Here is a 57671-nt window from a genome sequence, read left to right on the forward strand (position 1 = left end):
CGACGTCGGAAGCGGTCACATAGGTCACGAGAGCGCCGCCCGCCGGCGTCGGAGCCACGACGGTCACGGCATCGTCGATTCCCGGCGCGCTGAGGATGACGGAGTCGATTTCGCCGAGTTCGATCCGGAATCCGCGGATCTTGACCTGCGCGTCGCCGCGTCCGAGGTACTCGAGTTGTCCGGGCGCAATCCATCGTGCGCGGTCGCCGGACCGGTACAACCGTCGTCCGCCGGCATTGAAAGGATCGGCAACGAACCGGCCCGCGGTGAGGTCTGGACGGCCCAGATAGCCACGGGCGAGTTGACCGCCCGCGACATAGATCTCCCCCGCGATCCCCACCGGGACCGGGGAGAGATGCTCGTCGAGCAGGTACACACGAAGTCCGTCGATCGCGTCACCGATCCGGCTGCCGGTCAGCGCACTCGCGCTCGCCCGGTCGAGTTCGAGATGGGTGACGTGCACCGTCGTCTCGGTGATGCCGTACATGTTGACGAGTGCAGGCGCGGATTCCGTGTGACTTTCGTACCCCGGGTGATTGTCGTACCAGCGCCCGAGTCGACGCAGGTCCAAGGCTTCGCCACCGAAGATCACGTACCGGAGCCGGGTCTCCGAATCGGCCCGAAGGTCGGCTTCGATGTACTGGTAGAAGGCCGAGGGCGTCTGATTGAGCACGGTGACGCCTTCTGCGGCGACCAGCGCCCGGAAGGCGTCAGGGTCGCGTGATACCTCGTGATCGACCAGGACCAGCGTTCCGCCGTGGAGCAGCGCGCCCCACAGTTCCCAGACCGAGAAGTCGAAGGCGAACGAGTGGAACATCGTCCACACGTCGTTGCCGTCGAATCCGAATTCGACGTGCGTGTTCTCGAACAATCGCACCACAGTGGCGTGGGTGACGGAGACACCTTTGGGTCGGCCCGTCGACCCCGAGGTGTAGATCACGTACGCCAGATTGTCGGCTCCGTGTCCGCGCGGGCGCTCATCGGTTTCCAGACTCTCACCGGAGTATTCGTCGGATTCGACGCCGACGACCACCACGTCAGAGTTCGGGAAGGCGGAGTTCGGGAAAGTGGAATCGGAGATGACGCACACCGGTTGCGCATCCTCGACCACGTATGCCAAACGCTCGGCGGGGTGTGCACGATCGAGTGGGAGGTATCCGCCGCCGGCCTTCACTACCGCGACAGCGGCAACGATCATGTCCACGGATTTCGGCAGCATGATTCCGACCAACGACTCGGATTGCACGCCATGATCGACGAGCTTGCGCGCCAACTGATTCGATCGTCGATCGAGTTCGCGGTACGACACGCGCTCGCTGCCCGCGACAACGGCGATCGCTTCCGGGGTCGCCCGAATGCGGTCGGAAAGGATCTCGGAGAGCGTTCGGACCGGGGTAATCGGCAGAACGGGCGGCACCAGCGCCTGGCGCGCCTCCGGGCGCAGTAGATCCACTGAGCCGAGCGCCGAGTGCGGAGTACCGACCATCGCGGTCAAGATTCGTAGATAACGGTCGGCGAGGTCCTCGGCTTGCTTCTTCGTGCCGAGCCAATCCAGAACACCGGAGATCGGCTGATCGAAATCGGCATGCTCACCAGTCGGAATCGCCAGGGAGACAAACAGTTCCGGCACGGTGGCCAGATCCGATCCGATAGGCGCACCGACCATGAGCCCCGGAAATCTCGGGTGAGCATCCAGCGGCTCCTCGAAACAGACCATCGCCCGGAACAACGGGCCCGTCTCGACCCAGCGGCCGTCACCGAGTGCGGCGGTCACCGAAGACAGAAGAATGTCTGCGTGTTCGAGAGCTTCGATTGCGACGGTGTCCACCGCACCGACCAGGTCGGTGAGCGTCATGGTGTTCGACACCGTCGAGCGAAGCACCAACTGGTTGGCGAACATCGAGACGAAATCGTCCGGATTGGAGGCGCCGTACCCTCGGACCGAGACGCCGATCGACACCTCGTCGGCCGAACCGACGCGGCGCAGCAGTCCGGCCATCGCAGACTGGAACAGCACGAACAGACTCGTGTTCATCGTCGTCGCCATCGTCTCGAGGCGGCGGCAGAGGTCTGCCTCGATCTCGAGGGGCGTGGACGTCCGACCGGATCCGGCGACGACCGGCAAACCCAGATCCTCGGCGGGGTTCGACAAGGTCGCAGACCAGTACTCGACGTTGCGGGCGTGTTGGACTTCGGCGATCCACTTCCCCGCGGCGTCCGGCTCGATGTCCATCAATCGAGTTCCCGATTCCGCAGCGCAGAACAATTCGAGGAATTCGAGGAAACGTCGGTGGTGACGCGAGATGTCCTCGTCGGTGTAGAGGTCTGGGTTCGCGGCGAAGTCGATCTGGATCTCTTCGGCTGCGGACGTCTGATAGACGTTGACCGAGAGGTCTTCGATCGGCCCGGTCGAGATCACGTTCAGTTCGCCGTGCGCGTCCCCGAGAGTGATTCCGGAATGGAACAGCATGAGGTTGATCAACGGCCCGTGGAAGCCTCGTCCGTCGGCGATGCTGTGATCACCGGCGTTGAGGTCGCGTCGCAGGTCCTCGTGGCGGTACTTCTGATGACGCAGTGCGCCGGTGAGTTCGATCTTCACCTCGTGCAGCAAGTCCCCGACCGCGAAATGCGGATCGACGCTCGCACGTATCGGGACGACGTTCGACATCATTCCGCCGGACCGGCGAGCAGCTTTTGTCGTCCGCCCCGAGACCGGCAAGCTGAGGACCACGTCGCGGGTCCCGGTGGCCCGGGCGAGGTAAGCCGCCAGAGCACCGATCACCACTGACGACGTCGTCACATCGTGGGCGGCGGCCAGCCGTTCGAGGGAGCTCCGCAGTTCCGTAGGTACCGTCGCCGACCGTAGGCGAGACCGTGCCTGCGACGGAGCAGTCGAGGACGCGAGCGAGGTTCCGCCCGGTTTGTCGGCCATCTTGGTGTTCCAGTAGTCGCGATCGCGCTCCCACCGCGTGGAGCCCAGATAGTCGGCCTCTGCCTTCACCAACGATTGGAGGGGGGCAGTTACCGCTGGGGGAACTGGCAGATCCCGCACCGCGGCGGTGTAGATCTCGGCTGTGCGGTTCATCATCGACATCGCGCCGAAACCGTCGAGCGCCACATGATGAATACGGCTGTACCAGTAGTAATGGTCGTCGCGAAGCACCAGGACTGCCAGCCTGACCAGGCGATCGGTGAACGGATCGATGGCAGCAGTGTGCTCTCTGCGCATCCATTCCTGCGCTGCAGATTCCGGATCCGATTCGGCGCGAAGATCGACCACGTCGAGGGAGTCGTCCATGTCGAGATCGAGCCACTGACGCGCCACCCCGTCCACCTCGACCAGGCGCAGGTATCCGGAGCCGATCTCACGGCCGGTCTGTTTACTGGCAGCGGTCAGCAGCTCGATGTCGAGCGGGCCGTCCACGTCGACGTACTGAGCGATGCTGACGGGAATCTCGGGTCGAAGCTGTTGTGCGACAAGCAGGGAAAGTTGCGCGGCAGAAAGAGGGAAGGTGAGTTCGTCGTCCGGACGAGCTGCGGAAACGATTCCTCGGTCGGGACTGCCATCCACACGAATCTCCCTCTTACAACTTGATCATGATGCAAACAGGTATATGCGTCCGCTGGACGCTTCGAACTGATCGGGGCACTTCGAAAATGAGACGAATACTTTGGAAAGCTCGGGTGGAAACTGGCAAATCGCCCGCCGGAGATCACATCGTGACAATCAGCTGCGATGTTACCGATCAGTCAGCTTCCAGCAAATATTCATCAAACAACCATTTGGGACTATTGTCCTGAATATCATGGCTAAAACGGCCCTATATAACAAACCGAAGCGCCGGTACCCGACGAACGGGCACCGACGCTCCGGTGAAATCTATTCAGTTGATCGTGCCGAGGTTACTTGTCAGACCGTGAAGCCGAGTGCGCGCAGTTGCTCGCGTCCGTCTTCGGTGATCTTGTCCGGTCCCCACGGCGGCAACCACACCCAGTTGATCTTCATGTCGGTACACAGATCGCTGCGCACAAGTGCGCCGCGTGCCTGGTCCTCGATCACGTCGGTCAACGGGCACGCCGCCGACGTCAAAGTCATGTCGATCGTGACGACACCGTCGTCTTCGAAGAGTCCGTAGACCAAGCCGAGATCGACGACGTTGATTCCCAGTTCGGGGTCGACGACGTCGCGCATCGCTTCTTCGAGTTCGTCGAGTCGCTCAGGCGACGGGACAGTGCCACTGCCCTGTGCGCCACCGAATTCCGCAGTGGAATCGGGATTCGGATTCACCGGAGCGCCGACCTCGGCGTCCTGCACTGGTTGTGTCTCGGTCATGATCCCTGTCCTTCAGTCGTGTCGACCAATTCACTGCTGCTGTCCGCCGTCGTCACAGCACTGCCGTCGACAATCTGGACTACAGCATCCTTGAATGCCATCCATCCGAGCAAGGCGCACTTCACGCGTGCCGGATACTTCGAGACTCCGACGAACGCGATACCGTCGCCGAGAACGTCCTCGTCCCCCTCGACGGTGCCCCGACTGCTCACCATCTCGTTGAACGCCGTCACCGTCTTCAGTGCGTCGGTGACCTGCATCCCGATGACGAGGTCGTTGAGCACCGACGTCGACGCCTGGCTGATCGAACAACCCTGACCGTCGTACGAGACGTCGGAGACCGTTCCGTCCTCGGATATCTGGACGCGCAACGTCACCTCGTCGCCACACGTCGGGTTGACGTGGTGCACCTCGGCGCCGAACGGCTCACGGAGTCCGCGGCCGTGCGGATGTTTGTAGTGATCGAGGATCACTTCCTGATACATCTGCTCCATGCGCATGATTCAGTTCAACTCCCCTGCGACACCGAAAAATTCCTGCGCACGCTTGATCGCGGCAACGAGAACATCGATTTCCGCGGTGGTGTTGTAGAGCGCAAACGACGCACGGGCCGTCGCAGCGACACCGAACTTACGATGCAGCGGCCACGCACAATGGTGTCCGACGCGAATCGCGACGCCCTCGTCGTCGAGGATCTGTCCGAGGTCGTGGGCGTGAATACCGTCCACGACAAAGGAAATCGCTCCGCCGCGGTTCTCGGACGTCTGCGGTCCGATGATGCGCAGACCTTCGATCGCCGACAACTTTTCGAGAGCAGCCTCCACCAACACGTGCTCGTGCGCGGCGACTGCGTCCATCCCGAAGGTGTTCAGGTAATCCACGGCAGCGCCCAACCCGACCACCTGTGAGGTCATCGGTACGCCGGCTTCGAAACGCTGAGGCGGTGGCGCGTAAGTGCTGACCTCCATGGTGACCGTCTCGATCATCGAGCCACCGGTGATGAACGGAGGCATCGCTGCCAGCAGTTCACGACGGCCGTAGAGAACTCCGACCCCCGAAGGGCCGAGCATCTTGTGACCGGAGAACGCCGCGTAATCCACTCCCAGTTCGTGGAAGTCGACCGCCATGTGAGGCACCGACTGGCACGCGTCGAGCACGACGAGTGCACCGACGGCGCGTGCTCGTCGCACCAATTCCTCGACGGGCGCGATCGCGCCGGTCACGTTGGACTGGTGGGTGAACGAAACGACCTTCACCGCGTCCGTCAGCTCCAGCGAATCGAGATCGATCCGGCCGTCGTCGGTGACGCCGTACCACTTGAGCGTCGCACCGGTGCGGCGCGCGAGTTCCTGCCAGGGAACGAGGTTGGCGTGGTGTTCGAGTTCGGTGATGACGATTTCGTCGCCAGGACCGACATGGCGGTCGAAGCGATCGTCACCGAGAACGTAGGTCACCAGATTGAGAGCCTCGGTGGCGTTCTTGGTGAACACCAACTCGTCCGAATCCGCACCCACGAAGGAAGCGATGGTGGCGCGAGCATTCTCGTACGCGTCCGTCGCCTCTTCTGCGAGCTGATGAGCACCCCGGTGTACTGCCGCGTTACACGTGGTCAGGAAGTCCCGTTCGGCATCGAGAACCTGGACCGGACGCTGCGAGGTAGCGCCGGAATCCAAGTACACCAAAGGTTTTCCGTCGCGCACGGTTCGCGCCAGGATCGGGAAGTCGGCCCGAACCGCTGTGACGTCGAGCTCGCGCACCGAGGTGGTCATCGTGATTACGCTCCCTGGGTAGCTGCGGTGTCCGCGGTGAAACGAACGTAGCCGTTGGTCTCGAGCTCGTCGGCCAGCTCCGGTCCACCGGACTCGACGATGCGGCCACCGACGAACACGTGAACGAAGTCGGGGTTGATGTAGCGCAGAATGCGCGTGTAGTGCGTGATCAGCAGAACGCCGCCGTTCTCGCGCTCCTTGTAGCGGTTGACGCCTTCGGAGACGGTGCGCAGAGCGTCGACGTCGAGGCCGGAGTCGGTCTCGTCGAGGATCGCGATCTTCGGCTTGAGCATGCCCAACTGCAGGATCTCGTGGCGCTTCTTCTCGCCACCGGAGAAGCCTTCGTTGACCGAGCGCTCGATGAACGAGGGATCGATCTCGAGCTCGCTGAGGGCTTCCTTGACTTCCTTGACCCAGTGGCGCAGCTTGGGAGCCTCGCCTCGCACGGCCGTAGCGGCGGTGCGCAGGAAGTTGGACATGGAAACGCCGGGAACCTCGACGGGGTACTGCATGGCCAGGAAGAGCCCGGCACGTGCACGCTCGTCGACGCTCATTGCGAGGACGTCTTCACCGTTGAGGGTGATGGAGCCGGACGTGACCTGGTACTTGGGGTGACCGGCGATGGCGTACGACAGAGTCGACTTGCCGGAGCCGTTGGGGCCCATGATCGCGTGGGTCTCCCCCGAGCGGACCGTCAGGTCGACGCCCTTGAGGATCTGGATGGGCTCGGCGTTGGCATCGGAGTTGGCGACCTCGACGTGCAGGTCACGAACCTCGAGGACCGAGGTGGTGGTGTTGTCACTGGTAGACATGAAATTCCTTCAAGATGAGGCGGGCGAGCGTAGCGACGGGGTGGTGCCGCAGGCGGGGCGGTCAGGAGCCGACGGCTGCGAGTTCGGCTTCGACTGCGGCTTCGAGGCGATCGCGCACCTCGGGAACAGCGATCTTGTTGATGATTTCGTGGAAGAACCCACGTACGACCAGACGACGAGCCTGATCCTCCGGGATACCACGAGCACGCAGGTAGAACAGCTGCTCGTCGTCGAAACGTCCCGTTGCACTTGCGTGGCCGGCCCCGACGATCTCACCGGTTTCGATTTCGAGGTTCGGAACCGAGTCGGCGCGGGCGCCGTCGGTCAGCACCAGGTTGCGGTTGAGCTCGAACGTGTCGGTGCCCTCCGCTGCGGCGCGGATGAGAACGTCGCCGATCCACACGGTGTGCGCGTCGGGCTTGCCGGATCCGGGATCTCCCTGAAGCGCACCCTTGTAGACCACGTTGGACTTGCAGTTGGGCTGCGAATGGTCCACCAGCAGACGCTGTTCCAGATGCTGGCCGGCGTCGGCGAAGTACAGGCCGAGCAGTTCGGCGTCGCCGCCCGGTCCGTCGTACTTGACGGTGGCGGACAGGCGAACCAGGTCGCCGCCCAGGCTGATCGAGGTGTATCGAAGCACTGCGTCGCGGTTCAGGCGAGCGTGGTGTGACGTCACGTGAACTGCGTCGTCCGCCCAGTCCTGGATGGCCACCACCGTCAGCTGCGCACTGTCACCGAGAACGAATTCGATGTTCTCCGCGAAGGTTCCGCTGCCGCGCTGGTCGATCACGAACGTCGCCTTGGCGAACTGCGCCAGACGAATCTGGGTGTGTCCGTAGGCGACGTTGTCGACTCCGGGGCCGGTCATGGTGACCACGACGGGCTTCTCGACCTCGACCTCGGCGCCAACCGAGATGACCGTTGCCGTCTCGAAGCTCGAATACGCCTGCGCTGCAATGCGATCAGCGGGAACGCCGGCTTTGCCCAGACGTGCGTCGTCACGCCCGACGGTCTCGACGGTGATGTCGCTTCCGCCGTCGACCTCGACGGTGACCTGTCCGTTGGCGACGGCGCTGCCGTCGTGCAATCCCCGGAGACGACGCAGCGGGGTGAACCGCCAGATCTCGTCACGTCCGCCGGGAACCTCGAAAGCATTGACGTCGAACGAGGAGAACTGCTCACCCTTGTTCGTGATGGGTGAGCCGGTGGCTGCACCCTTTACAGGAGCGGTCGGGTTCTCCCCGGCAACAGCTCCGATGACTCCGGTCTCTGGCGTGGTCACTAACCCACAGCCCCTTCCATCTGAAGTTCGATAAGGCGGTTGAGCTCGAGCGCGTACTCCATCGGGAGTTCCTTCGCGATGGGCTCGACGAATCCACGCACGATGGTGGCCATCGCCTCGTCCTCGGTCAGTCCGCGGCTCATCAGGTAGAAGAGCTGATCGTCACTGACCTTGGAGACGGTGGCCTCGTGACCCATGGTGACGTCGTCCTCGCGGATGTCGACGTACGGGTAGGTGTCGCTGCGGCTGATCTGGTCGACGAGCAGAGCGTCACACTTGACGGTCGACTTGGAACCGTGGGCACCCTTGTTGACCTGCACCAGACCGCGGTACGACGCACGTCCACCGCCGCGGGCGACAGACTTGCTGATGATGGTCGAGGACGTGTGCGGCGCGAGGTGGAGCATCTTGGCGCCGGTGTCCTGGTGCTGGCCCTCGCCGGAGAACGCAACGGAGAGAACCTCACCGCGGGCGTACTCGCCCATCAGCCACACGGCCGGGTACTTCATGGTGACCTTGGAGCCGATGTTGCCGTCGACCCACTCCATGGATCCGCCTGCCTCGACCTTGGTGCGCTTGGTCACCAGGTTGTAGACGTTGTTGGACCAGTTCTGGATGGTCGTGTAGCGGCAGTGGCCGCCCTTCTTCACGATGATCTCGACGACGGCCGAGTGCAGTGAATCGGACTTGTAGATCGGCGCGGTGCAACCCTCGACATAGTGCACGGAGGCATCTTCGTCGACGATGATCAGGGTGCGCTCGAACTGACCCATGTTCTCGGTGTTGATGCGGAAGTACGCCTGCAGCGGGATGTCCACGTGGACTCCCGGCGGAACGTAGATGAACGAGCCGCCGGACCACACGGCGGTGTTCAGCGCGGAGAACTTGTTGTCGCCGGCCGGGATGACCGATCCGAAGTACTCCTTGAACAGCTCCGGGTGCTGCTTGAGACCGGTGTCCGTGTCGAGGAAGATGACGCCCTGCTCCTCGAGGTCCTCACGGATCGAGTGGTAGACGACCTCGGACTCGTACTGAGCTGCGACGCCGGCAACGAGGCGCTGCTTCTCCGCCTCGGGGATGCCGAGCTTGTCGTACGTGTTCTTGATGTCCTCGGGCAGGTCTTCCCACGACTCGGCCTGCTTCTCGCTGGACCGGACGAAGTACTTGATGTTGTCGAAGTGAATACCTTCGAGGTCGCTGCCCCAGTTCGGCATCGGCTTCTTGTCGAAGGTGCGCAGCGCCTTGAGGCGGATGTCGAGCATCCACTCGGGCTCGCTCTTCTTGGCGGAGATGTCCCGCACGACAGCCTCGGACAACCCGCGCTGCGCGCTGGCTCCGGCTTCGTCGGAATCGGACCAGCCGTAGCCGTAATGACCGAGGGACGCGATGGTCTCTTCCTGCGTGAGCGGCTCGGTGCCTGCTGCCGCAGTGGTAGTCGCCTGGTCTGATGTGACGGTCATGCGAGCTCCTTCCGGAGTCTTGTTTCTTGACGGCTGCTCGGGTTCAGCGAGGGCTGGTCGCTGTGGTCGAGCAGTTCTGACTTTGAAGAACTAGCTGAAAAATCTCTATTCGAACGCTGCACGGTGGCAACGCTCTGTAGAACACTCTGGTCCGGTCATCTACTCCCGGTGGACACGAGGGGCACGTGCGTCGTGCAGGCGCAGTCACCGTTGGCGATGGTCGCCAGACGCTGAACATGAGTCCCGAGCAATTGCCGGAATGCTTGCTGCTCTGCCTCGCACAGTTCCGGAAACTCTTCTGCCACATGGGAAACCGGGCAATGGTGTTGGCAGATCTGCACGCCGTTGCCGACCGGCCGGGTCGACGCCGCGAACCCCACCGCGTTGAAGGCTTCGGCGATTGCGTCCGCTGTCGCCTCGACGTTGTCGACATCTGTCGGATCAGCCGGTTCGACGTCTCCGACGATCGCCTGAACCCGACGCTTGGCGAACTCCTCGATTGCCGCGTCTCCGCCGATTTCACGGAGTTGCCGCATCGCGGCTCCCGCCAGATCGTCGTAGGTGTGGCCGAGGCGGCCGCGACCGGTCGCGGTGATCTGGAACTGCTTGGCGGGACGACCTCGTCCACGCTGACGCAGCGACGACGCCGAAGCAGTTCGGGCTTCGCCGGACTCGATCAACGCATCCAAGTGACGTCGGACACCTGCGGCACTCAAACCGAGGCGCGTGCCGATTTCGGAGGCGGTAATGGGGCCTTCTTCGAGTAGCAGCTTGACCACTGCCGCCCGCGTCTGACCTTCGACGCTCACCGTCACCGGATTTGCGGCAGCACTCGGCGAGGCCGCTACAGTGGGCTGACCTGCAACTTCCTTGCTTCGTGGGTCTGACGCATTTCTTTTCACAACACAAGTGTGACGGAATTCTTTTCGCAGGTCTACTAAGGGCAACCTGCATTACATTCGGGAATATCCGGACAACGTACGTTGTTTGTGCTTGTCTGTCCGGCTGGATGGAGCCGCTACGCTGCCTGGTGTGCCGCAGACCCCCGAGAAGACGACGACCGCGCGATCGGCGCTCGCGATCCTGCTGGAAAAACCCAAGGCACTCGCGCTTTCCACAATCGGCGTTCGACCTTTCGGATCCGCTCCCCGGCAGAGTATGGCCGCGGTGCTGCACGGCGACGAGGACGAGCGCCCGGGCCTGAACGCGAAGGAAACCGCACAACTGCGAGGGATCCGCCGATTCGGCGCAACCGGCGCGGTCTTGATGGCAGTCGGAGCGCTCGGCGCCGGCGCGCAACCCGTCCTGCAGAATCCGACCGCAGGACTTCGAGTCCTCAGCCTTCCCGGACGTATGCCGACGGTCTCACTCACCATGACGATGACCGGAACCGTGCTCGTCGTTCTGGCCTGGCTGATGATGGGCCGATTTGCAGTCGGGGACATACGCAGCCGTTCCGGCGCACCGCGGCGCATGACCCGTTCCCAGTTGGACCGCACACTCCTGCTGTGGATCCTGCCGCTCTCGGTCGCACCGCCGATGTTCAGCCGCGACGTCTACTCGTATCTGGCTCAAAGCGAAATCGCGGCCCGTGGACTCGATCCGTACGCCATCGGCCCCAAGGCGGCACTGGGCGTCGACCACGTTCTCACCCGCACGGTTCCGACGATCTGGCGCGACACCCCGGCTCCGTACGGACCGTTCTTCCTGTGGCTGGGACGCGGGATCAGCTCACTGACCGGCGACAACATCGTGGCCGGAATCTTCTTGCACCGCTTGCTCGCATTGGCCGGCGTCGCGCTCATCGTGTGGGCGATACCGCGACTGGCCAAGCGATGCGGTGTCTCTGCCGTCAGTTCGCTCTGGCTCGGTGCCGCGAACCCGCTGTTGCTCTTCCACTTGGTGGCCGGCATCCACAACGAAGCGCTCATGCTCGGGTTGATGCTCGCCGGAATCGAGATCGCTCTCCGCGCAGTCGAAGGGTCCGGGCCCATCCGTGGGCGAGCGCTGTTCTATCTCGTTGCGGGATCAGGTTTGATCGCCTTGTCGTCGACCGTCAAAATTCCGTCCTTGCTTGCCTTGGGATTTGTCGGCATGGCCTTGGCTCGGCGTTGGGGTGGAACCTGGAAGGCCCTGGCGGGAGCCGCGATTCTCCTGGGCATCGTTGCCGCTGTCGTCACGTTTGTCATCAGCGTGGCCAGTGGGCTCGGTATGGGTTGGATCAACACCCTCGACACCGCCACGGCAGTCCGGAGTTGGATGTCCATCCCGACGCTCCTGGGCGTCGGCACGGGATTGGCAGGCGTACTGCTCGGACTCGGCGATCACACGACGGCGATCCTCACGATCACGCGGCCCATCGCTACTCTCGTCGCCATGCTCGTCACCGCACGGATGATGATCTCGGTCTACATGGGCCGCATCCATCCGGTCGGCGGACTCGGCATCGCGCTCGGCGCGATCGTTCTCCTGTTCCCCGTCGTTCAGCCGTGGTACCTGCTGTGGGCGATCCTTCCGTTGGCGGCGTGGGCCACCGCGCCGATTTTCCGCATCCCTGCCGTCGTCTTCACCTCGATCGTCAGCGTCATGTTGATGTCCAACGGCGCCGAATACCTTCCGTTCATGATCGTGCAGGCCGTCATCGCGACCATCCTCACCGCCGGAACGCTCATCGTCTTCACCCGCAATTCACTCCCCTGGCGTAGCGACAAGCCAGTAGCGGAGATCACGAAAGGCGGACCGGTAGACGAAGACAACTCGGCGGGGGCTTACGCTGATTCCCCGTGACCTCGAGAGCCTCCAGATCGTCGACGCCGGCGGTACAGATCCAGGGTGTCGTCAAGTCCTTCGACGGTGTTCGAGCCGTCGACGGTATCGATCTCACTGTCGAGACGGCCCAGGTCGTTGCCCTGCTCGGCCCCAACGGAGCCGGTAAGACAACCACCGTCGAGATGTGCGAAGGGTTTGTCACCCCCGATGCCGGCACGGTTCGAGTGCTCGGTCTCGACCCCATCGCCGACTCCGGTGAAGTCCGCTCGCGAATCGGCGTCATGCTGCAGGGCGGCGGCGCGTACCCCGGGTCCAAGGCCGGGGAAATGCTCGACCTCGTGGCCGCATACTCGGCCGACCCGCTCGATCCCGCCTGGCTCCTTTCCAAACTCGGCCTCACCGATGCGCGCAAGACCCCGTACCGCCGCCTCTCCGGAGGCCAGCAGCAACGACTGTCCCTGGCGTGCGCGCTGGTCGGCCGTCCCGAATTGGTATTTCTGGACGAACCCACCGCCGGCCTCGACGCTCAGGCACGTCTACTCGTGTGGGAACTCATCGACGCTCTGCGACGCGACGGCGTGAGCGTCCTGCTCACCACACACCTCATGGACGAGGCCGAAGCGCTCGCCGACGAACTGGTCATCATCGACCACGGCAAGATCGTCGCGTCGGGAACGCCGGCGGAGGTCACCAGCAAGGGCGCCGAAGGACAACTCCGTCTGACGACGGTTCCCGGTTTGAGCCTCGATTCGCTGGCCGGTTCACTCGCCGGGTTCCGCATCGAGGAATCCAACCCCGGCACCTACGTCGTCGAAGGTGCAATCGATCCGGCAACCGTGGCGACTGTCGCAACGTGGTGTGCCGATCAGGACGTGCTGATCAACGACATTCGCGTCGATCAACGGAGTCTGGAAGACGTCTTCCTCGAATTGACGGGCCGGGAACTGAGGGGATGACGGAGATCAAGGTCATGAACGAAACAGCGTCGAACGGCCAGAGCAGTCCCATCAGCGTTGCCAGAGACCGGCGGCTCGCCGAGAACCGCTTCGAGCCAGGCACCTTCTCGCCGGATCCCCGCCCCAATTCGGCGGCCAAGATGCTGAAGGCGCAGACCAAACTGGAGCTGACTCTTCTGCTCCGCAACGGTGAGCAATTGCTGCTCACCATGTTCATCCCGATCACCCTGCTCATCGGACTGTGTCTACTTCCGATCGGCGATTTGGGCGATTCTCGGGTCGATACCGTGCTCCCTGGTGTCATGATGGTTGCCGTGATGTCGACGGCGTTCACCGGACAGGCCATCGCCGTCGGATTCGACCGCCGATACGGCGCGCTCAAGCGACTCGGTGCAACGCCGCTACCGCGGTGGGGAATCATCGCAGGCAAGAGCGCTGCCGTCATCATCGTCGTGGCTCTGCAGTCACTCTTGCTCGGCGCTATCGGTTTGGCGTTGGGATGGCGTCCGTCGTTCGTCGAACTTGTACTCGGCGCAGTGGTCATTGCCATCGGTACTGTCACATTTGCAGCGCTTGGCCTCCTGCTCGGCGGTACTTTGCGCGCAGAGATCGTTCTCGCTCTCGCCAACATCCTGTGGTTCATCATGGTGGGCATCGGCAGTGTGGTCTTCGCCAGCGGCGAACTTCCGACCGCCGTTCACACGCTGGTACGCATTGTTCCGTCCGGCGCTCTCGCACACGCACTCGAAGCGGCCCTCGACACCTCGATGGACTGGTTCTCGATTCTCGTACTTCTCATCTGGGCCGCAGTGGCCGGAGTCTGCGCAGCAAGGTGGTTCAAGTTCACGTGAGTACACGACGGACAGCTCAGATCGTCGGCTGTGTGGCCGCAACAGTCATGTTGTGTGCCGGACCCGCAACGGCGACCCCTTCGGTGTCCGGTCCACTCGCACCTGCAAATCCGTACCTCGGTCCCGTCGGTACTTCCACCATGCACGGTGACGCGGGCTCGTCCGACGTCACTCCGCTGCCTGGTCCAGGAACCGGCCCCCACGAGGTGACTGCTTTCCCGATGATGGCCGCCTGCCCGACGGTCCTCCAGGGTTCCGACGGCATGGTCGTCTCGCTCTGCACGACGATGATCGGCCAGATCCCGACCGTCCATTTGATCGATCCGAAGGCCGACGCCACGCCGTTGGGTAGATCCGTAGCACAACTGCCGCTCGCGAAGGGCAGTCTGCTCGGCGGCGTCTACGCCTACCTCGACAACGAGAACCGTCTCGTAGCCGTCGACGGAAACCGTCAACTGGTCCGCATTTCCCATGCGCAGAATCCGGACGGCAGTTGGCGGCTGGAACTCGCGGATGTAGTCGATCTCAGTGGTGCGGTTGCCGCCGATGACAACGTCACCGGCCTCGCTCCGGACTGGGAAGGCAATGTCTGGTTCGCCACCGGGCACGGCACCGTCGGGTATGTCGGCGCGGATCGAATCGCGCACAGCATTGCACTCCCCGAAGGTGAACAGGTGCAGAACAGCATCTCCACCTCCCCGACGGGCACTGCCGTCGCAACGACCCACGCGCTCTACCAACTGAAGCGAAATGGCGACGAGGTCGTCATCGACTGGCGTCAGCCGTACGACCGCGGGCCGGCCCGTAATCCGGGTCAGCTCAGCTGGGGAACCGGATCGACGCCGACATACTTCGGCCCGTCGACGGGCAGCGATTTCTTGACCATCGTCGACAACGCCCACCCGACAGTGAGCTTGCATGTCTATCGCGCTGACACGGGCGCCGAGGTGTGCACGCAGCCGGTGTTGTCCGCTGCCAGCCAGGACGGCTCACCGAGCGGCAGCGAGAACTCCCCCGTCGGCATCGGTCATTCCGTCTACGTCGCCGGCACTTACGGATACCCGTACCCCACGACTCCTGAAGGTGCCGGTCCAGCGGTCCCCGCCACGGCACCCTTCAACGGCGGAATGACCCGCGTCGACATCGATCCGGTCGGCTGCCATGTCGTGTGGGACAACACGATTCGCAGCTCCGCGGTACCCCACCTCTCGACGGCTGACGGCTCGATTTACACGGTGACACGGGACGGTGCTCCGAACACCTCTCCGCTGGACGGTTACTCCTTCGCGGTGATCGACTCGAAGGACGGGGCGCAGATAGGTTCGACTCCCCTGCCGTCGACGATCCTCAACGACACCCTTCAGATGTCTGCACTCATCACCGAGTCGGGCGAGTACTTCCAGGGAACGATCTCGGGAATCGTGCGAGTTCGCGCGAACTGACGCGAGCTGGCCCCACGGCTGCGCAGTTCTGGTCTCGTCGAGTCGGGGCAGGCGCGGAGCGAGCTGGCCCCAACGACGCGGGGCAGGCGCGGAGCGAGCTGGCCCCAACGACACTGTGTAGTTGATGGGGAACTACGATCGTTGGCGTGGTGAATCGTGTGTATGCCGGATTTTTACGCTTGGTGGATCGACTACCTCTCCCCTCGCTGAAAACGCAGAAGATCATCGCGTTCATCGTGATCCTGACGCAGGGCGGCATCGCTGTCACCGGCGCGGTGGTGCGCGTGACGGACTCGGGACTCGGTTGCCCGACGTGGCCGCAGTGCTTCCCCGGTAGCTTCGTCCCGGTCGGCCACGGACAGGTCGCGGTGATTCACCAAGCCGTCGAGTTCGGCAACCGCCTGCTGACCTTCCTGGTCGTCATCGTCGCCGCTGCGATCGTGCTTGCGGTGACTCGCGCTCGCCGACGCAAAGAGGTGCTTGTCTACGCCTGGATGATGCCGCTCGGCACTGTCGTTCAGGCAGTGATCGGCGGTATCACCGTCCTCACAGGCTTGCTGTGGTGGACGGTCGCCATTCACCTGGTTGCGTCGATGCTGATGGTCTGGGTTGCCACGGTGATGTACGCGAAGATCGCGGAACCCGACGAAGCAACAACTCTGGTCGTGATGCCGAAGCCGTTGCGCTGGCTTACCGCGCTGTCAGGTGTCGCGCTCGCCGGCGTTTTGGTCGCTGGAACTCTCGTAACGGGCGCAGGCCCGCACGCCGGCGACAAGGGGCTGGACCGGACGGTGCCTCGCCTGGAGATCGAGATCGTGACGCTAGTCCATCTGCACTCACAGCTTCTGGTCGGATATCTCGCGCTGGTCGTGGGTCTGACCTTCGGCCTGTATGCGGTCGGGACATCCGCAGCCGTGAAGATTCGTCTGAAGGTCCTGCTGGGACTGATCCTCGCGCAGTCGCTCATCGGTGTCGTGCAGTACTTCACCGATGTGCCGGAAGTTCTGGTGATCATGCACGTCGCCGGTGCGGGACTGTGCACGGCTGCGACCGCAGCAGTTTGGGCTGCGGGTAAGACCCGCCAGTACACGCCGACCAATTCGCCGATACCAGCTGTCTGACGCTTCAAGACACGTGTGGGGCGTAGGAACACCAAAAGGTGTTCCTACGCCCCACACGTCATTTCAGGATTCGTTGCGAGCTTTCGGGAACCGAGTCTGGTTGGCGACCCAGCCGGCCATCTTCTTGAAATGGCCTTCCTGCGGGGTGACGATGCTCGTCAGTTCGCGCTCCCACTCGGCGACGGTGACGTTGTCGAAGGACGCGACGACCGCGTTTGCCGTGGCGAGGTCCTCGACGACCTGATCACCGAGGATGCCGTCGGCACCTACGAGGGTGATGCGAACGCCGGCCAGGCCGACCGGCTGGATGACGGCGCTGGCGGAGCCGCCGTGCTCGGCGACGAACTTGGTGATGGCGTTCACCGTGGACTTCGGCAGTTCCGGCGCGGACGGGGTGGCGTCCGACTTCTCGGTATCGGTGCTCATGACTCGACAATACTGGTCGGTAGCCCGGAAGCGACACCAGGCATGGACTGAGCGTCGGCCGCCTCGGGTGTAGAACAGAAACCATGCGAGCCATCTACGTGACCGAGACCGGCGGACCAGACGTTCTGACTCTGACCGAACAACCCGAACCGACACCCGGCCCAGACGATCTACTCGTCAAGACCGAAGCGATCGGCATCAATTTCATCGACACGTACTTCCGAATGGGCCAGTACAAGCGTCCGCTCCCCTACATTCCCGGCGACGAGGGCAGCGGTGTCGTCGAAGCTGTCGGTTCCGAGGTCAACGAATTCGCCGTGGGCGACCGGGTCGCGTGGGCCGCTGCCACTGGCAGCTATGCCGAGAAGGTGGCTGTTCCCGCCGCAGTCGCCGTGAAAGTGCCTGACGGTGTCCCGGCATCGGCCGCAGCGTCGGCGCTCCTGCAGGGGATGACAGCGCACTACCTCGCGAAGTCGACGTATCCGATCCAGAGCGGCGACACCGTGCTCGTGCACGCAGGCGCGGGCGGCGTCGGGTTGATCCTGACGCAGATGGCCGTCAGCCTCGGGGCGAGGGTCATCACGACTGTGTCATCGGACGCAAAAGAAGAACTCTCGCGCGGCGCCGGTGCCTCGGAGGTCCTGCGGTACGACGAGGACATAGCAGCGCGAGTCCGGGAGTTGACCGGCGGCGAAGGAGTAGAGGCGGCATACGACGGCGTCGGTGCGACAACTTTTGATTCGAGCTTGGCTTCCGTGCGCATCCGCGGCACGGTCGCTTTGTTCGGTGCGGCCAGTGGACCGGTTCCGCCTGTCGACCCGCAGCGGCTCAATTCGTCGGGTTCGCTGTTCCTGACGCGTCCGACGCTCGCGCATCACATTCGCACTCGTGAGGAACTGACCTGGCGTGCCGGCGATGTCTTCGACGCCATTGCGGACGGGAAGCTCGATATTCGCGTCGGCGCCGAGTATCCCCTCGCCGACGCGGCAACAGCCCATCGGGATCTGGAAGGTCGAGCAACGACCGGGTCGATCGTTCTGATTCCCTAGCGAAGTGCTGTGCGCCTTTATTAACCGCCCGCGGTTAATAAAGGCGCACAGCAGAATCAGCTGAGCATGTCGCTGATCGTCTGGAGTCCGAGAACCGAGTCGACGGCGAGGCCGACGAACACGATCGCAAGATAGTTGTTGGACTGCAGGAACAGGCGTAGCGGTTTGACCTGAGCACCACCGCGAACGCTGCGGTACAGCTGATGTGCCATGAGCAGGAACCACGCACCGGCAACGATGGTGATGGCGGCGTAGATGACGCCCGACGCGGGGACGAGGACAAGCGTCGTGACGACCATTGCCCAGCTGTAGAACAGAATCTGCTTGGTGACGTGCTCTTCGGTGGCGATCACCGGAAGCATGGGAACACCGGCAGCTTTGTAGTCCTCTTTGTATCGCATCGCCAGCGCCCAGGTGTGCGGCGGCGTCCAGAAGAAGATGATCAGGAACAGCACGACGGGCTGCCAGCTCAGCGAACCGGTGACAGCTGCCCAGCCCACCAGGACGGGCATACATCCGGCTGCGCCACCCCAGATGACGTTCTGCCAGGTACGACGCTTGAGAACCATCGTGTAGATGAGGACGTAAAACGCGATCGTGATCACGACGAGGATGCCGGCCAAGAGGTTGGCTCGCCACCACAGCCACAGGAACGACGCGAGTCCGAGAAGGAGCCCGAAGACGAGCGCGTTGCGCGTCGGCACCGCCTCGCGGGCCAGCGGACGCTTCGCCGTGCGCTTCATGACCTTGTCGATGTCGGCGTCGACAACGCAGTTGAGCGAGTTCGCACTCGCCGCGCCCATCCAGCCACCGAAGAGGGTGCTGAGGATCAGAACGATGTCGACTGTTCCGCGATCGGCCAGCAGCATTGCCGGAATGGTTGCCACCAACAGCAATTCGATCACTCGCGGCTTCGTGAGCGCGATATAAGCCAGAACCTTGCCCGTTGCGCGACCCCACACCGTATCGGTATTGGTCGCCCGCGGGGCGGCACCTGGGCTGCCGAAGCCATGTCCGCTCGGCTGTTGCCCTGTCCGCACGTTCTCTCCTTGCACCACGCGTTACCGCACTAACTCTTCACGACACACTGCTGACACTGTTCTCTACTACGAACGATGGTAGACCGCAGCCATTGAGGAACCGAATCGACCCGGACAGCCAGGACCATTAGGCTGGGTTACGCAGTGGAGGGACACCCCACCCTCGCAATCCACGTACACCATGTCAGGAGACATCTGCCAGTGTCGATCACAGACGAGATCCACGTCCTCACGCAACCCGTCCACCCCTCGGACTGGACCGACCTGGACACCAAGGCTGTCGATACCGCCCGCGTGCTCGCCGCCGACGCGGTTCAGAAGGTCGGCAACGGCCATCCCGGAACTGCAATGAGCTTGGCGCCGTTGGCATACACCCTCTTCCAGCGCGTCATGCGCCACGATCCTTCGGATGCAGAATGGGTCGGCCGTGACCGCTTCGTTCTCTCCTGTGGCCATTCATCCTTGACGCTGTACACCCAGCTCTACCTGTCGGGCTACGGTCTCGAGCTCGCTGACCTCGAAGCTCTCCGCACGTGGGGCGCACTGACCCCCGGCCACCCCGAGGTCGGCCACACCGTCGGCGTCGAGATGACCACCGGTCCGCTGGGCCAGGGCCTTGCGTCCGCAGTCGGTATGGCGATGGCCGCGCGTCGTGAGCGTGGGCTGTTCGATCCGGAGACCCCGGTCGGCTCCTCCCCCTTCGACCATCACATCTACGTGATCGCGTCCGACGGTGACATCGAAGAAGGCGTCACGTCCGAGGCCTCGTCCCTCGCCGGTGTCCAGGAACTGGGCAACCTCATCGTCTTCTACGACGACAACAAGATCTCCATCGAGCACGACACCACCATCGCTCTCGGCGAAGACGTCGGAAAGCGATACGAGGCGTACGGCTGGCACGTTCAGCACGTCGAAGGTGGCGAGAACGTCTCCGGCATCCTCGACGCGGTTGCCGCGGCCAAGGCCGTCGTCGATCGTCCGTCCATCATCTTGCTCCGCACCATCATCGGTTTCCCGGCTCCGAAGAAGATGAACACCGGCGACGTCCACGGCTCCGCTCTCGGTGCCGACGAAGTTGCAGCGGTCAAGGAAGCCCTCGGCTTCGATCCGGCCAAGTCCTTCGACGTCGACGCCGACGCTCTGGCTCACGCCCGTGAGGTCGTCTCCCGCGGCGCCGACGCACGCAAGGCATGGCAGGTCGAGTTCGACGCGTGGGCTGCACGTGAGACCGAGCGCAAGGAACTCTTCGACCGCCTGTTCGCCGGTGAGTTCCCCGCCGGCTGGGCCGACGCTCTCCCGACCTACGAGGCCGACGCCAAGGGCGTTGCGACTCGCAAGGCCTCCGGTTCGGCACTCAACGCGCTCGGACCGATCCTGCCCGAGCTGTGGGGCGGCTCCGCCGACCTCGCCGGCAGCAACAACACCACCATCAGGGGCGCAGATTCGTTCGGCCCGTTCTCCATCTCCACCAACGACTGGAATGCGCAGCCTTACGGCCGCACGCTCCACTTCGGCATCCGCGAGCACGCGATGGGCTCGATCCTCAACGGCATCGCGCTTCACGGACCCACCCGCCCGTACGGCGGAACCTTCATGGTCTTCTCCGACTACATGCGTCCGGCGGTTCGCCTGGCCGCACTGATGAAGACTGCCGTCACCTACGTCTGGACCCACGACTCCATCGGTCTCGGCGAAGACGGCCCGACCCACCAGCCGGTCGAGCACCTCGCTGCTCTTCGTGCGATCCCGAACCTCGCCGTCGTCCGCCCGGGTGACGCCAACGAGACCTCTTTCGCATGGCAGGCAGCACTCGAGAACAAGACGGGCCCGACGGCTCTGGCACTCACGCGCCAGGACATCCCGGTTCTCGAAGGCACCAAGGAGAAGGCTGCCGAGGGTGTCAAGCGCGGCGCTTACGTCCTCGTCGACGCAGCCAACGGTTCGCCGGAGGTCATCTTGCTGGCGACCGGTTCCGAACTGCATCTGGCCACCGAGGCTCGCGAAACCCTCGAAGCTCAGGGCGTCGCAACCCGCGTTGTTTCCGTGCCGTGCCTCGATTGGTTCCTCGAGCAGGATCAGGCGTACCGCGACGAGGTCATTCCGCCCGCCGTGCGCGCGCGTGTGTCCGTCGAAGCCGGCATCGCGATGCCGTGGTGGCGCATCCTCGGCGACGCCGGTCAGGCCGTCTCGCTCGAGCACTACGGCGCTTCCGCCGATTACAAGACCTTGTTCCGGGAGTTCGGCATCACTGCCGACGCGACTGTCGAAGCCGCGCAGCGCTCCCTCGCAGCTGTGAAGGGATGATCTCGATGACACAGAACGTGAATACCGAAAAGCTCTCCGCTGCAGGCGTTTCCATCTGGCTCGACGACCTCTCGCGGGATCGCATCCAGTCCGGCAACCTGCAGAACCTCATCGACACGAAGTCGATCGTGGGTGTCACGACCAACCCGTCGATCTTCCAGGCGGCACTGTCCAAGGGATCGGCGTACGACGCTCAGGTCCGTGAGCTCGCACAGCGCGGCGCCGATGTCGACGCCACCATCACCGCGGTGACCACCGACGACGTGCGTGCTGCGTGCGACATCCTGGCTCCGCAGTTCGAGGCGTCGAACGGCGTCGACGGCCGCGTGTCCATCGAAGTCGATCCTCGCCTGGCACACGACACCGACGCCACCGTCGCGCAGGCGATCGAGCTGCACAAGATCGTCGATCGCCCGAACGTCCTGATCAAGATTCCCGCGACGCTGGCAGGCATTCCCGCCATCGCCAAGGTGATCGGTGAGGGCATCAGCGTCAACGTCACCTTGATCTTCTCGGTCGAGCGCTACGAGGCAGTCATGGGCGCATACCTGGAAGGTCTGGACACCGCCAAGGCTGCCGGCCGCGACATCTCGTCCATCGAGTCGGTCGCCTCGTTCTTCGTCTCCCGCGTGGATTCCGAGATCGACAACCGCCTCACGGCAATCGGCACGCCGGAAGCCCTCGAGCTTCGTGGCAAGGCTGCACTCGCAAACGCACGTCTGGCGTACAACGCGTACCAGCAGATCTTCGAGGTGCAGCCGCGCTTCCAGGCTCTTCTGGCCGACGGCGCCAAGGCTCAGCGTCCGCTGTGGGCGTCGACCGGCGTGAAGAACCCGGATTACCCCGACACTCTCTACGTCACCGAGTTGGTTGCGCCGAACACGGTCAACACCATGCCGGAGAAGACGCTCGACGCTCTCGCCGACCATGGCGAGATCACCGGCGACACGATCTCGGGCACAGCTCAGGAGTCACAGGCGGTCTTCGATCAGCTCGCTGCAGTCGGCATCGATCTTGCGGACGTGTTCAAGGTCCTCGAGACAGAGGGCGTCGACAAGTTCGAGGTGTCCTGGAACGAGTTGCTCGACGCAACCGCCGAGCAGCTCCGCGCAGCAACCCAGAAGAGCTGAGCCTGTGAGCGATTCCGCGGCGGCATCAGATTGGGTGAATCCCCTTCGGGACAGCACCGACAAACGGCTTCCGCACATTGCGGGGCCCTGCGCCCTGGTGATTTTCGGTGTTACCGGCGACCTTGCCAGGCGCAAGCTCATGCCCGCCATCTACGACCTCGCCAACCGTGGACTGTTGCCGCCCGGATTCGCTTTGGTCGGGTTCGCCCGGCGTGACTGGACGGACGAGGACTTCACGAACGTCGTCCTCGAAGCAGTCAAGGACGGCGCTCGCACCAAGTTCCGTCAGGACGTCTGGGAGAGGCTCGCCGAAGGTATCCGGTTCGTGGAGGGCAGTTTCGACGAGGCCGAGGCCTTCCAGAACCTGTCCGACACGTTGGCCACGCTCGACAACGAACGTGGTATCGGCGGCAATCACGGTTTCTACCTTGCGATTCCGCCCAACGCGTTTCCTCAGGTGCTCGAGCAACTGTCGGCGTCGGGCCTCGCGCAGGCCGAGGACGGTCAGTGGCGACGAGTCGTCATCGAGAAGCCGTTCGGCCACGACCTCGAGAGCGCTCGCGAACTGAACGCCGTCGTCAACAAGGTGTTCCCCGAGGACACGGTCTTCCGTATCGACCACTACCTCGGTAAGGAAACCGTCCAGAACATTCTGGCTCTGCGCTTCGCGAACCAGTTGTTCGATCCGATCTGGAACGCGCACTACGTCGACCACGTTCAGATCACGATGGCCGAGGACATCGGCCTCGGTGGACGCGCGGGGTACTACGACGGCATCGGCGCGGCCCGTGACGTGATCCAGAACCACCTGCTGCAGTTGCTCGCGTTCACGGCGATGGAAGAACCCATCAGCTTCGAGCCGCTCAATCTGCAGGCGGAGAAGATCAAGGTCCTCTCGGCTACTCGCCTTGCCGAGCCCCTCGACGAGACCACCGCACGCGGCCAGTACGCGGGCGGCTGGCAGGGTGGGCTGCCGGTGGTCGGGCTCCTCGAAGAAGACGGCTTCGCAGCGGACTCCATCACGGAGACCTTTGCCGCCATCACCCTCGAGGTCGACACCCGCCGCTGGGCGGGTGTGCCGTTCTACCTGCGCACGGGCAAACGACTCGGACGCCGTGTCACCGAGATCGCGGTGGTGTTCAAACGTGCACCGCACCTACCGTTCGACAAGACGATGACCGAAGACCTCGGCCAGAACGCTCTGGTCATCCGCGTGCAGCCCGACGAGGGTGTCACCATGCGATTCGGTTCGAAGGTTCCCGGATCGAGCATGGAAGTCCGTGACGTCAACATGGACTTCTCGTACGGCCAGGCTTTCACCGAGTCGTCACCGGAGGCGTACGAGCGGCTCATTCTCGACGTGTTGCTCGGTGAGCCGTCACTCTTCCCGGTCAACGCCGAAGTCGAATTGTCTTGGGAAATCCTCGATCCCGTCCTCGAACACTGGGCAGCCGGCGGCAAGCCGGAACCCTACGAGGCCGGAACGTGGGGACCACCGTCTGCGGACGAAATGATGCAACGCACCGGACGCGAATGGAGGCGACCCTAGTGATTCTCGATTTGCCCTCCACCACCACGGTCCAGGTCAGCAAGAAACTGGTCGAGGTGCGTAAGACCGGCGGCGCTGTCACCTTGGGGCGAGTGCTGACGCTCGTCGTCTGCACCAGGGACACCGGGAATGCCGAGGAAGCCATCGAGGCCGCCAACGAAGCAAGCCGCGAGCACCCTTGCCGCGTCATCGTGCTCCTGCGTGGCGACGAGCAGAGTGAGCCCAGGCTCGATGCTCAGATCCGTGTCGGCGGGGACGCCGGCGCCTCGGAGGTTGTCGTGCTGCGTCTCTACGGTCCCCTGGCGGACCACGAGAGCAGCGTCGTCATCCCGTTCCTGCTCCCCGACACCCCGGTAGTCGCGTGGTGGCCCCTCGAGGCACCCGAGATTCCGGCCAAGGATCCCGTCGGGAAGCTCGCGATACGGCGCATCACCGATGCCACCGGCGCCCCCGATCCGACCGCCACCATCAAGGGGCGACTCGCGTCGTACACCGCCGGCGATACCGATCTCGCCTGGAGTCGCGTCACCTACTGGCGCGCGCTCCTCGCGTCGGCTCTCGATCAGCCGCCGCACGAGAAGATCACCTCAGCGGTGGTCTCCGGTCTCAAAACCGAACCGGCACTGGATATTCTCGCCGGTTGGTTGGCGGCCAAGATCGACGGTCCGGTCATTCGACGTACGGGTGAGCTGACGGTCGAGTTGAAGCTCGAGACCCGCAGTATCTCCATCAGTCGTCCGCAGGAGGGCACGACCGCTACGTTGATCCGCACCGGTCAGCCTGACGCGCTGGTTTCTCTGGGTCGTCGAGAGACACGCGATTGCCTCGCCGAGGAATTGCGTCGGCTCGATCCGGACGAGATCTACGAAGAAGCTCTGGCCGGATTGGAGAAGGTGACCTATGAGTGATGTTGTCGTGGAGAAGTTCTCCGACGCCGGCCAACTTGTCGACGCTGTCGCCGCACGCCTGGTCACGACCATCGTCGATGCCCAGAAGGCTCGAGGGTTTGCGTCCATCGTGCTGACTGGCGGTGGAACCGGCATCGCACTTCTCGAGAAGTTGCGTGAAGCTCCCGGCGACATCGACTGGTCGCAGATCGATCTGTACTGGGGCGACGAACGGTTCCTGCCGTCCGGCGATCCCGAGCGGAACGAAGTCCAGGCTCGTGAGGCGCTTCTCGATCATGTGCCGGTCGATCCCGACAGGGTACATGCGATGGCCGCATCCGACGGTATCTACGACGGTGATCCCCACGGGGCGGCGACGGCGTACGAACAACTGCTGGGCGCTCAGGCACACGGGAATCAGGTTCCGACGTTCGACGTGCACCTGCTCGGTATGGGCGGCGAAGGACACGTCAACTCGTTGTTCCCGCACACCGACGCTGTTCGCGAAGAAGCGCGTTTCGTAGTCGCGGTGACGGACTCCCCCAAGCCGCCACCGGTGCGGATCACCCTCACGTTGCCTGCTGTTCGGCGAGCCAAAGAGGTCTGGCTGCTCGTCTCGGGTGCTGCAAAGGCCGAGGCCGTTGCCAAAGCCGTCGGAGGTGCTTCGGCCGACGACTGGCCGTCTGCCGGCGCCACCGGTTTGGTTGCGACACGTTGGTTCCTCGATTCGGACGCTGCCTCGCAGCTTCCCTGATCTGATTTCACAGATCTGATTTCACACCGGTCGGGAATCGTCTTCGGGCGATTCCCGGCTTGGTGGTACGTCGACGACTTCCTCACCGTGGCGACTTTCGATTACCCGCCGAGTCCGGATCCGATGCGAATTTCCTTTTGACGGAACGGAACTCAATCCCGAGATCCCGTTTCTCCAACCAGCACTGCGCCCCACACAACGATCCATCTCTCCCCTACCTCCTTCATCCGAGTGATTACTACCTTGGACGCCGCGAAGTAAGGTTCGGTTCCGCAGATCGCGTTCACTCTTGAACGAAGCAATCCAGGCGAGAACAATCGAACAATGTCGTGGACACCGAATCCGGACGCACTTCGCGGGCGAGTGGCTGTAGTTGCCGGGGCGACGAGGGGCGCCGGACGCGGAATCGCCGCGGCCTTGGGCGAGGCCGGTGCAACCGTCATCTGCACTGGCCGGAGCACATCTGCCGGAATTCTTCAGTCGGACTATCCGCGCGGAGAGACCATCGAAGAGACGGCAGAGCTGGTCACCGAGCTGGGCGGCGTCGGCGTGCCGATTGCCGTCGATCATCTCAAGAGCAAACAAGTGGCTGATCTCGCCGAACGCTTGCGAATCGACTATCACCATATCGACATCTTGGTCAACGACATCTGGGGCGCGGAATTACTCAAGGGTGGGCCGGCGGAGTGGAACACGCCGGTATGGGAACACGATCTGGACAAGGGGTTTCACATCTTGCGTCTGGCGATCGACACCCACATCACCACGTCGCACCACCTCCTGCCGCTCATGACTGATCGGCCAGGCGGACTGGTCGCCGAAATAACCGATGGCACTACCGAATACAACGCATCGAACTATCGCATCTCGGTGTTCTACGACTTGGCCAAGGTGTCCGTGAACAGGCTCGCATTTTCGCAAGGCCACGAACTTGCCCCGTTCGGCTGTACTGCCGTCGCCATCACTCCCGGGTTCCTGCGATCGGAGATGATGCTCGAGAATTTTGGTGTCGGCGAATCGAATTGGCGTGACGCTTTGTTGCCGGAGCGGGATGGTCCGACTGCGCCCGCGGATTTCGCACGCTCCGAGTCACCGAGATTCATCGGACGTGCGATCGCGGCCATCGCTGCCGATCCGAATCGACAGCGATGGAATCAGCGATCGGTCAGTTCAGGCGAACTCGGAACGGAATACGGGTTCACCGACGCGGACGGCAGCCGCCCCGATTTCTGGCGGACCAAATGAATCCGGCTGCGATTATGATCCGCGCATGGCCGAATTCGCGACGATCAACGAATACATCGCTTCGTTTCCCACCGACGTGCAACCAGCCCTCGAGAGTATCCGCGAGACGATTCACAACACGGTTCCAGGCCTCGATGAGACCATCAGCTATCAGATGCCGACCATGACGGTGCACGGAAAGAACCTGATTCACTTCGCAGGCTGGAAAAACCACATCTCGATGTACCCGCTCCCGGCGGGTGACGCCGAGTTCGAGAAGTCCGTCGACCCTTACCGGGCTGCGAAATCAACGGTGAAGTTCCCGCTGAACAAACCGATCCCTCTCGATCTCGTGGCTCAGATCGTCGAATTGCTCGCGCAGCGCCACTAACGTCCGTTCTCGTCGGAGCCTTGTGAGAACGTATGGCCGTGCAGAGACAACCCATCCGCCGCATCAAGGCCGGGCCATCGTCGGGCGCCGACGTAGGCAGCTGGCCGATGACGGTGCCTGCAGTCGCGCAGATCGTTCAGCACGGTCTCGAGCTACCACCGGGTGTCACCATTCTGGTCGGCGAAAACGGAGCGGGAAAGTCGACCGTCATCGAAATTATTGCCGCCGTTCTCGGTCTCAACGCCGAAGGCGGGTCGACCAATACGCGGCATCAGACTCGATCGAGTGAACCGGGCGGCCTCGACCTTGTGCTCGAGCGGAGTCCCGGAGCATCGAAGTGGGCGTACTACCTCCGAGACGAAACCCTGCACGGTTTGTACACGTACTTGGAGGACAACCCCAATCCCAAGCGACCTGAACCGCTTTACCATCACCTCTCCCACGGTGAGGCGCTGCTCGAGATCCTGTCGTCGAGGACCTCCGACGGCGGCTTCTATCTCATCGACGAACCCGATGCCGCACTCTCCTTCCAGGGGACCCTGACACTGGCCGCGCTGCTCGGCGAGCTGGTGGAATCCGGCGCGCAGGCGGTGATCGCGACGCACTCGCCGATCATCGCGGCGCTGCCGAACGCCAACCTGCTCGAGATCGGCGAATGGGGAATCCGAGCCTCGAGCTGGGAGGACCTCGATCTGGTTTCGAACTGGCAGCGGTTCCTTCACGACCCGCACACGTACCTGCGCCATCTGATCTAACCTGGAACTCCACCCCAGGAGGCCTCCATGGCATACGACAAAGCGCTGGCTGAGCGTATCCGCGATGCGCTCTCGGGCGAGGACGACGTCGAGGAAGTAAAGATGTTCGGTGGGCTGAGCTTCATGGTGAACGGGAAGCTGGCCGCCAGTGCGAACTCACACGGCAACATCATGGTTCGGTGTGACCCCGATCGAGTCGACGAGCTTCTGACGCACAAGGGTGCAAGCTGGCCCGAGATGCGGGGTAAGCCGATGAGCAAGGGATGGATCGTCGTCGACCGAACCGGGACGAGTTCGAACGTCGAATTCAACGCGTGGATCAAGGAAGCTCTGGACTTCGTTCACTGACAGCTGGGGTGCGTTGCCGAAGATATCTGACGAGACTGGTGTGGCCGCGGGCTCTCGCGTCGATGAGAGACTGAACCGTGCCCGATCGACCTGAGATTGTCTGTATCTGCGGCTCTGCGCGATTCGCTGAAGAGATGCGGGAGGCGAACCGCGACCTGACGTTCGCGGGCGTGATCGTCGTCGCGCCGGTTGAAGCAGACGAGGCGGTCTCTGTCGAGCAGAAGAACCTGCTCGACGCGCTCCATCTGCGCAAGATCGACCTCGCCGATCGGGTTCTGGTCGTCAACCCTCGCGGATACATCGGTGAGTCCACGCGCCGAGAGATCGCGTACGCGCGCGCCGCCGGCAAACCAGTGTCGTTCACGACGCCGTTTGATCAGTAAGCGCCTCGTCGGTGCGGGCCGCAACGAATATTCTCACGCCGAGTTGCTCGAGCCCTAGCGCCGGTTCGATCAATTTCGCTCGATTCGGCAAAAGTGAACTGGGCGGCCCTTAGACTCCGGAAAAGCATTGGATTGGGCGGCTCGACGCCGCGGAGGAAAGGTGGTCCGTCGCGTGACGTTCACACCCAATCAGCCGGATCACCAACGCGCCTTCGGGTTTCAGACGCCGTCGACCCGCGCAATTCCCTCCCTCATGCCCGACCGTTTCGGACCTAGCCTCATCGGATCGCTCTGGGCGTGCGCCGGGATCGTCGCCGGAAGCCTCGGCCCGTGGACGTCATCCTCTGCGCTGGACCACAGTGGTGTCGACGAATGCGGAGCGATCACTCTCGTCCTCGCTCTGTGCGCGGTGACCGCGTTGATCACCCTCATGGTTCGAGACGTCACGCCCGAGATCAAGAATCACTGCACCGGCCCTTTGGTCGGAATCGCGGTATTGATCGTTGCCGTCGGAAACGCCGCGTCCATCGTGCGACGTAGTACCGAGTTCGCAGGGCACACTGCCGGACCGTCCATCGGGTGGGGACTGTGGGTGGTCATCGCGTCCGCAGTGATCCTGTGCATCACGTCGTCGACCGTCGCGCACATGATCAGGTTTCAGGCAGCAATGATCACAAGGTCTTGATCAGACCGCCGTCGATCACGAAATCCGCGCCTGTCACGTTCCCCGCACGATCGCTGGCGAGGAACAACACCAGGTCGGCAACCTCTTCGGGGAAGGTAAACCGCCCAGTCTCGGCTCCGGCCGCGGCGCTTTCGACGATGTCGTCGGCGGCTGATCCACTCGCCTTCGCCAGCGTCGAGGCCACTCCGTGCTTGCCGAGCCACAACTCCGTTTGCACCGGGCCAGGGCTGACGGTATTGACGCGGATCCCCTGCCCGCCCAGTTCTTTCGACAACGACTTCGAGAAGTTGGTCAATGCCGCTTTGGCGGCGCTGTAGTCGATCACCGTGGGGTCAGGTAAGAATGCGTTGACCGAACTGATCGTCACGATGCTCCCTCCACCTCGGCGGATCAACTCCGGCAGCGCAGCGCGAACAGTGCGTACAGCAGACAAGAACGTCAGATTGAACGACGCCGCCCACTCTTCGTCCGTGATGGCCGCGAAACCGCTCGTTCTCGGGGTGACGGCGCCGACGTTGTTGACCAGGATGTCGACGCCGCCCCTCGCTGCTGCAACCTCGAGCAGTCGGGTTGATCCTTCGACACTCGCGAGGTCGACGCCGACAAAGGTGACGGCGCCGCCGGACTGCAGCGATTCGAGTTCCGGCGAGAGCGTCCGCGAGCCCGCGACGACGTGGACTCCCTCGGCCACCAGGGCCCGAGTGATCGCCAACCCGATACCTTTTCCCGCGCCGGTAACGACGGCAGTTCGTCCGTCCAATTGCAGATCCACTGCGGTCCCCGTTCGGTCCGGTGCGCAGCGTTGGGTGTGCGTGCGACAGCTCTAGAGTCGCCGCACGCACACCCTGGTAAACCTGCAGAACCAGCCGCTGTTACCTAGCCACTGTTACGAAGCGCAGTGGCCAGGCCGTTCATCGTCAGCTGGATACCCCGACGCACCTGATCGCTCTCGTCGCCGGAACGGTACCGACGGATCAGCTCGACCTGTAGATGGTTGAGAGGTTCGAGGTACGGGAACCGGTTGTGGACCGAACGCTCGAGGCCCGAGTTGTCGGCAAAGAGGTTCTCGTTGCCCGTGATTGCCTTGTACATGCGAATTGTGCGTTCGTGCTCGTCGGTGATCATTCCGAAGACTCGATCGCGCAGTTCGGCGTCGGGCACGAGGTCCGCGTACCGGGCCGCCAAACCGAGATCCGACTTCGACATCACCATGGCCATGTTCGAGAGCACGGTTCGGAAGAACGGCCACTTCTCGTACAGGGCCGTCAACGTGGCAAGCCGAGTATCGTCTCCGTCTATCCATCTTTCGAACGCGGCGCCGGTTCCGTACCAACCCGGAAGCATCACGCGAGACTGACTCCACGAGAGCACCCAGGGAATCGCTCGCAGGTCGGAGATCGCCTTGGTCTGCTTGCGAGAGGCCGGACGAGAGCCGATGTTGAGTGCCCCGATCTCGGCGACCGGTGTCGACGCTTCGAAGTACTGCACGAATCCTGGTGTGTCGTGCACCAATTCGCTGTACGCGGTGCGGGCGAGGGCCGCGAGCTCGTCCAGTACCGCGTAGGCAGCGTCGGCATCGCTGCCGAGTCCTTCGACGTCGAGCAACGTCGACTCGATAGTCGCGGCGATGAGTGTTTCGAGGTTGCGATGTGCCAGACGCGGTTCGGCGTACTTGGCCGCAATCACCTCACCCTGCTCGGTGATTCGCAGAGAACCCGCGACTGCACCGGGAGGCTGAGCCAGAATCGCTTCGTAACTCGGTCCGCCGCCACGTCCGACGGTTCCGCCGCGGCCGTGGAAGAGCCTCAACCTGATTCCGCTCTTACGCGCGGCATCGACGAGGTCGAGTTCGGCACGGTACAGCGCCCAGTTGGCTGCCAGGTACCCGCCGTCCTTGTTCGAGTCGGAGTACCCGAGCATCACTTCTTGACTGTCACCACGGGAACGGACGATCGCACGATAGATCGGGATGTCGAGCGTCGCCAGCAATGTGTCGGCGCCGCCCTGCAGATCCTCGATCGTCTCGAACAACGGCACGATGCCGATCGGGCACGAGGGCTCGCTACCGACGCCCGGATCGAGCGCCCCGACCTCTTTGAGCAGCACTGCAGCCTCGAGCATGTCACTGACCGAGGTACACATGCTGATGATGTAGTTGGGTACCGCACCCGCTCCGAGAACCCGCACTGCCTTGGCACCGGCCGCCATGATGGCCAGTTCCTTGGTGGTCAATTCGCTGAACTCGGCGTCCGGCGAAGTCAGTGGTCGCCGCGTCGTCAACTCGGCCGACAGCAATTCGACTCGATCGGCTTCCGGCAAGGACGCGTAGTCCGGGTGAACTCCGGCCCACGCCAGAAGTTCTGCGACGACGCTTTCGTGTACCTCGGAGTTCTGCCGCATGTCCAGACCGGACAGGTGAAAGCCGAACACCTCCACCGCTTCTCGGAGCCGATCGAGTCGATCGTCGGCGATGGTCTCGTCACCGAAACGACGCAACGAGGTGTCGATGATTCCGAGATCCCGCTGCAACTGTGCCGGGTCGGTGTACGCCTCGAGTCCGTCGTCGGACCCGTGGGCGGGCAACTCCCCCAGTACCGTCAGTGCTGTGGCGCTCAAGCGCCCGCGGATACCGCGAATCGCGCGACGGTACGGCTCGTCGGCCCTGAAGGCAGAGTCGTCGCCGGAGGTAGACGCCAGCAGATCGAGTTCGGGCGTGACGGAAACCAGCCGCGCCGACATCGACAGTTCACGCTCGAGATGTTCGAGTTCCTCGAGGTGATGCGCGAGAGCAGTCGCCGCAGCGCGCGACGTGGCGCGCTGGACGATTTCGCCGGTCACGTACGGATTGCCGTCTCGGTCACCGCCGATCCACGAACCCGGCCTCAGGATCGGTTCCGGCAGGAGCCCGGCGTCCGGCCAACGAGTGCGCAGAGCTTTGCGAACCTCGGCGTTGATCTTCGGAATCACCTCGAACAACGCTGCGTCGTAGTAGCGCAGGCCTACCTCGATTTCATCCTGGATGCGGAGGCGGCTGAGCCGGATCAGAGCCGTCTGCCACAGGGTCAGGATCTGACGGCGCAATTGCAGATCGACATCAGCGGTTTCTGCGACGCTCAGCGCCGTGCGCTCGCGGTATCGCATCAACTCGGTGATCCGACTCTGCGTCTCGAACACCGTACGGCGTCGAGTCTCCGTCGGGTGAGCGGTGATGACGGGTGAGACCAGGGCGCCCCGAAGCGCTTCTTCGACGGTGGCCGAATCGATATCGGCTGCATCAAGTTTGGTGTACGTGGCCGCGAGAGTGCTGTCGCGGGGCGGTTCCCCCGCGTTGACGTGGATGGCCCGTCGACGCTCGCGATGGATGTCCTCGGCCAGGTTGGCGAGCAGTGCGAAGTGACTGAACGCCCGGATGACGGGAATGGCGTCGTCCGTACTGATTTCGGCGAACAGCGACACCAGTTCGGCGCGATCGATCTCCGAACGACGGACTCGGAACGACTCGACACGGGCTCGCTCGACCAGATCGAACACATTGTCGCCGGCTTGCTCTCGCACTATTTGTCCGAGTATTCCGCCGAGAAGCCGGATGTCTTCGCGCAGCGGCTCGGTGGCCTCTCGCGGTGTTTCTCGATGCGACGCGGTTTCAGTCATCACACAATTATCGACCGAAACAAAGAACCCCGCTCGATAGGCGGGGTTCCGTGTCTGAAATTCGTGTGTGAAAAACTACCGGCTGTAAGTCATGAGCCGAGAATCAGGCGAACTTGATCTCCAGGCCGATGCCGACGATCGAAATGAGCCAGATCAACGCGGTGAAGACCGTCAACCGGTCGAGGTTCTTCTCGACAACAGTCGATCCGGACAGGCTGGACTGGACACCGCCACCGAACAGACTCGACAAACCGCCGCCCTTACCGCGATGCAGGAGCACCAAGGCGATGAGGAGCAAGCTGGTGATGACCAGCAGGATATCCAGGAACAGTTTCATGTCTGTCTACGTCCACCAATCCAATAGGGACAACTACAACCGATAACACCATACAGGCGCGCGCAGATAGCCTGACCACATACCCGCCTCGCACATGACTTTGCACCCGGCCAGGCACGACTCTTGGTCAGTGGCATCGATCACACTGTCGAGATACCGATTCAGTAGTTTTTCAGTTGACGCGACTCTACCTCCGAAAGGCCGGCTCCATGCTTTCCGACACTGCCCTGCCCAACACTGCCCTGCCTGACACACCGCGTCTGGCTTCGATTCACAACTTCCGCGACGTGGCCGGCCCCGGGTACGTCACGACCAGCGGACAGGCGATGAGCCGCGGAGTCTTCTACCGTGCAAACGTACTGACGCCCTCGCCCGAGGATCTTGCAATCGTGGAATCGCTGGGGCTGACCGCCGTCTATGACGTGCGCTCCGAAACCGAGGCGAACGAAACTCCCGACATCGTGCCGGCGCCGGCGATGTACGCCCACATTCCCATCCTGTCCGGAAACATCCACGCCGAAGCGATGGCTCTCCGAACAGCGGACGCTGCAACAGCTTTCATGCAGAACATCAATCGCAGCTTTGTCGCAGACCCCGTCACTCGGAACGGATTTTCGCAGTTGTTCGCCGCCCTGGCGACCACCGAGGGGCCGCAACTCTTCCACTGCACGGCGGGCAAGGACCGAACAGGTTGGGCGGCAGCACTACTGCAGACACTCGCTGGTGTACCGCGCGAAACGATCACGGCGGACTACCTGCTCACGAACACGTACTCGGCCGAGTACATCGATGCAACAGTCGCGAAGATCGCCGCTGCCACAGATGCAGACAAGGGCGAGGTGATCCGGTTGCTGCTTTCCGTCGACGCGAGTTACCTGGGCGCTGCCTTCGAGCAGGTCGAGCACCACTACGGGACCGTCGAGAACTATCTGACCGCCGGGTTGGAGCTTGCTCCCGAACTCGTCGGCGCTCTGGAAACCAAACTGGTGAGCTGACTCGCGAACAAAAAACTGCGGGTGTGTGGCCTACTCGGTCACACACCCGCAGTCTTAGTCTCGAGCAGTTTCAGCTCACTACCCGATCATCACGGGAGTGGACCGCCTGCAGCGATCGCAGACAGTGTCGCGAACTCGTCAGCCTTGAGTGACGCGCCGCCGACAAGAGCGCCGTCGACGTCGGCCTGGCCGACGATCTCTCCGACGTTCTTCGAGCTGACGCTACCGCCGTACAGAACGCGAACGCCGGCCGCGACCTCGGCGTCGGCAAGTTCGGCCACTGTTGCTCGTACCGCAGCACACACTTCCTGTGCATCGGCGGCAGAAGCGACACGGCCGGTGCCGATGGCCCAGACAGGTTCGTACGCGATGACGATCTTGGAGATCTCCTCCGCGCTCAGGCCCGCCAACGAACCCTTGAGCTGTTCGACGTTGTAGGCGACATGCTCGCCCGCTTCGCGGATCTCGAGGCCTTCGCCGATGCACACGATCGGCGTGAGGCCGTTCTTGAGAGCGGCCTTCGTCTTCGCGAGGACGGTCTCGTTGGTCTCACCGTGAAGGGTGCGACGCTCGGAGTGACCGACCACGACGAAGGTGCAACCGAGCTTGGCCAGCATGGAGCCGCTGATCTCGCCCGTGAACGCACCCGAGTCATGAGCCGAGACATCTTGCGCGCCGTACGTGAGGAGGAGCTTGTCGCCCTCGATCAGCGTCTGGACGCTTCGGATGTCGGTGAACGGCGGGATGACCGTGACGTCCACTTTGTCGAAGTACTTCGCAGGCAAAGAGAAAGCGATCTTCTGCACCAGGGCGATAGCCTCGAGGTGGTTCAGATTCATCTTCCAGTTGCCGGCGATCAACGGCTTACGTGCCATGTCGGATCAGCCTTCCAGTACTGCGATGCCAGGCAGCTCTTTGCCCTCGAGGTACTCGAGGGAAGCGCCACCACCGGTGGAAATGTGCGAGAAGCCCTCGTCCGGGATACCGAGCTGACGAACGGCTGCTGCGGAGTCGCCGCCGCCGACGACGCTGAAGGCGCCCTTCTCGGTTGCCTCCACGATTGCCTCGGCGACACCGCGGGTGCCTGCCTCGAACTTCGGGAACTCGAACACGCCCATCGGGCCGTTCCAGAACACCGTCTTGGCGCCGGTCAGGATCGCGGCAAAGCGCTTGACCGACTCCGGTCCGATGTCCAGACCCATCCAGCCGTCGGGAATCTTGTCGAACGGAACGATCTTCGACTCGGCATCGGCCGAGAAGGAGTCCGCGACGACAACATCCTGAGGGATGTGGATGACGTCGGCGTACCGGTCGAGGAGATCCTTGCAGGTCTCGATCATGGACTCTTCGCACAGCGAATTGCCCACGGACACACCCTGAGCCGCGAGGAACGTGTAGAACATTCCGCCGCCGATCACCAGAGTGTCGACCTTCGGCGCCAGTGCCTCGATGACGGCCAGCTTGTCCGAGACCTTGGAGCCACCGAGCACCACCGCGTACGGACGCGCCGCGTCCTGCGTGAGCTTGGCGAGCACCTCGACCTCGGCGCCGACCAGGTATCCGGCGTAATGCGGGAGCAGCTTCGCGACGTCGAAGACCGACGCCTGCTTACGGTGAACAACACCGAATCCGTCGGAGACGAATGCGCCGTCGTCACCGACCAGCTCGACGAGAGCCTTGGCGAGCTTGACCCGCTCGGCTTCGTCCTTGCTGGTCTCGCGAGGGTCGAAACGGATGTTCTCGAGCATCAGGACGTCACCGTCGGTGAGTCCTTCGGAACGAGCCAGCGCGTCCTGTCCCACGACGTCACCGGCGAGTTGCACGTTGCGACCGAGGATTTCGGCCAACTTCGCGGCAACCGGTGCGAGGGAGAACTTGGGATCGGGCTGACCGTCGGGGCGCCCGAGGTGCGCGGTCACGATGACCTTCGCTCCACCCTCGGCAAGTGCCCGCAGGGTGGGAGCGGACGCGACGATGCGACCCGGGTCCGTGATTTCTCCGCCATCCAACGGGACGTTGAGGTCGGAACGCACCAGTACGGTGCGCCCTTCGACCCCAGCGTCCAGCAGATCCTTCAGCGTCTGAACTGCCACTGTTATCGAAACTCCGCTCAGAGAGACTTGGCGACGAGGCCGATGAGGTCGGCGAGGCGGTTGGAGTAGCCCCACTCGTTGTCGTACCAGGAGACGATCTTGACCTGGTCGTCGATGACCTTCGTCAGACCCGAGTCGAAGATCGACGAGTGCGGGTCGGTGACGATGTCCGAGGAGACGATCGGTGCGTCGGTGTACTTCAGGATGCCCTTGAGGGGTCCCTCGGCAGCAGCCTTCATCGCAGCGTTGATCTCGTCGGCGGTGGCCGACTTCTTCAGGTTCGCGGTGAGGTCGGTGACCGAGCCCGTGGGGATCGGCACGCGCAGTGCGTAGCCGTCGAGCTTGCCGAGCAGCTGCGGGAGAACCAGGCCGATTGCCTTGGCTGCACCGGTACCGGTGGGAACGATGTTGAGGGCAGCTGCGCGGGCGCGACGGAGGTCTGCGTGCGGAGCGTCCTGCAGGTTCTGATCCTGGGTGTACGCGTGGATCGTGGTCATCAGACCCTTGACGATGCCGAACTCGTCGTCGAGAACCTTGGCGATGGGGCCGAGGCAGTTGGTGGTGCACGACGCGTTGGAGATGATGTTCTGGCTGCCGTCGTACTTGTCGTCGTTGACGCCCATCACGATGGTGATGTCTTCACCCTTGGCCGGAGCCGAGATGATGACCTTCTTGGCGCCGGCTTCGAGGTGTCCCTTGGCCTTTGCGGCGTCGGTGAAGATGCCGGTGGACTCGACGACGACGTCGACGCCCAGCTCGCCCCAGGGAAGTTCGTTCAACGGGCCACGGTGTGCGAGGGCCTTGATGCGCTGATCGCCGACGACGATCGTGTCGTCACCGTCGAGCGACACGTCGTACGGCAAACGGCCGAGGATGGAGTCGTACTTCAGCAGGTGAGCGAGCGTCGCGTTGTCAGTCAGGTCGTTGACTGCCACGATCTCGATATCGGTGGTTCCGAGCGCCTTCTGCGCATCCACCGCCCTGAAGAAGTTACGTCCGATACGGCCGAAACCGTTTACGCCAACCCGGACAGTCACAATTCGCTCCTTTGACCATGATTCTGGTGTGCAACTTGACCCACGCATACTCCGAATCCGTGTGTGCACGACGCGGACGTGGGGTTCATCGGTCGATGTGACTCATACCCTAATGCGCGTGGCCCGAACGTGCGCAGCCCACCCTGACGGAGGGCAGGTCACCCCTCTTCGAGTAGCTCCACATTCACTGCGGATTCGGTGTCGGGTATGCCCGTTTCCTTGGCCTTGCGATCAGCCATGGACAGCAGGCGACGGATACGTCCGGCAACGGCGTCCTTGGTCATCGGCGGGTCGGCCAACTGGCCGAGTTCTTCGAGGGACGCCTGCCGATGCTCGACGCGCAGTGCACCCGCCGCCGCGAGGTGATCGGGCACGTCCTCACCGAGGATCTCCAACGCACGCTCGACGCGCGCAGCAGCCGCAACGGCAGCGCGAGCAGAGCGTCGCAGGTTTGCGTCGTCGAAATTGGCGAGACGATTGGCGGTGGCGCGGACCTCGCGTCGCATCCGCCTCTCCTCCCACACCAGGCGTGTGTCCTGGGCTCCCATTCGGGTCAGGAGATCGCCGATGGCCTCACCGTCGCGGATCACCACACGATCCGTTCCGCGAACCTCACGTGCCTTCGCCGAGATCCCCAGACGCCGCGCAGCTCCAACCAGAGCAAGTGCAGCTTCCGGGCCGGGGCAGCTCACTTCGAGCGCCGACGAACGGCCGGGTTCGGTCAGGGAACCGTGCGCGAGGAACGCACCGCGCCACGCTGCTTCGGCGTCGCCGACACTTCCGCCGACGACCTGCGCAGGCAAGCCGCGAACCGGGCGCCCGCGAAGATCGAGCAGTCCCGTCTGGCGCGCGAGGGCCTCACCCTCCTTCGCCACACGCACGATGTAACGAGCGGACTTTCGAAGCCCGCCCGCACTGAGTACGTGCACGTCGGCACTGTAGGTGAACAGGTCGAATATCTCCCGGCGCAGACGTCGCGCCGTGGAGCCCAGATCCACCTCTGCTTCGACGACCACCCGGCCGCCGACGATGTGGAGCCCACCGGCAAAGCGCAGCAACGCGGAGACCTCTGCCTTGCGGCAGCTGACCTGAGTCACCACTAACCGGCTCAGTTCGTCCTTGACCTCCGCTGTCATTGCCACGAAGCGTTCTCCCTCTGTTCTTCGGATTGCTGTTCTTGCAGGGAAGACTGTGTCGAATCCCCTACTGCCGCACTGCTCGACAGTTCAGCCAGTACATCGGCCAGTTTTGCCGGATCGTGTACATGCGCTGCGCCCGGTGAGGTGTCCGCGACATCCGCGTACCTGACTTCGGCTGAAAATTGATCCGCCGCACGCTGCAGATGTTCACGTTCACGCCCGGCCGGTACCGACGCCGAGTCGACCACCACGTAGTCGACCCGGAAATCGGGCACGTGTTGGGAGAGTACGTGCAGGTGACGCTCCGCGGAGAATCCGGCGGTCTCCCCCGGCTCGGGTGCGAGATTGAGCACCAGTACCTTTCGAGCCTTCGTCGACGACAGTGATTCGACGAGTTCGGGTACCAGGACGTGTGGGATCACGCTCGAGAACCACGATCCCGGGCCGAGAACCACGAGATCGGCACGATCGATCGCAGTCACGGCATCGGGGCACGCGGGCGGATTGGACGGGAGCAGTCTCACACGCCGAACCTTGCCCGGGGTGGTCGCGACGGCAACCTGTCCACGAATGCAGCGGCTGACGCGGGGGTCCTCTTCGAGTCCCTGAACGTCGGCTTCGATCTCGAGCGCGATCGGCGACATCGGCAGCACACGGCCACGGATTCGCAGCAGTCGCGCCATCTCGTCGAGCGCGACGACCGGATCGCCGAGCACCTCGGTCAGTCCGGCCAGGATGAGATTGCCCACCGAGTGCCCGGCAAGTGCGCCGACACCGCCGAAGCGATGCTGAATGGTCCGAGTCCAGTCGACTATCTCGGGTTCGTCCGACGCGAGAGCTGCCAGCGCCATCCGGAGGTCTCCAGGCGGGATGACGCCGAGTTCGGCGCGCAGCCGGCCCGACGAACCACCGTCGTCGGCGACCGTGACCACGGCGGTGACGTCGAACGTCAAGCGTCTGACGGCCTGGAGCGTGGCGAACAATCCGTGCCCGCCGCCGAGCGCGACGATGGCCGGCCCCTCGGGTGTCTCCCGCGAGCGATGTGTCGGTTCACTCATTCGCGCCCCAGATCCCGGTGCACGATGCTGACCGAGATGTCGTCCTCGGAACCCAAACGCCTCGCGAGAGCTTCGGACATGGCTACGCTTCGGTGCTTACCGCCGGTGCATCCGACCGCAATTGTCATGTAGCGCTTTCCTTCTCGTCGATATCCGGCGATCGTCAAATCCACCAGATGTCGGTAGGTGTCGAGATAGTCTTCCGCGCCCTCGCGCGACAACACGTAGTCGCGAACGTCGGCGTCCTGACCGGTGTGCGGGCGAAGTTCAGGGATCCAGTGGGGATTGGGCAGGAAACGAACGTCACAGACGAGATCGGCGTCCATGGGCAGGCCGTACTTGAATCCGAACGACTGGACCGTCACCTTCATCGTTCGGTTGGCATCGTTTCCGAACGCCGTTTCGATCTTCTGACGCAGCTGATGCGCCTTCAGTGCCGACGTGTCGATGACCAGATCGGCGGCCGCCTTCACCACGGCCAACTGCCGACGCTCGGCTGCGATCCCTTCGGACAACGTGCCGTCGATGCCGTCGTTCTGCAACGGATGACTGCGGCGCACCTGTTCGAACCGTCGGATCAACACGTCGTCCGACGCTTCGAGGTACAGCACCCGAGTGTGGATCGGTTCCGCCTCGAGCTCGGTGAGCACCCACCCGAGATCGCCGGTGAAGAGTCGACTCCGCACGTCGATCACGACGGCCAGACGATCGACCGGCGGATCGGAGGTCAAGCTCAGACCGACCATTCGGGAAATGAGCTCAGGTGGCAAATTGTCCGCGACATACCAGCCGAGGTCTTCGAGCACCTTGGCAGCGGTACTCAAACCTGCTCCGGACAATCCCGTCACCAGCAGGAAATCCATCGTTCGACTGTCTTTGGCGCTGTCGGTAGTCACTGTGCACTCGGCCCCGTCGTCGGCATGGACAATTCTCGCGACTCGGAGCCCTCGTCGCCGCTACCGGATTCGGCGCTGGGCGCGTCAGCAGACGTAACAGACGATTCGGATTCCGTGTCCAGCTCATCATCCCCTACCGCGGCTGGCAGCGCTCGAGCTTCAGCGCCCGCGTCGGCTGCAGCCGAATCCGTGCCGAGTGCGGCCAGAACTGCTGTGGCGGTGGTCTCACCGATACCGGGGACCTGCATGATCTCCTCGACCGTTGCCGTTTTCAGCTTCGCCACGGAACCGAAGTGAGCCACCAGAGCGGTTCGACGAGTTTCACCGAGCCCCTTGACCGAATCCAGAGCCGAAGCCGTCATCCGCCTCGAGCGTTTGCTGCGATGGAACGTGATCGCGAAGCGGTGGGCTTCGTCTCGGATGCGCTGCAGTAGGTACAACGACTCGCTCGTCCGAGGGAGGATGACCGGATCTTCTTCCCCCGGTACCCATACCTCTTCGAGTCTTTTGGCCAACCCGACTACCGCGACGTCAGTGACCCCCAGCTCGTCGAGGACCGCCGCTGCCGCCGTGACCTGAGGGGCGCCGCCGTCCACGACGAACAGATTGGGCGGATAGGCGAACCGCCGAGGCCGGCCCGTCGCCGGGTCGATCGCCGCTTCGGGAGCCAGGTCCCCACCGTCCGAGTCCATGGTCGACGCCGACGCCGCGAGGACGCCCAGGTCGCGGTTGTGGCGCAGGAACCGCCGACGCGTGATCTCGGCGATACTCGCGACGTCGTCGGAATGACCGTCGCCGGCGGCTTCCTTGATCGCGTAGTGCCGGTAGTCCGACTTACGCGGGAGCCCGTCCTCGAACACGACCAGTGACGCCACGACGTCGGTTCCCTGGACGTGACTGATGTCGATGCATTCGATTCGTAGCGGAGCCGAGTCCAGGTCCAGTGCTTCCTGGATGCCCTGCAGCGCCGCAGAACGCGAAGTGAAATCGCCGGCACGCTTGAGCTTGTGCTGCGCCAGAGCCTCTTTCGCGTTTCGCTGAACTGTTTCGGCGAGGTCTTTCTTGTCGCCACGTTGCGGAACCCGCAGTTGCACTTGCGATCCCCGAAGCTTGCTCAGCCACGCCTGGATCTCGGTCGCGTTTGCCGGCAGAACCGGCACCAGAACTTCCTTGGGAACTGCGCTGATCCCGGCCTCGGAACCCGCTCCCGGGTCGAGGGCCGCCTGCTCCCCGTAGAACTGGGTGAGGAACTGCTCGACCAGGATCGGCAGGTCGGACTCGGCGTCGAGTGCGGCCCAGTCGATGGCGTCGCCTGCCTTCTCCACGACCCATCCACGCTGACCCCGCACGCGTCCGCCCCGCACGTGGAACACCTGAACGGCGGCTTCGAGATCATCGGTGGCAAAGGCGACGAGATCGGCGTCGGTGCCGTCACCGAGTACGACGGCCTGCTTCTCGAGCGCCTTGCGCAAAGCGCCGATATCGTCACGCAGACGGGCTGCGGTCTCGAAGTCGAGATCCTCGGAAGCCTGCTGCATGCGCTTTTCGAGATCTTTGACCAACTTGTCCGTGCGGCCGGCGAGGAAGTCGCAGAAATCTTCGACGATCTGTCGATGCTCCTCGGCGCTGACTCGCCCGACGCAGGGCGCCGAGCACTTGTCGATGTAGCCGAGCAGACACGGACGACCGATCTGGTTGTGCCGTTTGAAGACTCCGGACGAGCACGTTCGTGCGGGAAAGACTCGTAGCAGCAGATCGAGAGTTTCGCGGATCGCCCAGGCATGGGAGTAGGGACCGAAGTACCGGACACCCTTGCGCCGCGGACCGCGGTAGACGAACAGTCGCGGGAACTCTTCGTTGAGCGTCACCGCGAGAACCGGATACGTCTTGTCGTCGCGGTACCGGACGTTGAACCGCGGATCGAATTCCTTGATCCAGTTGTACTCGAGCTGAAGCGCTTCGACTTCGGTACTGACGACGGTCCACTCGACGCTGCCGGCGGTGGTCACCATCTGCCGAGTACGGGGATGAAGTGTCGTGACGTCCGCGAAGTACGAGTTCAAACGTGAACGGAGGCTTTTCGCCTTTCCGACGTAAATGACCCGACCATGCGGATCGCGAAATTTGTAGACGCCCGGCGCAGCCGGAATGGTTCCGGTAGCGGGGCGGTAAGTCGAGGGATCCGGCACGGTTTCAGGTTAGTCGCCGCCACCGACCGACTCGGAAACGCGCAGGATGCGGGCACCGAACCGGTCGGAAGACGTCAGTTGCTCTTGTGCGCGACCGGTGCGTAGCGGTCGGCCAGTTCGCGGAACTTACCGACCGTGTCGACGGCGTACTCGCGGTCGTTGGACTGGATCGCCATCACTGCCATGTACTCGTCGTCGGGCAACTCGATGCGTGCCCAGGCGGCACCGTCGGGGAACGAGAGTCCCTCGAACAGATCCCAGTCGACGATCTTCTCGCCCAGGATGTTTCGTACGGCGATACCCTGCTTGCCCACCTTGACCCGGGGCCGCGTCAACATCAGCACACCGAGAGCCAGAATGGTGCCGATGCCTGCCATCGCGATCTGGTCCGCGGCACGGAAGTACACGCCGGTGGACCCCTGGCGGAGCAGGAGTGCAAGTGTGACGTGAACGATCACCAGGAGGACGGCAACTCCGATCGCGTATCGCGTCGACTTACGCGGTGACGCGATCAGTTCCCAGTTCTCGTTGTCGCCGGGTGTACTCATCGAAACGAATCCTCGGTCCATGGTGCTCGGAGATGGCGCAGGGTCACTGCGGTGTCCAGTGCGGCGGCGCAGGCCTGTGCGCCCTTGTCCTCGACGCTACCCGGCAGACCCGAACGGTCAAGAGCCTGCTGCTCGGTGTCGGTGGTCAGGACACCGTTCCCCACGGGGGTGCTTTCGTCGAGCGAGACGCGTGTGAGGCCCGCGGTGACCGCGTCGCACACGTACTCGAAGTGCGGCGTACCGCCGCGGATGACAACACCGAGTGCGACGACGGCGTCGTGCGTGCGCGCCAATGCCTGCGCAACGACCGGCAGTTCGATCGCGCCGGCGACACGGACCAGTGTCACGTCCTTGATCTGTGCCTCCTGCGCGACGCGCTGCGCGCCGGCGATCAGAGCCTCGGAGATCGTCGCGTGCCACTGCCCGGCAACGATCGCCAGCTTCAGATCCTTGGCCTCGGCGATCGCGAGCTGCGGCTGACCTTCCCCGCTCACAATGCGGTTCCCGGCTGTGCGGTGTTCTGGTTCGCCTCGTACTCGTCCAGTCCGATCAGATCGTGCCCCATCCGATCGCGCTTGGTGCGCAGGTAGGTGAGGTTCTCCGCATTCGCGCGCAACGGCATCGGAACACGATCGGTGATCTGCAGGCCGTAGCCGTCCAGACCCACACGCTTGGCCGGGTTGTTGGTCAGCAGACGCATCGACGAGATCCCCAGATCGACGAGGATCTGGGCACCGATGCCGTAGTCACGGGCGTCCGCCGGTAGGCCGAGTTCGAGATTGGCGTCGACGGTGTCGGAACCGGCGTCCTGGAGCTGGTAGGCCTGCAGCTTGTGCATGAGACCGATGCCACGACCCTCGTGCCCGCGCATGTACAGAACAACGCCGCGGCCCTCCTGGGCGACCATGTCCAGTGCGGCGTCGAGCTGCGGGCCGCAATCGCACCGCAGCGAACCGAAGACGTCGCCGGTGAGGCACTCGGAGTGAACGCGGACGAGCACGTCGCTACCGTCTCCGTCGGGGCCTGCGATGTCGCCACGCACCAGCGCAACGTGCTCGACCTCGTCGTAGATGCTCGTGTAGCCGACAGCGGTGAACTCACCGTGGCGGGTGGGGATGCGGGCCTCGGCGATGCGCAGCACGTGCTTCTCGTGCTTGCGACGCCACGCGATGAGGTCCGCGATCGAGATCAGAGCAAGGTTGTGTTCGTCGGCAAATACTCGCAGCTCGTCGGTCTGAGCCATCGCGCCTTCGTCCTTCTGGCTGACGATTTCGCAGATGACGCCGGCAGGACGCAGGTCCGCCATGCGGGCGAGGTCGACTGCAGCTTCCGTGTGGCCAGGACGACGCAGTACTCCGCCTTCCTTCGCGCGGAGCGGAACGACGTGACCGGGGCGAGTGAAATCGTTGGCACCGGATTCGGGGTTGGCGAGCAGACGCATCGTCGCAGCGCGGTCCGACGCCGAGATGCCGGTACCGATTCCCTCACGGGCGTCGACCGTGACGGTGTACGCCGTGCCGTGCTTGTCCTGGTTGGTGGCGTACATCGGGGGCAGGCCCAGCCGATCGCAATCGTCACCGTCGAGCGGCACGCACAGGTAGCCGGAGGTGTACCGGACCATGAACGCCACCAGTTCCGGGGTGGCTTTCTCGGCGGCGAAGATGAGGTCGCCCTCGTTCTCGCGATCCTCGTCGTCCACGACGACAACAGCTTTACCTGCAGCGATATCTGCTACTGCGCGCTCGATACTGTCGAACCTGGTCACGTGCTCGCACTCCAAAGTCTTGACTTTTCACATCATCGAATACAACAAGTGCATCCGACGGATGCACTGACAACCCTACGACCAATCGGACGGGTCCGATCAGCCTGGTCCTACCGACCGGCAGAGTGAAGCCGCTCGACGTACTTCGCGATCACGTCCACCTCGAGGTTGACCGGCGTACCGACCACAGCGGTTCCGAGCGTCGTCAACTCGAGCGTTGTCGGGATCAGCGAGATCTCGAAGTACTCGAACCCGCGGTCTCCGCCCAGCGCGGAGACCGTCAGCGAGACTCCGTCGACGGTGATCGAACCCTTCTCCACGACGTAACGGGAAATGGAGTCGGGCAGTGCGATCCGCACTACCTCCCAGTTCTCGGACGGCGAGCGGGAAATGACGTGGCCTGTTCCATCGACATGCCCTTGAACCAGGTGGCCGCCGAGTCGGCTGTTCAGCGCCGCGGCACGCTCGAGGTTGACGCGAGAGCCGACATCCAATTTCGCCAGGCTCGAGCGGTTCAGGGTTTCCTGCATGACATCTGCGGTGAACGAACCGTCGGCAAGCACGTCGACCACCGTCAGGCACACTCCGTTGACCGCGATCGAATCACCGTGGCCGGCGTCGGAGGTGACCAGTGGCCCGCGCACCGTGAAACGTGCAGCATCGACCAGTTCTTCCTTGGCGACGATTTCGCCGAGTTCTTCCACAATTCCTGTGAACACGCGCCCTACTCCTCGTTCCCCGGAGCAGAACTCTCCGGAACCAGACTCAACAAAATATCGGGGCCGATCGTTACCGCAGACTCCAAACGGAATCGGTGGGCGTCGGTGATGGTGTGCACTCCGGCATCGACGAGTGCGGAGGCGCCCGCGCCGAGCAGGATCGGAGCGATGTATGCCTCTATGACGTCGACATATCCGGCGGCAAGGAATGCTCCGGCCAGACGGGGCCCACCCTCGAGAAGTACGTCCGTGTACTCCCCCAACGCCTCGACTACTTCGTCGATGTTGTCGGTGTTGAGCACCAGAGTCGGTGCGGTGTCGTCGAGAATGCTTGCCGTCGAGGGTATTTCGCGCTTTCCGACGACGACGCGAACGGGTTGGTGCGCCGCGAGCTCACCGGTGGGCTGACGTGCGGTCAGCCACGGATCGTCGGCGAACACGGTGCCGGTACCGACCACGATCGCATCGATCTGCGCTCGCTGCGCATGCACGCGCGCCCTCGCCTGCGGACCGGTGATCCACTGACTCGTTCCGTCCTCGGCGGCGCTGCGTCCGTCCAGACTGGCCGCGTACTTCCACGTGACGTGCGGGCGACCGGTGCGCTGTTTGTGCAGCCAGGCCCGCAGTGGACCAGCCTCCACCTCGGGTGCTCGCAGTCCGGCCGTGACGCTGATTCCAGCGCGCATGAGGGTCGCTGCGCCGCCGGAAGCCTCCGGATTGGGATCACCGACGGCGTAGACAACCGCCGAGACTCCGGCGTCGATCAATGCCTGCGAGCAAGGGCCGGTTCGTCCCTGGTGATTGCACGGTTCCAGTGTCACCACGGCCGTACCGCCACGTGCCGCATCGCCGGCCTCGTCGAGAGCCACGACCTCCGCGTGCGGTCCACCGGGCGGTTGCGTCATACCGACGCCCGCGATGGTTCCGTCGGCAGCGAGGATGACCGCGCCGACCGGTGGGTTGGGGCTGGTGAATCCGCGCGCGGAATCAGCTGCGGCCAGCGCGATCTGCATCGCGGCGTCGAGATCAGCCGTCGACGCCTGTCCACCCTTTGCCATCGAGCGGCTCAGACCGACAGCGTCAGGTGCGGCGACGCCGAGGCGGCCTGCGCGCGCAGCTTGCGCACCGCATCACCGGGATCACTCGCTCCGTACACCGCCGAACCGGCGACGAAGCAGTCGATCCCTGCTTCAGCGGCCTGCTCGATCGTGGAAGCGTTGATGCCGCCGTCGATTTCGACAAGGAGCGTCAGCTCACCCGAGTCGACGAGCTTTCGAACTGCGCGTGCCTTGTCGAGCACCTGAGGCATGAAGGACTGACCACCGAATCCGGGTTCGACGCTCATGATCAAGAGGGTGTCGAAGTCCTTGAGGATTTCCAGGTAGTCGTCGATCGGGGTTCCAGGCTTGATGCTCAGCCCCGCCTTGGCACCAGCTGCACGAATATCGCGGGCAACCGAACGCGGATCGTCGGTGGCCTCGGCGTGAAACGTGACGTTGTACGCACCGGCCTCGGCGTACGGCGGCGCCCAGCGCTCCGGATTCTCGATCATGAGATGGCAGTCGAGCGGAATATCCGTCGCCTTCAGCAGACTCTCAACCACCGGCAGACCCAGCGTGAGATTGGGAACGAAATGCGCGTCCATCACGTCGACGTGAAGCCAGTCGGAGCCGGACACGGCAGTCGCTTCATCAGCGAGTCGAGCAAAATCTGCGGACAGAATGGACGGTGCAATCATCGGGGAAGCCACGACGCCGAGTTTAGCTGTGTCTCATTGCCGACCGTGCATGCACATCGGAGCCGGTGCAATCAGATCAGTTCTTGACGACGGTGTGGAGCTTTCGCACCTTGGCCGGTGCCTTGATCCGCCACGCGTCTTCGAGCATCTCACCCAACTGCACCTCGTCGATCAGTTCGAGGTGCACGAGGATCGAGCCGTGCCCGTGATAGTGATCGGTGGTGAAGAAAGCCGCCTCGCCACTGGCGAGTAGCGCCTCCTTCTCGTCCAGACCGCACATCACGACCAAAGCGCCCTCCGCTTCGGTGCGGAGCCGCGCAAAAGTCTTACCTGCCACCTTGAGTGCCGGGGTGTTGTACGAGGTCGACTCTTCTACGGAGGGAAGAGCCGAACCCAGTACTACAACCTGTTCCCACGTAACCATGTAGGCACCATACGACTACCGATGCCCAGAAGTCATCCGATCAGGCCAGCGGCTTGCGCAAAGCGGCCATGAACATCGCATCGGTCCCGTGTCGGTGCGGCCACAACTGAACCGACGATCCGTCTCCGACGTCAGGGACACCTGGCACCAATTCCTTGGTGTCGAGTTCCACGACGCCGTGACGTCGCACCGCATCGGCGACCACTGCCAGCGTTTCCGACAAGTGCGGCGAGCACGTGGAGTACAGCACCACTCCGCCGGGGCGAACCAGTTCGATTGCGGCAGCGAGCAATTCACGCTGCAACTTCACGAGCGGAGCCACATCGGACGGCTGGCGACGCCAACGTGCCTCCGGGCGCCGACGCAGCGCACCCAACCCGGTGCAGGGAGCGTCGACGAGGATGCGGTCGTATCCGGGTTCGAGCCCGGATTCGCGGCCGTCCGCCACGTGTACGTCCACGGGAAGCTCGCGAGTGGTCTTGCGGATCAATTCGGCGCGATGTTCGACGGGCTCGACGGCGTCGAGTCGCCCGCCTTCGATACCGGCGAGAGCGCCGAGAAGCGCTGCCTTACCGCCCGGACCTGCGCAGAGATCGAGCCAGCGTCCGGAGTCTTCACCTTCGAGAGGAGCAATGCTGAGGGCGCGGGCCACCAGCTGACTGCCCTCGTCCTGCACGCCCGCCAAGCCTTGGCGGACCGCCTCGAGCTGTCCGGGGTCACCGCCGTCGAGATGCACGGCGTACGGCGAGTACGGCCCGATCTCGCCGCCGGTCACCAGTGCTAGCTCCTCGGCGGAGATCTCGCCGGGGCGGGCGACGAGGTGTACTGCAGGGCGGGCGTCGTCGGCGATCAGGACGTCTTCGAGTTCACCGGCAGCAGCGCCGAGCGAGTCGGCAAATACCTGCGCGATCCACAGGGGGTGAGCGTGCTCGAAGGCGAGCCGGCCGACCGGGTCCTTCGGGGCCAGCAGCTCGACCCACTCCTCCTGGGTGCGTTCGGAAACACGGCGCAGGACCGCATTGACGAATCCTGCTCGGCCCTGGCCGTTTTCGGCGCGGACCAGATCGACCGAGGTTGCGACGGCAGCGTGCGGTGCGACACGAGTGCGCAGCAATTGGTACGAGCCGAGTCGGAGTACATCGAGCAGCGTTCCGTCGATCTCTTCGATCGGCCGACCCGCTGCATGGGCGATCACCGCATCCAGCAGTCCCTGAGCACGTGCCGCGCCGTACGCCAGTTCGGTTGCCAGCGCAGCGTCGCGAGCGTCGAGTTTGCGGTCACGCAGGAGCCCTGGCAGAACCAGGTTCGCGTACGCGTCACGCTCACGGACCGCGCGCAGGACGTCACGCGCCGCCAGACGCGGTTGATCGAGCCCGGCGGTTGCCGGATCAGGCCGCTTGGCCTGCTTCGGCTTGGTGTTCTTGGCGCCGCCGCCGTTCTTGGCTCCGGGACCCTGTGTCCGCCGTGCCGGCCGTCGTGATTCGGTCACTGTGCTCGTACCTCCGCGTCGAGTCGGGCACCGCGTGCCCAGTCCCCTGCCGACATCAATTTCTTGCCCGGGGGCTGAATCTGCCCGAGTCGCACCGCGGTGGTCGCGGTACCGATGTACAGACCATCCTTGCGTACCGAGATCTCACCGACTGCCAGGGTCTCGTCCGTGACGGTGATCGGGCCGACCTTGACTCGAAGATCACCGATCATCGTCCATGCCCCGGGTGCGGGTGTGACGGCTCGGATATGCCGGTCCACTGTGCGAGCGGGCAGTTCCCACCGCACGCGGGCCGCGTCCACCGTCACCTTGGGGGCATACGAGACGCCGTCGGCAGACTGCGGAACCGCGTTGATCTCGCCGGCCTCGAGTCCGTCGAGTACCGATTCGAGGAGGGCAGCGCCGTTTTCCGCGAGACGTCCGAGCAGGTCGCCCGCCGTATCGGTGTCGCGAATCCGCTCGGTCATCACTCCGTACACGGGGCCGGTATCCATCCCGGCTTCCAAACGGAACGCGCTCGCACCCGTCACCTCGTCACCGGCACTGATCGCGGCCTGCACCGGCGCGGCGCCGCGCCACGCGGGAAGCAACGAGAAATGCAGATTGACCCAACCGTATTTCGGAATGTCGAGGACGTTCTGTGGCAACAGGTTTCCGTAGGCGACGACGGGTGCACAGTCCGGTTCGAGGCGGGCGAGTTCGGCCGCGAAGTCGGGATCGGACGCCTTGGCCGGCGTCAGCACCGGGATGCCGTGCTCGTCGGCAAGCAGACCGATCGGCGATCGGGTGACTTTTCGACCGCGGCCCGCCACAGCGTCCGGACGCGTGACGACAGCTACCACTTCGTGGTTGGCGGATTCGATGAGCCGACGCAGTGAAGGAACCGCGGGTTCGGGTGTTCCGGCGAACACGACGCGCATGTCAGCTCTCCCGTTTCGTTGGGCTCTTCGGACTCTGATCAGCCGATCGGCCTGTCGAACGCGGTGGACTGCAACTCACGAAAATGCTCCCGGATGTGTCGGTGGGTGGAACTGTCAGTCTAAGGACTGCGAGAGCTACGACCTACCTCGCGCCGCACCGAACCACTTTCTCAGCAATTTCTTTGATCAGAACCCTGCACATTCACCGGTCCTCGGTATTGACTGTTTCTGTCGTCGCCACTCGGCGGAGGCTGATACGGGATACACCGATCACACGGAGGAACTTAGATGGCAGGCATCGACAGTAAGTTCGACAAGGCCTACGCAGGAAAGTCCGTCGAAGAATTGGCGGACGCCCCGGTCGCGGCACTCAACGGCGTAAGCGATTCGGACGCAGAACATTTGAAGGCAGCGTTCAACATCAAGACCGTCCGCGACCTCGGAACGAACAAGTTCTTCCTGTGGGCGCAGGCCACTGCCAAGCTCGCCGAGTAAACATCCCGACCCACGTGATCTCGGTGCTCACGAGTTAGCAGCTCACGAAGTTGCAGCTCACGAATTTGCGTCGATGACCACTTGCGGAATATCCGTGCCGAGCGGCACCACGCTGCACGAAGCGTGCCGCTCGGCATCGGGGTCGAGGACCGTCCGGATGACGTCGATCACGTATGGGTCGTACGGCATGCGGAAGTGGCCGGTCAGGTTAGACGGGCACAGATCCTGGAGGACGATGTTTTCTGCGCCGGCACCGCGGAGCGCGATGTTCGAGGACGGCTGGATCATCTCGTCGACAGTGGACCCGATGGTCGTGTAGCGCACTCCGGGTACGGTGTCACCGCCGGCGTTGAGGGTGTTCAACATATCCGACCCTTGCATCTGCTCGCGGACAGCTCGCGAAAAGACGTCTTCGACAAAGTCTTCTCCGCCGGGGATCGCACGGACAATGGGAACCAACCCGAACATCACCCCACCGTAGGTCGGCGAAGCCAAACCGACCCAATGATCGACGTAGGCGTCGCCGCCCATCTTGTTGACGTAGTACCGCGTCACCGTCGCGCCTTGGGAATAGCCGATCACGTCGACCTTGTCCGCTCCGGTCGCGGTCAGCACCTGATCGACGAAAGAACCGAACGCGGTGGCACTACCGACTATGTCGCCGACGCCGTAGGTCTCGTGTGCGACGTCCCCGTCTTCTTCTTTGATCGCACCGCCGTAATTGAGAGCGAAGACGCAGTAGCCGTCAGCTGCCAGTGCCGGCGACAGGGCCGCCCAATCCGCGTACGCCTCGGTGTCGGTTCCGTGGGCGAGTACAACCGGTCGGGGATGCGTGGCGGAAGGCTCACAACCGAAATCGTTCGACCCGGCAGGTGCGGATCCTGGATGAGCATGAGCGAATGCGGTGGCTACCGAACGCGACACCTGGCCTGGGCCGATGACGAGGGGAACATCCATCGCGTCGGCACTCGCAGACGGGAGCGTCGGTGCTGCAGCCGATATCGCCGGCGGTGCTCCGATCAGCAGCGCCACTGCTACCGAAAATGTCAGTCCCACAGACCGTTTGACGCCAGACATTGTTCCTGCTCCTGCTCTGATCCTACGAGGGAGCTGACCGTAACACCAGAAACTTCGAGGCGCATACCCTACCGAACAGTAGGTATCCGACGTCTCAATTGCCGCCTTCATCGGAGTCATCACCGGCAAGCACTCGGTAGAGCGATTTGCGCGCCTCGACAAGCACGTCGGCTGCGGCCTTGACCTGCGCTGGTGTGCCTACAGCAGCCACTTGACCGGCCGCGCCCATCAGCTGGCCGATCAGTTCTCGAAGGTCCTGCTCCGGCTCCCCTACGCTGAGACGAACGTCATCCCACGGCGCCCCGAGATCGGCGCGATGTTCCTCGACGTACGCGACGCCTTCTTCTGTCAGCTTGGCGGTTTTGCGGCCGGCAACCTTTTCGATGATCACCAGTCCTTCGTCCTCGAGTTGGGACAGCGCGGGATAAATGGAGCCCGGACTCGGCTTCCAGACGCCGCCGCTGCGCTCGACGATCTGCTGAATCAATTCGTAGCCGTGCATCGGCTCTTCCGCGATCAACAGCAGAATCGCAGCGCGCACATCTCCTCGACGACCTCGTCCGCCACGTCCTCGCCCGCGACCGAACTGAGCGCCCGGACCGAAGCCGGGGCCGGGTCCGCCGTCTGGACCGAAACGCCCCCGCCGATGGCCTCTGCGTGGCATGTCACCGAAGCCCGGCCGCTCGTGCGGTCGACCGCGTCGTCCACCGTCTCGATCGCCGGGACCATCGCCCGACGCGCCGTCGTCCGTCGGCACCCACATCACAAATGGTGGCCGTTGCTCACGGCCGAAGCCGCCGAAGAAACCGCGCCGGCCGAACATCCCCTCGTTCGGGAAACTTGCATCCATCGTCGAACCTCCATCACTATCGTTGATAGTTCGACGATATATCGTCATATCGGGTAGCGCAAGGATTCCTCCGACAACTCGAAAATCAGCCGATGCGGCGTGGGTCGATCTGAATGCGGACCGGACCCGAAGACTTCCGCGCACTGCGCGCGGCCCTCGCATGTGCCAGAGCGTCCGCAAGGCCGCGACCGTCCTTGCGTGGAACGCGGACCAGCATTCGCTCCGGCGCGACACCGCTCTCGTCCTCACCCGAATACGGAAGCCTCTCCCCCGCAGGCAGTTCCACTGGTCCGAGCAGTACAGCACTTGCCGGCAGATCAGCCGAGTCCACCAACTCCGCAATTGCTGCGGATCCACCGTCGATCGCAGCCATGTGAACGGCCGGAGGAAAGCCGACCTCGTCTCGCTCCTCGAATTGAGACTGTGCGTGCCCCACTGGATCCCATCGGACCAACGCCTGCACCGTCGGGATACCCGAGTCTGCGACAACCACAACTTCACCGCCTTCGGACAGCGGAATCACCATGGCAGCAGCCGACATCCAGCGTCTGAGTGTTTCCTCGGCGGCGCGAAGATCGGGCCGGCCGAGCAGTGCCCAACCGTCGAGCAAGAGCGCGGCGCCGTAGCCGCCGGTCATCACCGGCTCCGCACCCACTGTCGAGACCACCAACGCGGGCCCATGTGGCAGTTCCTTGACCACATCACTGCCCCCGGACAGAACAACTTTCACACCGGGAAACGCCCGCCCGAGTTCTTCGGCGGTCCGGCCGGCACCGACCACCACAGCGCGCAACGCTTTCGCCCCGCACGCGTGACATCGGTAGGCGGCATCGGCAACCCCGCACCAGCGGCACGCCGGTGTCCCGGCGCCGTCGGGACCTGCCGCAGCGGGAAGAGCCAGTGGGCCGTTGCACCGACGGCACCGTGCCGGGGCACGGCACTTTCCGCAGGCCAGGGTCGGTACGTACCCCCGCCGAGGCACCTGCACCAGGACTCCGTTGCCCTCACCCAGAGCGCGCCGGGCGGCCGCGAATGCAATAGCGGGCAAACGAGCCGCTCTGGCTCCCGGATCGCGGGCCAAGGCTTGATCGCTGTCGGCAAGCGCGGTGATCTTGGGTGCGTGGGCACGAACGACGTCCCGCGTAGCGACCAGATCGTGCGCCCATCCCGAGTCGACGAGTACCTGCGCTTCCGCCGTACGGGAGAACCCACAGATCACGACAGCGCACCCGGCGACGTAGCCACGCAGGACGGCAACTTCGCGGGCATGTGGATACGGCGACCGCGGCTCGGACAAGTTGTCGTCGCCGTCGTCCCAGACGACGACAAGACCGGTCTCGGGCGTCGGCGCAAAAACAGCACTCCGTGTGCCGACGACGATCCGGGCGGTCCCGCGCAGTGCAGCGAGCCACCTCCGATATCGCATGGCCGGCCCCAGGCCCGCGGACAGACCTACCACCGCATCCGCTCCGGAGAGTTCGGTACAAGCGGCGACGACGCGGTCCAGGTCGCGTTGATCGGGCACAACCAGGATCGCGGATTTACCACTTGCCGCTACGGCCCCGGCCAGTTCGGCCAGGCGCAGTGGCCAGTTTTCACCAGGCAACGCCTGCCAGACCGCACGCGGGCTTTTCGACTCGCGAATGGCGGACAGGAAGGCGTCACCGAATCTGTAGAGATGCCAACCATTTTCGATCGGTTCAGGAGCGGACGGTGACTCGGCGGGCTCCCACGGTTCCGCCTCGACCTTCGCGTGCCGCGGCGGTACCGCCAAACGGAGAACATCGGCGCGGGTTCCGGCATAACGCTCCGCCACACGATCGACGACTTGCGCGATTTCGGCCGTCAAGACCCGCTCGGACGAGATGACGCGTTCGAGCCAGCCGAACTTCCCCTGATGGTCACTGGTCGCCTCGCGCGAGACGATGAAACCGTCCACCAGACGACCAGCGAAGCGGATGCGCACCCGGACTCCGGGCTGCGCATCCGCTTCGAGTTCACGAGGAACGAGGTAGTCGAATTCACGGTCGAGGTGAGCGAGCGGGAGCATCGGCAGCACCCGGGCGACCGGATCGACTTCTGCCGCTACTCTTTCCGCGCCCACCCGCGCCCCGTCTGTACGTCAGTGATCAGAGACCAGCTGCGCTACGCAGCTTGTCGGCGCGATCGGTGCTCTCCCACGGGAGGTCGATATCGGTGCGACCGAAGTGACCGTATGCCGCCGTCTGCGCGTAGATCGGGCGCAGCAGGTCGAGGTCGCGGATGATCGCTCCCGGACGCAGGTCGAAGATCTCGGTGATCGCCTTCTGGATCCGTGCCGGATCGGTCTTCTCGGTGCCGAAGGTTTCGACGAAGAGTCCGACCGGAGCTGCCTTGCCGATGGCGTAGGCGACCTGAACCTCGATGCGGTCGGCCAGACCTGCGGCAACAGCGTTCTTGGCCACCCAGCGCATGGCGTAGGCAGCGCTGCGGTCGACCTTTGACGGGTCCTTGCCGGAGAACGCGCCGCCACCGTGGCGAGCCATTCCGCCGTAGGTGTCGACGATGATCTTGCGGCCGGTCAAACCGGCGTCACCCATCGGGCCACCGAGGACGAACTTGCCCGTCGGGTTCACCAACAGACGAACATCGGAGGTGTCGAGATCGGTGAGGTTGACGTCGGTCAGCACCGAGTGAAGCACCTTCTCGCGAAGATCGGGCGTCAACAGGTTGTCGAGGTCGATGTCAGCGGCATGCTGGGTGGAGATGACCACGGTGTCGAGACGGACAGCCTTGTCACCGTCGTACTCGATGGTGACCTGAGTCTTGCCGTCCGGGCGCAGGTACGGCAGCACGCCGGACTTACGGACCTCGGTCAACCGGCGAGAGAGACGATGAGCCAGCGCGATGGGCAGCGGCATCAGTTCCGGCGTGTCGGTGGTGGCGTAGCCGAACATCAGGCCCTGGTCGCCCGCACCCTGACGGTCGATCTCGTCGTCGCTGATTCCGTCGACGCGAGCCTCGTGCGAGTGATCGACACCCTGCGCGATCTCGGGCGACTGGGCGCCGATCGCGACGTTGACGCCGCACGAATTTCCGTCGAAGCCCTTTGCGGAGCTGTCGTAGCCGATTTCGAGGACCGTGTCGCGCACGATCTTCGGAATGTCCGCGTACGCAGTGGTTGTGACCTCACCGGCTACGTGAACCTGGCCGGTGGTGACCAGTGTCTCGACGGCCACGCGGGCGCGCGGGTCCTGGGTGAGCAGCGCGTCGAGGATCGAGTCGCTGATCGCGTCACAGATCTTGTCCGGGTGCCCCTCGGTGACGGACTCGCTGGTGAATAGCCGACTGCCGGACTTGCTCACAGATCTCCCTCTCGACGACTGAGTTCTTGACTACAGCTTATTGAAGTATCCGAATCACCGTTCGGTGACCGTTTTGTCATGCTTTGTTAGCTGGGGGCTGAGCCGACGATAACGGTTGGACCGCCTGCGCAACACCCTTGTACTCACCCGATTATCGTGGGGTAACTCTCACCACCGGGCGCGTGTCGCTACTCGGGAAAGAGCTTGACCAGGGCGTCGAGTACTCGACTGGCCATCAAAGCCTTGGATCCGTGTTCGAGAGCGGACTCCGAGCCGTCGGAACCGAGCAACCAACCGTCGTTGTGATCGACCTCGAACGCCTTGCCCTCGCCGACCGCATTGACCACGAGGAGATCGCAACCTTTGCGGGCAAGCTTGGAGCGGGCATAGGTGAGAACGTCACCATGGGCGTCACCGGTCTCAGCGGCGAATCCGACGATCACCGTTCGAGCATCCAAGTCGCCGTCACGACGCGCTTCGACGAGACCGGCGAGGATGTCGGCATTTCTGGTGAGGCTGATCGAGTCGGGTTCGTTTGCGCCCTTCTTGATCTTGCTGCCTTCGACGGTGGTGGGGCGGAAGTCCGCGACAGCCGCAGCCATGACGACTCCGTCGTGTCCCGGTGCGTGCTTTTCCACTGCCAACCGGAGATCTTCGGCCGTCTTGATGTGCACGACGTCGACAGCGGCGGGGTCGGCGAGATCAGCCGTGTACCCGGCGATCAGTGTCACGTGCGCGCCGCGTTGCGCGGCAAGACGGGCGAGCGCGTAGCCCTGCTTGCCCGAGCTGCGATTACCGAGAAAGCGCACGGGATCGAGCGGCTCGCGAGTACCGCCGGCGGTGACCAGAATGCGGCGACCCTCCAGGTCGCGCGGCAACGCGTCCGAGCGCTCGAGGAGCAACGATGCCAACCCGACGATCTCGTCGGGTTCGGGAAGTCGACCGGCTCCGGTGTCTTTCCCGGTCAAACGCCCGGAGGCAGGTTCGATCACGTGGACGCCGCGCGAACGCAGTGTCGCCACGTTCGAGACCGTTGCGGGGTGCTCCCACATCTCGGTGTGCATTGCTGGGGCGAAGACGACCGGACAGCGCGCGGTCAACAAAGTGGCCGTCAACAGGTCGTCTGCGCGACCCATGACCGCTCGCGCCATCAGATCAGCGGTTGCCGGCGCGATGACGACCAGATC

53 protein-coding genes (2 of these 53 cut by a window edge) are annotated in these 57671 nt (G+C 63.6%); 19 read left to right on the top strand and 34 right to left on the bottom strand.

What is annotated here, in order from left to right; translation table 11 throughout:
- The 8 genes from QRN54_RS17180 to QRN54_RS17215 all read right to left on the bottom strand — a co-directional run.
- Nucleotides 1-3571, bottom strand: the start of a protein-coding gene (locus QRN54_RS17180) for a non-ribosomal peptide synthetase (RefSeq protein ID WP_285182564.1). It extends 10715 nt beyond the left edge of the window; the window shows 3571 of its 14286 coding nt (coding positions 1-3571); the start codon lies at nucleotides 3569-3571; its stop codon lies beyond the left edge, outside the window.
- Between the two features lie 339 nt (nucleotides 3572-3910).
- Nucleotides 3911-4333 carry a metal-sulfur cluster assembly factor gene (locus tag QRN54_RS17185; protein ID WP_003944963.1) on the bottom strand — a complete coding sequence of 141 codons (423 nt, stop codon included), beginning with the start codon at nucleotides 4331-4333 and terminating at the stop codon, nucleotides 3911-3913.
- Nucleotides 4330-4833, bottom strand: coding sequence for a Fe-S cluster assembly sulfur transfer protein SufU (gene sufU / locus QRN54_RS17190; protein WP_003944894.1), 504 nt, complete (start codon nucleotides 4831-4833; stop codon nucleotides 4330-4332). Before sufU ends, QRN54_RS17185 begins: the two co-directional genes overlap by 4 nt.
- 3 nt (nucleotides 4834-4836) lie before the next feature.
- Entirely contained in the window at nucleotides 4837-6102 is a 1266-nt protein-coding gene (locus tag QRN54_RS17195) for a cysteine desulfurase (protein ID WP_003944865.1), read from the bottom strand.
- Between the two features lie 5 nt (nucleotides 6103-6107).
- Nucleotides 6108-6914 carry a Fe-S cluster assembly ATPase SufC gene (sufC, locus tag QRN54_RS17200; RefSeq protein WP_003944795.1) on the bottom strand — a complete coding sequence of 269 codons (807 nt, stop codon included), beginning with the start codon at nucleotides 6912-6914 and terminating at the stop codon, nucleotides 6108-6110.
- A gap of 61 nt (nucleotides 6915-6975) precedes the next feature.
- Nucleotides 6976-8196: a Fe-S cluster assembly protein SufD gene (gene sufD, locus QRN54_RS17205; protein ID WP_042919809.1), complete on the bottom strand. Its 1221-nt coding sequence runs from the start codon at nucleotides 8194-8196 to the stop codon at nucleotides 6976-6978.
- Nucleotides 8196-9656, bottom strand: a complete 1461-nt coding sequence (sufB, locus tag QRN54_RS17210; protein WP_003944799.1) for a Fe-S cluster assembly protein SufB — start codon at nucleotides 9654-9656, stop codon at nucleotides 8196-8198. The genes sufD and sufB overlap by 1 nt, the downstream gene beginning before the upstream one ends.
- A gap of 155 nt (nucleotides 9657-9811) precedes the next feature.
- The gene (locus QRN54_RS17215; RefSeq protein ID WP_269455348.1) at nucleotides 9812-10558 is read right to left on the bottom strand and encodes a helix-turn-helix transcriptional regulator; all 747 of its coding nucleotides are present in this window, start codon (nucleotides 10556-10558) and stop codon (nucleotides 9812-9814) included.
- 130 nt (nucleotides 10559-10688) lie between these two features.
- Between QRN54_RS17215 and mptB the strand changes: the two genes are divergently transcribed.
- The 5 genes from mptB (at nucleotide 10689) to QRN54_RS17240 (ending at nucleotide 16795) form a co-directional block, all read left to right on the top strand.
- The gene (gene mptB / locus QRN54_RS17220; protein WP_502944057.1) at nucleotides 10689-12443 is read left to right on the top strand and encodes a polyprenol phosphomannose-dependent alpha 1,6 mannosyltransferase MptB; all 1755 of its coding nucleotides are present in this window, start codon (nucleotides 10689-10691) and stop codon (nucleotides 12441-12443) included.
- Nucleotides 12440-13381: an ABC transporter ATP-binding protein gene (locus tag QRN54_RS17225; protein WP_007727917.1), complete on the top strand. Its 942-nt coding sequence runs from the start codon at nucleotides 12440-12442 to the stop codon at nucleotides 13379-13381. Before mptB ends, QRN54_RS17225 begins: the two co-directional genes overlap by 4 nt.
- A 14-nt stretch (nucleotides 13382-13395) precedes the next feature.
- Nucleotides 13396-14232: an ABC transporter permease gene (locus QRN54_RS17230; RefSeq protein WP_502944058.1), complete on the top strand. Its 837-nt coding sequence runs from the start codon at nucleotides 13396-13398 to the stop codon at nucleotides 14230-14232.
- Nucleotides 14233-14279: 47 nt separating this feature from the next.
- Entirely contained in the window at nucleotides 14280-15674 is a 1395-nt protein-coding gene (locus QRN54_RS17235; protein WP_285182685.1) for a hypothetical protein, read from the top strand.
- 146 nt (nucleotides 15675-15820) lie between these two features.
- Entirely contained in the window at nucleotides 15821-16795 is a 975-nt protein-coding gene (locus tag QRN54_RS17240) for a COX15/CtaA family protein (RefSeq protein ID WP_021332987.1), read from the top strand.
- 63 nt (nucleotides 16796-16858) lie between these two features.
- On the opposite strand, the gene QRN54_RS17245 is transcribed toward QRN54_RS17240, so the two are convergent.
- Nucleotides 16859-17221, bottom strand: a complete 363-nt coding sequence (locus QRN54_RS17245) for a hypothetical protein (RefSeq protein WP_003945032.1) — start codon at nucleotides 17219-17221, stop codon at nucleotides 16859-16861.
- An 83-nt stretch (nucleotides 17222-17304) separates the two neighbouring features.
- Here QRN54_RS17245 and QRN54_RS17250 point away from each other — a divergent pair, with 83 nt between their 5' ends.
- Nucleotides 17305-18270 (top strand): quinone oxidoreductase family protein, encoded by a 966-nt coding sequence (locus QRN54_RS17250; RefSeq protein ID WP_285182585.1) that lies wholly within the window; start codon nucleotides 17305-17307, stop codon nucleotides 18268-18270.
- Between the two features lie 56 nt (nucleotides 18271-18326).
- On the opposite strand, the gene QRN54_RS17255 is transcribed toward QRN54_RS17250, so the two are convergent.
- Nucleotides 18327-19310 carry a heme o synthase gene (locus QRN54_RS17255; protein WP_003944994.1) on the bottom strand — a complete coding sequence of 328 codons (984 nt, stop codon included), beginning with the start codon at nucleotides 19308-19310 and terminating at the stop codon, nucleotides 18327-18329.
- Nucleotides 19311-19511: 201 nt separating this feature from the next.
- Between QRN54_RS17255 and tkt the strand changes: the two genes are divergently transcribed.
- The 11 genes from tkt to QRN54_RS17310 all read left to right on the top strand — a co-directional run bounded on the left by tkt (nucleotide 19512) and on the right by QRN54_RS17310 (nucleotide 29720).
- Nucleotides 19512-21614, top strand: coding sequence for a transketolase (tkt, locus tag QRN54_RS17260; RefSeq protein WP_209448678.1), 2103 nt, complete (start codon nucleotides 19512-19514; stop codon nucleotides 21612-21614).
- 5 nt (nucleotides 21615-21619) lie between these two features.
- Nucleotides 21620-22744 (top strand): transaldolase, encoded by a 1125-nt coding sequence (tal, locus tag QRN54_RS17265; RefSeq protein ID WP_039972890.1) that lies wholly within the window; start codon nucleotides 21620-21622, stop codon nucleotides 22742-22744.
- A gap of 4 nt (nucleotides 22745-22748) precedes the next feature.
- Nucleotides 22749-24293, top strand: a complete 1545-nt coding sequence (gene zwf / locus QRN54_RS17270) for a glucose-6-phosphate dehydrogenase (protein ID WP_030536404.1) — start codon at nucleotides 22749-22751, stop codon at nucleotides 24291-24293.
- On the top strand, nucleotides 24293-25201 hold the full coding sequence (gene opcA, locus QRN54_RS17275) for a glucose-6-phosphate dehydrogenase assembly protein OpcA (protein WP_003944921.1): 909 nt from the start codon (nucleotides 24293-24295) through the stop codon (nucleotides 25199-25201). Before zwf ends, opcA begins: the two co-directional genes overlap by 1 nt.
- A complete protein-coding gene (gene pgl / locus QRN54_RS17280) occupies nucleotides 25194-25934 on the top strand; it encodes a 6-phosphogluconolactonase (RefSeq protein ID WP_285182589.1) in 741 nt (246 codons plus the stop codon). Before opcA ends, pgl begins: the two co-directional genes overlap by 8 nt.
- Nucleotides 25935-26258: 324 nt before the next feature.
- Complete coding sequence (locus QRN54_RS17285) at nucleotides 26259-27179, top strand: SDR family oxidoreductase (protein WP_030536406.1); 921 nt, start codon at nucleotides 26259-26261, stop codon at nucleotides 27177-27179.
- 25 nt (nucleotides 27180-27204) lie between these two features.
- On the top strand, nucleotides 27205-27549 hold the full coding sequence (locus QRN54_RS17290; RefSeq protein WP_030536407.1) for an iron chaperone: 345 nt from the start codon (nucleotides 27205-27207) through the stop codon (nucleotides 27547-27549).
- Nucleotides 27550-27581: 32 nt separating this feature from the next.
- Complete coding sequence (locus QRN54_RS17295) at nucleotides 27582-28304, top strand: AAA family ATPase (RefSeq protein ID WP_003944997.1); 723 nt, start codon at nucleotides 27582-27584, stop codon at nucleotides 28302-28304.
- A 27-nt stretch (nucleotides 28305-28331) separates the two neighbouring features.
- Nucleotides 28332-28652, top strand: a complete 321-nt coding sequence (locus tag QRN54_RS17300) for a TfoX/Sxy family protein (protein WP_003944891.1) — start codon at nucleotides 28332-28334, stop codon at nucleotides 28650-28652.
- Nucleotides 28653-28786: 134 nt separating this feature from the next.
- Entirely contained in the window at nucleotides 28787-29035 is a 249-nt protein-coding gene (locus QRN54_RS17305) for a hypothetical protein (RefSeq protein ID WP_207624530.1), read from the top strand.
- A 172-nt stretch (nucleotides 29036-29207) separates the two neighbouring features.
- Nucleotides 29208-29720 (top strand): hypothetical protein, encoded by a 513-nt coding sequence (locus tag QRN54_RS17310; protein ID WP_230587563.1) that lies wholly within the window; start codon nucleotides 29208-29210, stop codon nucleotides 29718-29720.
- Here the strand turns inward: QRN54_RS17310 and QRN54_RS17315 are convergent.
- The 3 genes from QRN54_RS17315 to secG all read right to left on the bottom strand — a co-directional run bounded on the left by QRN54_RS17315 (nucleotide 29707) and on the right by secG (nucleotide 33708).
- On the bottom strand, nucleotides 29707-30492 hold the full coding sequence (locus QRN54_RS17315) for an oxidoreductase (protein ID WP_042919818.1): 786 nt from the start codon (nucleotides 30490-30492) through the stop codon (nucleotides 29707-29709). The two genes, QRN54_RS17310 and QRN54_RS17315, sit on opposite strands and share 14 nt — an antisense overlap.
- A gap of 104 nt (nucleotides 30493-30596) precedes the next feature.
- Nucleotides 30597-33371: a phosphoenolpyruvate carboxylase gene (ppc, locus tag QRN54_RS17320; RefSeq protein WP_285182604.1), complete on the bottom strand. Its 2775-nt coding sequence runs from the start codon at nucleotides 33369-33371 to the stop codon at nucleotides 30597-30599.
- Between the two features lie 103 nt (nucleotides 33372-33474).
- Nucleotides 33475-33708, bottom strand: coding sequence for a preprotein translocase subunit SecG (gene secG / locus QRN54_RS17325; RefSeq protein ID WP_003944946.1), 234 nt, complete (start codon nucleotides 33706-33708; stop codon nucleotides 33475-33477).
- A 209-nt stretch (nucleotides 33709-33917) separates the two neighbouring features.
- Here secG and QRN54_RS17330 point away from each other — a divergent pair, with 209 nt between their 5' ends.
- The gene (locus QRN54_RS17330) at nucleotides 33918-34703 is read left to right on the top strand and encodes a tyrosine-protein phosphatase (RefSeq protein WP_269609242.1); all 786 of its coding nucleotides are present in this window, start codon (nucleotides 33918-33920) and stop codon (nucleotides 34701-34703) included.
- Between the two features lie 89 nt (nucleotides 34704-34792).
- Here the strand turns inward: QRN54_RS17330 and tpiA are convergent, their stop codons facing one another.
- The 16 genes from tpiA to fmt form a co-directional block, all read right to left on the bottom strand.
- Nucleotides 34793-35578 carry a triose-phosphate isomerase gene (gene tpiA, locus QRN54_RS17335; RefSeq protein ID WP_162113539.1) on the bottom strand — a complete coding sequence of 262 codons (786 nt, stop codon included), beginning with the start codon at nucleotides 35576-35578 and terminating at the stop codon, nucleotides 34793-34795.
- Between the two features lie 6 nt (nucleotides 35579-35584).
- Nucleotides 35585-36796 carry a phosphoglycerate kinase gene (locus tag QRN54_RS17340; RefSeq protein ID WP_003944901.1) on the bottom strand — a complete coding sequence of 404 codons (1212 nt, stop codon included), beginning with the start codon at nucleotides 36794-36796 and terminating at the stop codon, nucleotides 35585-35587.
- A gap of 17 nt (nucleotides 36797-36813) precedes the next feature.
- A complete protein-coding gene (gene gap / locus QRN54_RS17345) occupies nucleotides 36814-37833 on the bottom strand; it encodes a type I glyceraldehyde-3-phosphate dehydrogenase (protein WP_003944851.1) in 1020 nt (339 codons plus the stop codon).
- Nucleotides 37834-37991: 158 nt separating this feature from the next.
- On the bottom strand, nucleotides 37992-38969 hold the full coding sequence (gene whiA, locus QRN54_RS17350) for a DNA-binding protein WhiA (RefSeq protein ID WP_021344225.1): 978 nt from the start codon (nucleotides 38967-38969) through the stop codon (nucleotides 37992-37994).
- Nucleotides 38966-40030, bottom strand: coding sequence for a gluconeogenesis factor YvcK family protein (locus QRN54_RS17355; protein ID WP_042445666.1), 1065 nt, complete (start codon nucleotides 40028-40030; stop codon nucleotides 38966-38968). Before QRN54_RS17355 ends, whiA begins: the two co-directional genes overlap by 4 nt.
- Nucleotides 40027-40926 (bottom strand): RNase adapter RapZ, encoded by a 900-nt coding sequence (gene rapZ, locus QRN54_RS17360; protein ID WP_003944872.1) that lies wholly within the window; start codon nucleotides 40924-40926, stop codon nucleotides 40027-40029. Before rapZ ends, QRN54_RS17355 begins: the two co-directional genes overlap by 4 nt.
- Nucleotides 40923-43115, bottom strand: a complete 2193-nt coding sequence (gene uvrC / locus QRN54_RS17365) for an excinuclease ABC subunit UvrC (protein ID WP_003944805.1) — start codon at nucleotides 43113-43115, stop codon at nucleotides 40923-40925. The genes rapZ and uvrC overlap by 4 nt, the downstream gene beginning before the upstream one ends.
- Before the next feature lie 74 nt (nucleotides 43116-43189).
- The gene (locus QRN54_RS17370; RefSeq protein WP_003944987.1) at nucleotides 43190-43663 is read right to left on the bottom strand and encodes a PH domain-containing protein; all 474 of its coding nucleotides are present in this window, start codon (nucleotides 43661-43663) and stop codon (nucleotides 43190-43192) included.
- Complete coding sequence (gene ribH / locus QRN54_RS17375; protein WP_003944999.1) at nucleotides 43660-44157, bottom strand: 6,7-dimethyl-8-ribityllumazine synthase; 498 nt, start codon at nucleotides 44155-44157, stop codon at nucleotides 43660-43662. Before ribH ends, QRN54_RS17370 begins: the two co-directional genes overlap by 4 nt.
- Nucleotides 44154-45428, bottom strand: a complete 1275-nt coding sequence (locus tag QRN54_RS17380; protein WP_003944833.1) for a bifunctional 3,4-dihydroxy-2-butanone-4-phosphate synthase/GTP cyclohydrolase II — start codon at nucleotides 45426-45428, stop codon at nucleotides 44154-44156. Before QRN54_RS17380 ends, ribH begins: the two co-directional genes overlap by 4 nt.
- 110 nt (nucleotides 45429-45538) lie before the next feature.
- On the bottom strand, nucleotides 45539-46147 hold the full coding sequence (locus QRN54_RS17385; protein ID WP_003944892.1) for a riboflavin synthase: 609 nt from the start codon (nucleotides 46145-46147) through the stop codon (nucleotides 45539-45541).
- A gap of 5 nt (nucleotides 46148-46152) precedes the next feature.
- Nucleotides 46153-47205, bottom strand: coding sequence for a bifunctional diaminohydroxyphosphoribosylaminopyrimidine deaminase/5-amino-6-(5-phosphoribosylamino)uracil reductase RibD (gene ribD / locus QRN54_RS17390; protein WP_285182625.1), 1053 nt, complete (start codon nucleotides 47203-47205; stop codon nucleotides 46153-46155).
- Nucleotides 47206-47213: 8 nt separating this feature from the next.
- Entirely contained in the window at nucleotides 47214-47897 is a 684-nt protein-coding gene (gene rpe / locus QRN54_RS17395) for a ribulose-phosphate 3-epimerase (RefSeq protein WP_007727987.1), read from the bottom strand.
- 64 nt (nucleotides 47898-47961) lie between these two features.
- Nucleotides 47962-48309: an MmcQ/YjbR family DNA-binding protein gene (locus QRN54_RS17400; protein WP_003944924.1), complete on the bottom strand. Its 348-nt coding sequence runs from the start codon at nucleotides 48307-48309 to the stop codon at nucleotides 47962-47964.
- A gap of 40 nt (nucleotides 48310-48349) precedes the next feature.
- Nucleotides 48350-49798, bottom strand: a complete 1449-nt coding sequence (locus tag QRN54_RS17405) for an RsmB/NOP family class I SAM-dependent RNA methyltransferase (protein WP_003944903.1) — start codon at nucleotides 49796-49798, stop codon at nucleotides 48350-48352.
- The gene (fmt, locus tag QRN54_RS17410) at nucleotides 49795-50718 is read right to left on the bottom strand and encodes a methionyl-tRNA formyltransferase (RefSeq protein ID WP_007727991.1); all 924 of its coding nucleotides are present in this window, start codon (nucleotides 50716-50718) and stop codon (nucleotides 49795-49797) included. Before fmt ends, QRN54_RS17405 begins: the two co-directional genes overlap by 4 nt.
- 288 nt (nucleotides 50719-51006) lie before the next feature.
- On the opposite strand from fmt, the gene QRN54_RS17415 reads away from it, so the two are divergent.
- Complete coding sequence (locus QRN54_RS17415; protein ID WP_003944900.1) at nucleotides 51007-51213, top strand: hypothetical protein; 207 nt, start codon at nucleotides 51007-51009, stop codon at nucleotides 51211-51213.
- Nucleotides 51214-51270: 57 nt separating this feature from the next.
- Here QRN54_RS17415 and QRN54_RS17420 read toward each other — a convergent pair whose 3' ends face one another.
- From QRN54_RS17420 to coaBC, 5 genes are all read right to left on the bottom strand, one after another.
- A complete protein-coding gene (locus tag QRN54_RS17420) occupies nucleotides 51271-52290 on the bottom strand; it encodes an esterase/lipase family protein (protein ID WP_042445675.1) in 1020 nt (339 codons plus the stop codon).
- Between the two features lie 94 nt (nucleotides 52291-52384).
- Nucleotides 52385-53053: a PadR family transcriptional regulator gene (locus tag QRN54_RS17425; RefSeq protein ID WP_370333985.1), complete on the bottom strand. Its 669-nt coding sequence runs from the start codon at nucleotides 53051-53053 to the stop codon at nucleotides 52385-52387.
- Nucleotides 53054-53225: 172 nt separating this feature from the next.
- Nucleotides 53226-55244, bottom strand: coding sequence for a primosomal protein N' (locus QRN54_RS17430; protein ID WP_285182634.1), 2019 nt, complete (start codon nucleotides 55242-55244; stop codon nucleotides 53226-53228).
- 25 nt (nucleotides 55245-55269) lie between these two features.
- A complete protein-coding gene (metK, locus tag QRN54_RS17435) occupies nucleotides 55270-56484 on the bottom strand; it encodes a methionine adenosyltransferase (RefSeq protein ID WP_003944827.1) in 1215 nt (404 codons plus the stop codon).
- A 188-nt stretch (nucleotides 56485-56672) separates the two neighbouring features.
- Nucleotides 56673-57671: the 3' portion of a bifunctional phosphopantothenoylcysteine decarboxylase/phosphopantothenate--cysteine ligase CoaBC gene (gene coaBC, locus QRN54_RS17440; RefSeq protein WP_003944888.1), read on the bottom strand. 300 nt of this gene lie beyond the right edge of the window; only the last 999 of its 1299 coding nucleotides appear in the window; its start codon lies off the right edge, out of view; the stop codon is at nucleotides 56673-56675.

Source organism: Rhodococcus sp. MEB032 (genome assembly GCF_030208925.1).
Classification (GTDB): Bacteria; Actinomycetota; Actinomycetes; order Mycobacteriales; family Mycobacteriaceae; genus Rhodococcus_F; species Rhodococcus_F qingshengii.

Excerpts from the sequence above, each read along its gene's own strand:
- QRN54_RS17185 (WP_003944963.1), bottom strand. The coding sequence starts at position 4,333 with ATGACCGAGACACAACCAGTGCAGGACGCCGAGGTCGGCGCTCCGGTG.
- sufU (WP_003944894.1), bottom strand. The coding sequence starts at position 4,833 with ATGCGCATGGAGCAGATGTATCAGGAAGTGATCCTCGATCACTACAAA.
- QRN54_RS17195 (WP_003944865.1), bottom strand. The coding sequence starts at position 6,102 with ATGACCACCTCGGTGCGCGAGCTCGACGTCACAGCGGTTCGGGCCGAC.
- sufC (WP_003944795.1), bottom strand. The coding sequence starts at position 6,914 with ATGTCTACCAGTGACAACACCACCACCTCGGTCCTCGAGGTTCGTGAC.
- sufB (WP_003944799.1), bottom strand. The coding sequence starts at position 9,656 with ATGACCGTCACATCAGACCAGGCGACTACCACTGCGGCAGCAGGCACC.
- QRN54_RS17230 (WP_502944058.1), top strand. The coding sequence starts at position 13,396 with ATGAACGAAACAGCGTCGAACGGCCAGAGCAGTCCCATCAGCGTTGCC.
- QRN54_RS17235 (WP_285182685.1), top strand. The coding sequence starts at position 14,280 with ATGTTGTGTGCCGGACCCGCAACGGCGACCCCTTCGGTGTCCGGTCCA.
- QRN54_RS17245 (WP_003945032.1), bottom strand. The coding sequence starts at position 17,221 with ATGAGCACCGATACCGAGAAGTCGGACGCCACCCCGTCCGCGCCGGAA.
- QRN54_RS17250 (WP_285182585.1), top strand. The coding sequence starts at position 17,305 with ATGCGAGCCATCTACGTGACCGAGACCGGCGGACCAGACGTTCTGACT.
- tal (WP_039972890.1), top strand. The coding sequence starts at position 21,620 with ATGACACAGAACGTGAATACCGAAAAGCTCTCCGCTGCAGGCGTTTCC.
- pgl (WP_285182589.1), top strand. The coding sequence starts at position 25,194 with ATGAGTGATGTTGTCGTGGAGAAGTTCTCCGACGCCGGCCAACTTGTC.
- QRN54_RS17285 (WP_030536406.1), top strand. The coding sequence starts at position 26,259 with ATGTCGTGGACACCGAATCCGGACGCACTTCGCGGGCGAGTGGCTGTA.
- QRN54_RS17290 (WP_030536407.1), top strand. The coding sequence starts at position 27,205 with ATGGCCGAATTCGCGACGATCAACGAATACATCGCTTCGTTTCCCACC.
- QRN54_RS17295 (WP_003944997.1), top strand. The coding sequence starts at position 27,582 with ATGGCCGTGCAGAGACAACCCATCCGCCGCATCAAGGCCGGGCCATCG.
- QRN54_RS17300 (WP_003944891.1), top strand. The coding sequence starts at position 28,332 with ATGGCATACGACAAAGCGCTGGCTGAGCGTATCCGCGATGCGCTCTCG.
- QRN54_RS17305 (WP_207624530.1), top strand. The coding sequence starts at position 28,787 with ATGCGGGAGGCGAACCGCGACCTGACGTTCGCGGGCGTGATCGTCGTC.
- ppc (WP_285182604.1), bottom strand. The coding sequence starts at position 33,371 with ATGACTGAAACCGCGTCGCATCGAGAAACACCGCGAGAGGCCACCGAG.
- secG (WP_003944946.1), bottom strand. The coding sequence starts at position 33,708 with ATGAAACTGTTCCTGGATATCCTGCTGGTCATCACCAGCTTGCTCCTC.
- QRN54_RS17330 (WP_269609242.1), top strand. The coding sequence starts at position 33,918 with ATGCTTTCCGACACTGCCCTGCCCAACACTGCCCTGCCTGACACACCG.
- tpiA (WP_162113539.1), bottom strand. The coding sequence starts at position 35,578 with ATGGCACGTAAGCCGTTGATCGCCGGCAACTGGAAGATGAATCTGAAC.
- whiA (WP_021344225.1), bottom strand. The coding sequence starts at position 38,969 with ATGACAGCGGAGGTCAAGGACGAACTGAGCCGGTTAGTGGTGACTCAG.
- QRN54_RS17355 (WP_042445666.1), bottom strand. The coding sequence starts at position 40,030 with ATGAGTGAACCGACACATCGCTCGCGGGAGACACCCGAGGGGCCGGCC.
- QRN54_RS17370 (WP_003944987.1), bottom strand. The coding sequence starts at position 43,663 with ATGAGTACACCCGGCGACAACGAGAACTGGGAACTGATCGCGTCACCG.
- ribD (WP_285182625.1), bottom strand. The coding sequence starts at position 47,205 with ATGGCAAAGGGTGGACAGGCGTCGACGGCTGATCTCGACGCCGCGATG.
- QRN54_RS17400 (WP_003944924.1), bottom strand. The coding sequence starts at position 48,309 with ATGGTTACGTGGGAACAGGTTGTAGTACTGGGTTCGGCTCTTCCCTCC.
- fmt (WP_007727991.1), bottom strand. The coding sequence starts at position 50,718 with ATGCGCGTCGTGTTCGCCGGAACACCCGAACCCGCGGTTCCTTCACTG.
- QRN54_RS17415 (WP_003944900.1), top strand. The coding sequence starts at position 51,007 with ATGGCAGGCATCGACAGTAAGTTCGACAAGGCCTACGCAGGAAAGTCC.
- QRN54_RS17420 (WP_042445675.1), bottom strand. The coding sequence starts at position 52,290 with ATGTCTGGCGTCAAACGGTCTGTGGGACTGACATTTTCGGTAGCAGTG.
- QRN54_RS17425 (WP_370333985.1), bottom strand. The coding sequence starts at position 53,053 with ATGTGGGTGCCGACGGACGACGGCGCGTCGGGCGATGGTCCCGGCGAT.